Origin of the sequence: Gryllotalpicola koreensis, assembly GCF_039538185.1 — a bacterium.
In the GTDB taxonomy this organism is placed as follows: domain Bacteria; phylum Actinomycetota; class Actinomycetes; order Actinomycetales; family Microbacteriaceae; genus Gryllotalpicola; species Gryllotalpicola koreensis.
Window position 1 is genome coordinate 680,273 of sequence record NZ_BAABBW010000002.1, and the last position, 55,604, is coordinate 735,876.

53 protein-coding genes (2 of these 53 running past the window's edge) are annotated in these 55,604 nt (G+C 71.1%); 26 read left to right on the top strand and 27 right to left on the bottom strand.

Annotated elements, in window-relative coordinates; genetic code table 11:
- The 4 genes in view from ABD708_RS08210 to ABD708_RS08225 are tightly spaced (at most 32 nt apart) and all read left to right on the top strand, a layout consistent with a single transcriptional unit that may run on beyond the window.
- Positions 1–1,653, top strand: the 3' portion of a protein-coding gene (locus tag ABD708_RS08210; protein ID WP_344753178.1) for an alpha/beta fold hydrolase. Its footprint begins 153 nt before the window's first position; 1,653 of the gene's 1,806 nt are visible here — the last part of the coding sequence; the start codon falls outside the window, past its left edge; the stop codon is at positions 1,651–1,653.
- A gap of 32 nt (positions 1,654–1,685) precedes the next feature.
- Positions 1,686–2,249, top strand: coding sequence for a hypothetical protein (locus ABD708_RS08215; protein ID WP_344753180.1), 564 nt, complete (start codon positions 1,686–1,688; stop codon positions 2,247–2,249).
- Positions 2,249–4,198, top strand: a complete 1,950-nt coding sequence (locus ABD708_RS08220; protein ID WP_344753182.1) for an ATP-binding cassette domain-containing protein — start codon at positions 2,249–2,251, stop codon at positions 4,196–4,198. The genes ABD708_RS08215 and ABD708_RS08220 overlap by 1 nt, the downstream gene beginning before the upstream one ends.
- Positions 4,195–4,977 (top strand): ECF transporter S component, encoded by a 783-nt coding sequence (locus tag ABD708_RS08225; protein WP_344753184.1) that lies wholly within the window; start codon positions 4,195–4,197, stop codon positions 4,975–4,977. Before ABD708_RS08220 ends, ABD708_RS08225 begins: the two co-directional genes overlap by 4 nt.
- A gap of 118 nt (positions 4,978–5,095) precedes the next feature.
- Here the strand turns inward: ABD708_RS08225 and ABD708_RS08230 are convergent, their stop codons facing one another.
- The 4 genes from ABD708_RS08230 to ABD708_RS08245 all read right to left on the bottom strand — a co-directional run bounded on the left by ABD708_RS08230 (position 5,096) and on the right by ABD708_RS08245 (position 12,563).
- A complete protein-coding gene (locus tag ABD708_RS08230; RefSeq protein ID WP_344753186.1) occupies positions 5,096–5,791 on the bottom strand; it encodes an HAD family hydrolase in 696 nt (231 codons plus the stop codon).
- A 66-nt stretch (positions 5,792–5,857) separates the two neighbouring features.
- A complete protein-coding gene (gene metH / locus ABD708_RS08235) occupies positions 5,858–9,451 on the bottom strand; it encodes a methionine synthase (protein ID WP_344753188.1) in 3,594 nt (1,197 codons plus the stop codon).
- Between the two features lie 38 nt (positions 9,452–9,489).
- Complete coding sequence (locus ABD708_RS08240) at positions 9,490–10,956, bottom strand: MFS transporter (protein ID WP_344753190.1); 1,467 nt, start codon at positions 10,954–10,956, stop codon at positions 9,490–9,492.
- 155 nt (positions 10,957–11,111) lie between these two features.
- Positions 11,112–12,563 (bottom strand): phytoene desaturase family protein, encoded by a 1,452-nt coding sequence (locus ABD708_RS08245; RefSeq protein WP_344753192.1) that lies wholly within the window; start codon positions 12,561–12,563, stop codon positions 11,112–11,114.
- 148 nt (positions 12,564–12,711) lie between these two features.
- On the opposite strand from ABD708_RS08245, the gene ABD708_RS08250 reads away from it, so the two are divergent.
- A complete protein-coding gene (locus tag ABD708_RS08250) occupies positions 12,712–14,160 on the top strand; it encodes a lipase maturation factor family protein (protein WP_344753193.1) in 1,449 nt (482 codons plus the stop codon).
- Between the two features lie 97 nt (positions 14,161–14,257).
- Here ABD708_RS08250 and ABD708_RS08255 read toward each other — a convergent pair whose 3' ends face one another.
- The 4 genes from ABD708_RS08255 to ABD708_RS08270 all read right to left on the bottom strand — a co-directional run bounded on the left by ABD708_RS08255 (position 14,258) and on the right by ABD708_RS08270 (position 17,684).
- The gene (locus ABD708_RS08255; RefSeq protein WP_344753195.1) at positions 14,258–14,785 is read right to left on the bottom strand and encodes a hypothetical protein; all 528 of its coding nucleotides are present in this window, start codon (positions 14,783–14,785) and stop codon (positions 14,258–14,260) included.
- A 45-nt stretch (positions 14,786–14,830) separates the two neighbouring features.
- On the bottom strand, positions 14,831–16,201 hold the full coding sequence (locus ABD708_RS08260) for a serine/threonine-protein kinase (protein ID WP_344753197.1): 1,371 nt from the start codon (positions 16,199–16,201) through the stop codon (positions 14,831–14,833).
- A gap of 49 nt (positions 16,202–16,250) precedes the next feature.
- Entirely contained in the window at positions 16,251–16,622 is a 372-nt protein-coding gene (locus ABD708_RS08265; RefSeq protein WP_344753199.1) for an iron chaperone, read from the bottom strand.
- A gap of 138 nt (positions 16,623–16,760) precedes the next feature.
- Positions 16,761–17,684, bottom strand: coding sequence for an SDR family NAD(P)-dependent oxidoreductase (locus ABD708_RS08270; protein ID WP_344753202.1), 924 nt, complete (start codon positions 17,682–17,684; stop codon positions 16,761–16,763).
- 57 nt (positions 17,685–17,741) lie between these two features.
- Here ABD708_RS08270 and ABD708_RS08275 point away from each other — a divergent pair, with 57 nt between their 5' ends.
- A complete protein-coding gene (locus ABD708_RS08275; protein ID WP_344753203.1) occupies positions 17,742–18,929 on the top strand; it encodes an NADH:flavin oxidoreductase in 1,188 nt (395 codons plus the stop codon).
- Between the two features lie 14 nt (positions 18,930–18,943).
- Here the strand turns inward: ABD708_RS08275 and ABD708_RS08280 are convergent, their stop codons facing one another.
- Together ABD708_RS08280 and ABD708_RS08285 are read right to left on the bottom strand one after the other, a co-directional pair.
- Complete coding sequence (locus ABD708_RS08280) at positions 18,944–19,111, bottom strand: hypothetical protein (protein ID WP_344753206.1); 168 nt, start codon at positions 19,109–19,111, stop codon at positions 18,944–18,946.
- Positions 19,112–19,121: 10 nt separating this feature from the next.
- On the bottom strand, positions 19,122–19,274 hold the full coding sequence (locus ABD708_RS08285) for a hypothetical protein (RefSeq protein ID WP_344753210.1): 153 nt from the start codon (positions 19,272–19,274) through the stop codon (positions 19,122–19,124).
- Between the two features lie 209 nt (positions 19,275–19,483).
- On the opposite strand from ABD708_RS08285, the gene ABD708_RS08290 reads away from it, so the two are divergent.
- From ABD708_RS08290 to ABD708_RS08310, 5 genes are read left to right on the top strand one after another with little or no spacing between them, the layout of a single operon-like run.
- Entirely contained in the window at positions 19,484–20,218 is a 735-nt protein-coding gene (locus ABD708_RS08290; RefSeq protein ID WP_344753214.1) for a S1C family serine protease, read from the top strand.
- A gap of 17 nt (positions 20,219–20,235) precedes the next feature.
- Positions 20,236–21,207 carry an AAA family ATPase gene (locus ABD708_RS08295; RefSeq protein ID WP_344753217.1) on the top strand — a complete coding sequence of 324 codons (972 nt, stop codon included), beginning with the start codon at positions 20,236–20,238 and terminating at the stop codon, positions 21,205–21,207.
- Between the two features lie 9 nt (positions 21,208–21,216).
- A complete protein-coding gene (locus tag ABD708_RS08300) occupies positions 21,217–22,221 on the top strand; it encodes a DUF58 domain-containing protein (RefSeq protein WP_344753220.1) in 1,005 nt (334 codons plus the stop codon).
- Positions 22,218–23,180, top strand: a complete 963-nt coding sequence (locus ABD708_RS08305) for a VWA domain-containing protein (RefSeq protein WP_344753223.1) — start codon at positions 22,218–22,220, stop codon at positions 23,178–23,180. The genes ABD708_RS08300 and ABD708_RS08305 overlap by 4 nt, the downstream gene beginning before the upstream one ends.
- Positions 23,181–24,269, top strand: a complete 1,089-nt coding sequence (locus ABD708_RS08310; RefSeq protein ID WP_344753225.1) for a VWA domain-containing protein — start codon at positions 23,181–23,183, stop codon at positions 24,267–24,269.
- Here ABD708_RS08310 and ABD708_RS08315 read toward each other — a convergent pair.
- The 3 genes from ABD708_RS08315 to ABD708_RS08325 all read right to left on the bottom strand — a co-directional run bounded on the left by ABD708_RS08315 (position 24,266) and on the right by ABD708_RS08325 (position 27,522).
- Positions 24,266–25,576, bottom strand: a complete 1,311-nt coding sequence (locus ABD708_RS08315) for an anthranilate synthase component I family protein (RefSeq protein ID WP_344753227.1) — start codon at positions 25,574–25,576, stop codon at positions 24,266–24,268. The genes ABD708_RS08310 and ABD708_RS08315 overlap by 4 nt on opposite strands.
- 77 nt (positions 25,577–25,653) lie before the next feature.
- Positions 25,654–26,763, bottom strand: coding sequence for a 5-methyltetrahydropteroyltriglutamate--homocysteine S-methyltransferase (locus ABD708_RS08320; RefSeq protein ID WP_344753229.1), 1,110 nt, complete (start codon positions 26,761–26,763; stop codon positions 25,654–25,656).
- 24 nt (positions 26,764–26,787) lie between these two features.
- Positions 26,788–27,522 carry a potassium channel family protein gene (locus tag ABD708_RS08325; protein ID WP_344753231.1) on the bottom strand — a complete coding sequence of 245 codons (735 nt, stop codon included), beginning with the start codon at positions 27,520–27,522 and terminating at the stop codon, positions 26,788–26,790.
- Positions 27,523–27,567: 45 nt separating this feature from the next.
- On the opposite strand from ABD708_RS08325, the gene ABD708_RS08330 reads away from it, so the two are divergent.
- From ABD708_RS08330 to ABD708_RS08340, 3 genes are read left to right on the top strand one after another with little or no spacing between them, the layout of a single operon-like run.
- A complete protein-coding gene (locus tag ABD708_RS08330) occupies positions 27,568–28,218 on the top strand; it encodes an MSMEG_4193 family putative phosphomutase (protein WP_344753233.1) in 651 nt (216 codons plus the stop codon).
- Complete coding sequence (locus ABD708_RS08335; RefSeq protein WP_344753235.1) at positions 28,215–28,985, top strand: SCO1664 family protein; 771 nt, start codon at positions 28,215–28,217, stop codon at positions 28,983–28,985. The genes ABD708_RS08330 and ABD708_RS08335 overlap by 4 nt, the downstream gene beginning before the upstream one ends.
- A 22-nt stretch (positions 28,986–29,007) precedes the next feature.
- Entirely contained in the window at positions 29,008–30,762 is a 1,755-nt protein-coding gene (locus tag ABD708_RS08340) for a DEAD/DEAH box helicase (RefSeq protein ID WP_344753237.1), read from the top strand.
- A 19-nt stretch (positions 30,763–30,781) separates the two neighbouring features.
- Here the strand turns inward: ABD708_RS08340 and ABD708_RS08345 are convergent, their stop codons facing one another.
- From ABD708_RS08345 to ABD708_RS08360, 4 genes are read right to left on the bottom strand one after another with little or no spacing between them, the layout of a single operon-like run.
- Positions 30,782–31,657: a DUF72 domain-containing protein gene (locus tag ABD708_RS08345; protein ID WP_344753239.1), complete on the bottom strand. Its 876-nt coding sequence runs from the start codon at positions 31,655–31,657 to the stop codon at positions 30,782–30,784.
- A gap of 9 nt (positions 31,658–31,666) precedes the next feature.
- Positions 31,667–32,068 (bottom strand): type II toxin-antitoxin system VapC family toxin, encoded by a 402-nt coding sequence (locus tag ABD708_RS08350; RefSeq protein WP_344753241.1) that lies wholly within the window; start codon positions 32,066–32,068, stop codon positions 31,667–31,669.
- A gap of 3 nt (positions 32,069–32,071) precedes the next feature.
- A complete protein-coding gene (locus tag ABD708_RS08355; protein WP_344753243.1) occupies positions 32,072–32,326 on the bottom strand; it encodes a type II toxin-antitoxin system VapB family antitoxin in 255 nt (84 codons plus the stop codon).
- A 52-nt stretch (positions 32,327–32,378) separates the two neighbouring features.
- On the bottom strand, positions 32,379–33,914 hold the full coding sequence (locus tag ABD708_RS08360; RefSeq protein ID WP_344753245.1) for a PucR family transcriptional regulator: 1,536 nt from the start codon (positions 33,912–33,914) through the stop codon (positions 32,379–32,381).
- Between the two features lie 93 nt (positions 33,915–34,007).
- Here ABD708_RS08360 and gabT point away from each other — a divergent pair, with 93 nt between their 5' ends.
- Together gabT and ABD708_RS08370 are read left to right on the top strand one after the other, a co-directional pair.
- Complete coding sequence (gabT, locus tag ABD708_RS08365) at positions 34,008–35,372, top strand: 4-aminobutyrate--2-oxoglutarate transaminase (RefSeq protein ID WP_344753247.1); 1,365 nt, start codon at positions 34,008–34,010, stop codon at positions 35,370–35,372.
- Complete coding sequence (locus ABD708_RS08370; protein ID WP_344753249.1) at positions 35,369–36,859, top strand: NAD-dependent succinate-semialdehyde dehydrogenase; 1,491 nt, start codon at positions 35,369–35,371, stop codon at positions 36,857–36,859. Before gabT ends, ABD708_RS08370 begins: the two co-directional genes overlap by 4 nt.
- A 59-nt stretch (positions 36,860–36,918) precedes the next feature.
- On the opposite strand, the gene ABD708_RS08375 is transcribed toward ABD708_RS08370, so the two are convergent.
- A complete protein-coding gene (locus ABD708_RS08375; RefSeq protein WP_344753250.1) occupies positions 36,919–38,283 on the bottom strand; it encodes an NAD-dependent succinate-semialdehyde dehydrogenase in 1,365 nt (454 codons plus the stop codon).
- Between the two features lie 81 nt (positions 38,284–38,364).
- Here ABD708_RS08375 and ABD708_RS08380 point away from each other — a divergent pair, with 81 nt between their 5' ends.
- The 3 genes from ABD708_RS08380 to glgX all read left to right on the top strand — a co-directional run bounded on the left by ABD708_RS08380 (position 38,365) and on the right by glgX (position 40,955).
- Positions 38,365–38,589: a hypothetical protein gene (locus ABD708_RS08380; protein WP_344753252.1), complete on the top strand. Its 225-nt coding sequence runs from the start codon at positions 38,365–38,367 to the stop codon at positions 38,587–38,589.
- Between the two features lie 102 nt (positions 38,590–38,691).
- Entirely contained in the window at positions 38,692–38,913 is a 222-nt protein-coding gene (locus ABD708_RS08385) for a hypothetical protein (RefSeq protein ID WP_344753254.1), read from the top strand.
- A 5-nt stretch (positions 38,914–38,918) separates the two neighbouring features.
- Entirely contained in the window at positions 38,919–40,955 is a 2,037-nt protein-coding gene (gene glgX / locus ABD708_RS08390) for a glycogen debranching protein GlgX (RefSeq protein WP_344753256.1), read from the top strand.
- Between the two features lie 25 nt (positions 40,956–40,980).
- On the opposite strand, the gene ABD708_RS08395 is transcribed toward glgX, so the two are convergent.
- Entirely contained in the window at positions 40,981–41,577 is a 597-nt protein-coding gene (locus tag ABD708_RS08395) for a TetR/AcrR family transcriptional regulator (protein WP_344753258.1), read from the bottom strand.
- 114 nt (positions 41,578–41,691) lie between these two features.
- Between ABD708_RS08395 and ABD708_RS08400 the strand changes: the two genes are divergently transcribed.
- From ABD708_RS08400 to ABD708_RS08410, 3 genes are read left to right on the top strand one after another with little or no spacing between them, the layout of a single operon-like run.
- A complete protein-coding gene (locus tag ABD708_RS08400; protein ID WP_344753260.1) occupies positions 41,692–42,255 on the top strand; it encodes a hypothetical protein in 564 nt (187 codons plus the stop codon).
- Complete coding sequence (locus ABD708_RS08405; RefSeq protein ID WP_344753262.1) at positions 42,252–43,670, top strand: dihydrolipoyl dehydrogenase family protein; 1,419 nt, start codon at positions 42,252–42,254, stop codon at positions 43,668–43,670. The genes ABD708_RS08400 and ABD708_RS08405 overlap by 4 nt, the downstream gene beginning before the upstream one ends.
- A gap of 26 nt (positions 43,671–43,696) precedes the next feature.
- Positions 43,697–44,005 (top strand): EthD family reductase, encoded by a 309-nt coding sequence (locus ABD708_RS08410; RefSeq protein WP_344753264.1) that lies wholly within the window; start codon positions 43,697–43,699, stop codon positions 44,003–44,005.
- Between the two features lie 50 nt (positions 44,006–44,055).
- Here the strand turns inward: ABD708_RS08410 and ABD708_RS08415 are convergent, their stop codons facing one another.
- From ABD708_RS08415 to ABD708_RS08425, 3 genes are all read right to left on the bottom strand, one after another.
- Positions 44,056–44,541 (bottom strand): YdeI/OmpD-associated family protein, encoded by a 486-nt coding sequence (locus tag ABD708_RS08415; RefSeq protein ID WP_344753266.1) that lies wholly within the window; start codon positions 44,539–44,541, stop codon positions 44,056–44,058.
- 113 nt (positions 44,542–44,654) lie between these two features.
- Positions 44,655–45,518: a VOC family protein gene (locus ABD708_RS08420; protein ID WP_344753268.1), complete on the bottom strand. Its 864-nt coding sequence runs from the start codon at positions 45,516–45,518 to the stop codon at positions 44,655–44,657.
- Between the two features lie 17 nt (positions 45,519–45,535).
- Positions 45,536–46,111, bottom strand: a complete 576-nt coding sequence (locus tag ABD708_RS08425) for an NADPH-dependent F420 reductase (protein WP_344753270.1) — start codon at positions 46,109–46,111, stop codon at positions 45,536–45,538.
- A 93-nt stretch (positions 46,112–46,204) separates the two neighbouring features.
- Here ABD708_RS08425 and ABD708_RS08430 point away from each other — a divergent pair, with 93 nt between their 5' ends.
- On the top strand, positions 46,205–46,735 hold the full coding sequence (locus ABD708_RS08430; RefSeq protein ID WP_344753272.1) for a MarR family winged helix-turn-helix transcriptional regulator: 531 nt from the start codon (positions 46,205–46,207) through the stop codon (positions 46,733–46,735).
- A 9-nt stretch (positions 46,736–46,744) separates the two neighbouring features.
- Here the strand turns inward: ABD708_RS08430 and ABD708_RS08435 are convergent, their stop codons facing one another.
- From ABD708_RS08435 to ABD708_RS08455, 5 genes are all read right to left on the bottom strand, one after another.
- Positions 46,745–47,887 carry a M20 family metallopeptidase gene (locus ABD708_RS08435; protein WP_344753274.1) on the bottom strand — a complete coding sequence of 381 codons (1,143 nt, stop codon included), beginning with the start codon at positions 47,885–47,887 and terminating at the stop codon, positions 46,745–46,747.
- Entirely contained in the window at positions 47,877–48,545 is a 669-nt protein-coding gene (locus ABD708_RS08440) for a DUF1028 domain-containing protein (protein WP_344753276.1), read from the bottom strand. Before ABD708_RS08440 ends, ABD708_RS08435 begins: the two co-directional genes overlap by 11 nt.
- Positions 48,542–48,979, bottom strand: a complete 438-nt coding sequence (locus ABD708_RS08445; RefSeq protein WP_344753278.1) for a RidA family protein — start codon at positions 48,977–48,979, stop codon at positions 48,542–48,544. Before ABD708_RS08445 ends, ABD708_RS08440 begins: the two co-directional genes overlap by 4 nt.
- Positions 48,976–50,280 carry a flavin-containing monooxygenase gene (locus ABD708_RS08450; protein ID WP_344753280.1) on the bottom strand — a complete coding sequence of 435 codons (1,305 nt, stop codon included), beginning with the start codon at positions 50,278–50,280 and terminating at the stop codon, positions 48,976–48,978. Before ABD708_RS08450 ends, ABD708_RS08445 begins: the two co-directional genes overlap by 4 nt.
- Before the next feature lie 149 nt (positions 50,281–50,429).
- Positions 50,430–51,350, bottom strand: a complete 921-nt coding sequence (locus tag ABD708_RS08455; RefSeq protein WP_344753282.1) for a LysR family transcriptional regulator — start codon at positions 51,348–51,350, stop codon at positions 50,430–50,432.
- Positions 51,351–51,515: 165 nt separating this feature from the next.
- On the opposite strand from ABD708_RS08455, the gene ABD708_RS08460 reads away from it, so the two are divergent.
- The 3 genes in view from ABD708_RS08460 to ABD708_RS08470 are tightly spaced (each overlapping or abutting the next) and all read left to right on the top strand, a layout consistent with a single transcriptional unit that may run on beyond the window.
- Positions 51,516–52,934 (top strand): purine-cytosine permease family protein, encoded by a 1,419-nt coding sequence (locus ABD708_RS08460; protein WP_344753284.1) that lies wholly within the window; start codon positions 51,516–51,518, stop codon positions 52,932–52,934.
- Positions 52,931–54,436, top strand: coding sequence for an aldehyde dehydrogenase family protein (locus ABD708_RS08465; RefSeq protein ID WP_344753286.1), 1,506 nt, complete (start codon positions 52,931–52,933; stop codon positions 54,434–54,436). Before ABD708_RS08460 ends, ABD708_RS08465 begins: the two co-directional genes overlap by 4 nt.
- Positions 54,433–55,604: the 5' portion of a GMC family oxidoreductase gene (locus tag ABD708_RS08470; RefSeq protein WP_344753288.1), read on the top strand. 376 nt of this gene lie beyond the right edge of the window; the window shows 1,172 of its 1,548 coding nt (coding positions 1–1,172); the start codon lies at positions 54,433–54,435; its stop codon lies off the right edge, out of view. Before ABD708_RS08465 ends, ABD708_RS08470 begins: the two co-directional genes overlap by 4 nt.

Genomic DNA, 55,604 nt, shown 5'->3' on the forward strand with positions numbered 1-55,604 from the left:
AGGGAGCGCGGCCTGACCCGGCGCATCACCACGACGATCGTCGACTTCGACGCTCCGGAGATCGTCGCCGCCGGCGCGCCGGCTTTCGCGGACGTGACCGAGATCCACAACTGCGCCGGGGCCTACCGCTTCGGGATGACCGCAGAGGAGGCGCGCAGCGCGAACGTCGGCATCGTCGAGAAGCTGATCGACTTCGCCGCCGGCCTTCCCCAGCTGCGACGCGTCGTCCATGTGTCGGGCTACCGCGTCGGTGGCCAGGACCCCGCCACTGTTCCGTGGTCAGACGGCCATCGCACCGCCGTATACAAGGAGTTGGGCGCCTACGAGGCGTCGAAGGTGGAATCCGACGCCATCTTCCAGGCACGGGCCCTGGAACGCGGCATCCCCTGGACCATCGTCAACCCGTCCAGCGTGATCGGCGACAGCGTGACCGGGGAGTCCGACCAGCACATCGGACTGGCCGCCACCATCGAGCAGATCTGGAACGGCACCGCAGCCGCGCTGCCCGGGAACAGCACGACGTTCCTGCCGGTCGTCACGGTCGACCACCTCGCCGCCTTCATGGCGGCAGCAGCGGGCGACCCGGTTGCGGCGGGCGAGGCCTACTGGGTCCTCGATGACGCCACTCCCCCGCTCGCAGACCTGCTCGCGCACCTCGGCCGACATCTCGGTGCGAAGGTTCCCCGGTTGAGGATCCCGGTCGGCGTCATCACGCGGTTGCCCCAGCGGATCACCGGGGCCGATCCGGAGACGCTCGGCTTCATGTCCACCGACCGCTACCCCACAGCGTCGGCCACCGAGTTCGCTGACCGGCACGGGATCAGGATGCCCGATGTGCTCAGGTCCCTCGAGCGGTGGGCCGACCACCTGGCCGCGCATCGCTTCGGTGCCGCCAGGGCGGATGGCCGTCGGTTCGTCGACGCCGGCGGCCTGAGGACGTTCGAGCTCGGCGTGCCCGGGTCCAGCAGGCTGATCCTTCCCGGTCTGCCCGTCAACGCGGACACGTGGGCCGAGGTCGGCGCGGGGATCGAGGGCCGGGTCGTCGACCTGCCCGGACTCGGCCTCAGCGATGGAACAGGCGTTCAGGACTGGGAGCAATGGCTGCCTGCCGTGTTGGGTGCGGAACCCGCCGACCTCACCGGCCACTCCCTCGGTGCGGCGGCGGCCGTCGTCGCCGCCGACCGATTCCCGGGGCGCGTCGCCTCCCTCACGCTCATCGCACCGTTCTTCCTCCAGACTCCGATGGGAATCTCAGCCAAGCTGCGGCCGCTCGTGCGCACCGCCTTGCGCCGCTCAGACCCGGCACGGCTGTCACGCCGGCTGACCGGAGCAGAAGCGAGCGCTGTCGCTCTCGAGTCCAGCGTCAGCGATCTCCGGCGACGCAGCGCCAAGAACGTGGCCGAGCAGCTCGCTCTGGCGGGATCGCAGCGGTGGCGCGCCGAACTCCGGGAGGCGCTTCGGCGGTTCGACGGCCCGGTCCGCATCATGACGGGAAGCGCCGACCCGCTCGCCCCCGGCGCGGCTGAGTGGCTCGGATCGCTTCCGAACGTGGAGCTGATCTCGGTGCCGGGCGCCGGGCACCACCCGCAGTTGACTCACAGCGGCGCGCTCGTGGATCTGCTCGCCACGCGACTGCGCCAGCCGAGCACCTGAGCGCTCCTCGACCGCCCGGTAGCCTGGGGGTCATGCGCCGCACCGCCACTGCCCTCGTCCTCGCTGCCGCCGTGGCGCTCGCGCTGGCGGGGTGCGCGGGAGGGAGTTCGCCCTCGGCGACGATCGGCGGCTCCCCCGAGGTCATCCCCGCGACACCCTCGCCGACCATCTCGCTGGCGCCCGCCACCGCCGCGTCGTGCGACGGAGTCTTCGTGACCGTGCAGTTCGGCATCCTGCGCGCCGCCGATGTGAACCTCTGCGCGAAGACCACGGAGCCGATCACCGCGGCAGCAGCCCTCGACAAGGTCGGCGTCTCCGTCGCCGGCACCCAGAAGTACGGCGACCAGGTCGTCTGCCGCGTGAACGGCGTCCCCTCGGCGTCGAAGCCGATCGATGTCCCGGGCCATGACCCGTACACCGAGACGTGCGCCAGCATGCCGGCTGCCTACGCCTACTGGGCGGTCTGGGTCCGCGACTCGCCCACCGGCACGTGGGACTACGCCGCGAGCTCGATCACGACCCAGCAGCTGAAGCCGGGGCAGACGCTCGGGCTGAAGTTCACCACCGGCACCGACACCGCTCCCCCGCAGGGCTGATGCGCCTCAGGGCGGCTCCGCTGCGACAGGCCGCGATCTTCGCGGCCGTGTTCACGGCGGCCCGGGTGGTGTACGCCGCCGCGTTCGCGGGGGCGGCCGGCACCGGCATCCGTCTCATCGATCTGCCGCTCGTCAGCCTGCCCGCCCCGTTCACGGGCGTGCAGCTGCTCGGCCCGGTCACGCTCGACGGGCTCGGCCGCGTCGTGCTCTCGGCGGCGCCGTTCGCCGCGGTGATCCTCGGCTTCGGGGTGCTGAACAGCCTGTTCGACGTGCGGCCGTGGTTCGCCGCCGCCGCGCGGCGCGGGCCGCTGCGCTCGTTCGCCCGCGCGCTCGTGATCGCGTGGCAGACGCTCCCGGCGCTCGCGGCGGCGCTGCGGCGTGCGGTGCGAGCCGCCCGGCTGCGCGGCGAGCGCCCGGGCCCGAGCGCCCTCGTGCCCGTGCTCGAGGATTCGATCGAGCGAGCGGTCGCCCTCGCCGCGTCGCTCGAGTTGCGCGGCTTCGCGGCGTCGCATCGGCTCGAGGGTGACTGCGAAGTGCCGGTGCAGGTAACGGATGCCGTGCTCGAGCGCCCCGGCTGGACGCTGTCGATCCCCCGCCTCGAGCTCGCCCCCGGCGCCCTCACGGTGCTGACCGGAGCGACGGGCTCGGGCAAGTCGACGGTGCTCGATGCCCTGTCCGGACTCTTCCAGCATGCCGACGGCGGCGTGCAGCGGGGCCTCGTGGAGATCGGCGGCCTCGACCGCGCCGCGGTGCCGCCGCGCGAGACAGCGGGCTTCGTCGGAATGGTCGCACAGCGCGTACGTGCCGCGTTCGTCGGCGAGACCGTGGCCGAGGAGCTGGGCTACACGCTGGCACTGCGCGGGGTCGCGCCGGTGATCGTCGAGGCGCGGGCTCGCGAGATCGCGGAGCGGCTCGGCATCGCGCAGCTGCTCCCTCGGCCCGTCGCCGAGCTGTCGGCCGGCGAGGCGGAGCTCGTCGCGATCGGCGCCGCTCTCGCCGAGCGCCCGACCCTGCTGCTCGTCGACGAGCCGCTCGCGGAGCTCGACAGGGTCGCGCGCCCGCTGGTCGTCGCAGCGCTGGCTTCGCTCGCGCACGAGGGCGGTGTGTGCGTGGTGGTCGCGGAGCACCGGGTGGCGTGGTTCGAGGGGGTGGCAGACGGCTGGCTGACGATCGCGGACGGCGAGCTGCGCTGCTCTGAACCGCTTTCCGCTGCTCGGAACCCGGCAGCGCAGGGCGGATGCGAGCAGCGCACGCGGCGCGAGCCGATGGCGACACGGATGCCGATCGCCGAGGTGCGCGAACTCAGCGTGCGGCACGGCGCGCGGGTCGCGGTCGACGAGGTCTCGCTCGAACTCCGTGCGGGCGAGGTCGTCGCACTCGTCGGGCCCAACGGCGCCGGGAAGTCGTCACTGCTCGAGGCGCTCGCGCTGCCCGCGCAGAGCGGGAAGGTGTTCGTCGGTGGCGACGACGTCAGTGCGCTGAAAGCCGCCGATCGGCGCATGAGGATTGCGCTCGTGCCCGAGGCGCTCGAGGACCTGTTCGTGACCGACTCCGTCGCCGCAGAGTGCCGACGCGCGGACCGGCACAGCCGCCGCAACCGGCAGGACCGACGCGACGCGGGTGCGACGCTGCGGCGGTTCGGCGAGCTGCTCGGCGGCGCCCCGCGCGAGCTCGCCGACGCCCACCCGCGCGACCTCTCCGGCGGCCAGCGCGTCTGCCTCGCCATCGCCCTGCAGCTCGCCGCGGCACCCGCGGTGCTGCTCGTCGACGAGCCGGTGCGCGGGCTTGATGCCCGGGCACGCGGCGAGGTCGCTGCAGCGCTCGCGCGCGCCGCCGCCGCAGGCGCCGCCGTGCTGTTCGCGACGCACGAGGCGGAGTTCGCGAGTGCCGTCGCCGAGCGCACGATCCGGCTCGAAGGCGGGCGCATCGCCGAGGAGGTGCTCGCATGACGACGCAGCAGCTGCCCGGCATCCGTTCTCGCTCCCGCCTGCGCGTCGACTGGCGCGGCCTCGCCCTCGTCGCCGGCAGCGTCGTGGCGGCAGCCGGGTTCGCGTGGCCGTTCGTGCAGTCCGCCGTGCCGGGCGAGGCGCAGGCGGCGGTGCCGTACCTCGCGATCGCGCTCGTGCCGGCCGCCGTGGCCGCGCTGCTGCTCGCGCTCGACCGGCAGTTCGCGAGCGCGAAGGCGGTCGCCTTGCTCGGGGTGCTCGGAGCGATCGGGGCTGCCACCCGCGTGCTGGGCGACACGGTCGGCGGCGTCGAGCCGGTGTTCGTCGTGCTGATCCTCGCGGGCCGCGCGCTCGGGGCGCGTTTCGGATTCCTGCTCGGGCTCGTCGTGATGACGGTGTCGGCGATCATCACGGGCGGCATCGGGCCGTGGCTGCCGTTCCAGCTGTTCGCGTGCGCGTGGGTGGCGGCGGGAGCGGGGCTGCTGCCGGGCATCCGTTCTCGCATCGGCGAACTCGCGATGCTCGCGGCGTACGGAGCGGTCGCCTCGTGGCTCGTCGGCGCGCTGCTCAACCTGTCGTTCTGGCCCTTCGCGCTCGCCTCGGGCTCGAGCATCTCGTACACGGCGGATGCCGGAGCGCTGCACAACCTCACGGCGTTCGCGCTCTACTCGCTGGCGACCTCGACGCTCACCTGGGACACGGTGCGGGCGATCACGACGGTCGTCGGCATCGCGCTGGTCGGCCGCCCGGTGCTCGCAGCGCTCCGCCGCGCGAAGCTGTGAGGCGGCCTCCTGCCTGCCCACCGCTGCGGGTGGAAGACGGACGTGGGTGGCAAGTCGTCGCCACGTTTTGCGGTGTCAATTCGAAGGAAACCGCGTGAAGTGGCGACGACTTCAGGAATCAGCCCAGTAGCGGCACCAGCTCGGTCAAAGCTGAGATCTCGAGGTCGGCGTGGGGCGCGTCGGCAGGCAAGACGTGCGCGTCGCGGTTGATCCACACGGCCTGAATGCCTGCGTTGAGCGCGCCCGCAATGTCCGTCGACGGATTGTCACCGATGAACCAGGCCTCGACTGGCTCGACACCGAGCTCGCCGATGGCGAGAGCGAAGATCGCCGGGGCAGGCTTCGCGATCCCGTGCTCCGACGAGATGATGACGGCGTCGAACCGGCCGTCAAGGCCGATGGCGGTCAGACTCGCGCGTTGGACCTGGGCGGCGCCGTTGGTCACGATCGCGGTGGGAAGTCGTCGCTCTGCGAGAGCCGCGAGCATCGGCGCAACATCGGGATAGGCGCGCTGACCAGCGAAGCCGGCCGCTGCCTGAGCGCGCACCAGCTCAGGAAGATGCACATGATCACCCCCGACCTTGTCCAGCGTGCGAGCGTAGATCTCGCGGGAAATGGCCGCGGCATCCACCGCGCCCGTGACCCAGTCGTCGAGATGGGCAGCGACGACCTCGGCGGCCACGGCAGTGCTGACCTCCAGCCAGCGGTTGGTTGCAACGCCGATCAGCCGGTGGGCAGCCTCCGCCGCGCCAAGGGTTCCGGCCCGCAGCGCAGCATCCGAGTCCGCGAGGGTGCCGTCGAGGTCGAAGAGCACGGCGCGAGGTGGGGTCAGCACCGTCTCAGCCTGCCACGCCGCACTCGAGACCAGCGATCGGGGCGCCTACACGCTGAAGTACTTCGCCTCGGGGTGGTGGAAGACGAAGGCGTCGGTCGACTGCTCGGGGTGCAGCTGCAGCTCCTCGGAGAGTTCGACGCCGATGCGCTCGGGGCGCAGCAGCTCGACGACCTTGCGGCGGTCCTCCATGTCGGGGCAGGCGGGGTAGCCGAGCGAGAAGCGGGCGCCGCGGTACTCGAGTTTGAACAGGCCCTCGACGGAGGCCGGCTCCTCGTCGGCGAAGCCGAGCTCCGCACGGATGCGCGCGTGCCAGAACTCGGCCAGCGCCTCGGTGAGCTGCATCGCGAGCCCGTTCAGCTCGAGGTAGTCGCGGTAGTGATTCCCGTCGAACAGCTGCGCCGTCGCCCGGCTCACCGACTGCCCGGCGGTGACGAGCTGCACCGGCATCACGTCGACCTGACCGGAGCCCGCGGCTCGCACGAAGTCGGCGAGGCACAGGTGCCGATCGCGGCGCTGGCGCGGGAAGTGGAAGCGCAGCCGCTCGGTGCCGAGCTTCCCGCCCGAACCCCCGTCGGGCGCGAGCACGCCGGCCGCGCCCAGCAGACCCGACGCGTCGTCGCCGTGGTGCAGCACGACGACGTCGTCGCCGTCCGAGACGACGGGGAAGTAGCCGTAGGCGACGGATGCCTCGAGCAGGCCCTCCGCGAGGATCCGGTCGAGCCAGTACCGGAGCCGAGGGCGCCCCTCGGTCTCGACGAGCTGCTCATAAGATGCGGCATCCGACCCTCGTCCCGGCTTCAGCCCCCACTGCCCCATGAAGGTCGCGCGCTCGTCGAGGAACGCGGCGAAGTCGGCGAGCGGAATGCCGCGCACGATGCGCGTGCCCCAGAACGGCGGTGCGGGCACGGGGTTGTCGGCGGCGACGTCGGAGCGCGCGGGCATCGCCTCGGGCTCGGTCAGCGTGAGCTGCGAGCCCTCGCGGTGGATGCGCTTCTTGAGCGGGGGCAGCCCCACGGAATCCGGCGCGGCGCCACGGGCGATCTTGACGAGCGGTTCCATCAGAGCGAGCCCCTCGAAGGCATCCCGCGCGTACCGCACGGTGCCGTCGAACAGCGAGGCGAGGTCGTCCTCGACATAGGCGCGCGTGAGCGCTGCGCCGCCGAGCAGCACCGGCCACCGCCCGGCGAAGCCGCGCTGGTTCAGCTCGAGCAGGTTCTCCTTCATGACGACGGTCGACTTGACCAGCAGCCCGCTCATGCCGATCACGTCGGCGTTGTGCCGCTCGGCGGCGGCGATGATGTCGGTGATCGGCTGCTTGATGCCGAGGTTCACCACCTCGTAGCCGTTGTTGGTCAAGATGATGTCGACGAGGTTCTTGCCGATGTCGTGCACGTCGCCTCGCACGGTGGCGAGCACGATGCGGCCCTTCCCGGCCGAGGCATCCGTCTTGTCCATATGCGGCTCGAGGTAGGCGACGGCCGTCTTCATCACCTCGGCGGACTGCAGCACGAAGGGCAGCTGCATCTCGCCCGCTCCGAAGCGCTCGCCGACGATCTTCATGCCCTCGAGCAGGTGCACATTGATGATGTCGAGCGCGCTGGTGCCGTCGGCCATCGCCTGGTCGAGGTCGGCCTCGAGGCCCTTCGCCTCGCCATCGATGATGCGGCGCTCCAGCCGCTCGCCGACGGGCAGTGCCGCAAGCTCGGCAGCGCGCTGGTCGCGCAGCGCCTTGGTGTCGACGCCCGCGAAGATCTCGAGCATGCGGGCGAGCGGGTCGTATTCGAGGGTGCCGTCGGCGCTGTAGCGACGGCGGTCCCAGACGAGGTCGAGCGCCACTTGGCGCTGCTCGTCGGGCAGCGAGGCGAGCGGCACGATCTTGGCGGCGTCGATGATCGCCGAGTCGAGCCCGGCCTGCACGGCCTCGTGCAGGAACACCGAGTTGAGCACCTGGCGTGCGGCCGGGTTGAGACCGAAGGAGACGTTCGAGACGCCGAGGGTCGTGTGGATTCCCGGGTACTTCGCCGTGATCTGCTCGATCGCCGAGATCGTCTCGATCGCGTCACGCCGGGTCTCCTCCTGCCCGGTGGCGATCGGGAAGGTGAGGCAGTCGACGATGATGTCGCTGACCTCGAGCCCCCACTCCCCCACGAGCGAATCGACGAGGCGCGTCGCGATGGCGACCTTGCCCTCGGCGGTGCGCGCCTGGCCCTGCTCGTCGATCGTGAGCGCGACGACGGCAGCGCCGTGCTCCGTGACGAGCGGCATGATGCGGCCGAAGCGCGACTCGGGTCCGTCGCCGTCCTCGAAGTTGACCGAGTTGATCACAGGACGGCCGCCGATCAGCTCGAGACCGGCCTGCAGCACGGCGGGCTCGGTCGAGTCCACGACGAGCGGCAGGGTCGAGGCGGATGCCAGGCGGGAGACCACCTCGCGGGCATCCGCCACGCCGTCTCGCCCGACATAGTCGACGCACACGTCGAGCAGGTGCGCGCCCGCACGGATCTGGTTGCGCGCGATCTCGACGCAGTCGTCCCAGCGCTCGTCGAGCATCGCCTCGCGGAAGGCCTTCGAGCCGTTCGCGTTGGTGCGCTCGCCGATCGCGAGATACGACGCGTCCTGCTCGAACGGCACGTGCTGGTACAGGCTCGCGACACCGGGGTCGAGCTCGACGGGGCGCACGGCGGCCGGGGCGCGGCCGACGCGCTCGACGACGGCCTTCAGATGCGCGGGCGTCGTGCCGCAGCAGCCGCCGACGAGCCCGAGCCCGAACTCGTGCACGAACTGCTCGTGCGCGGTCGCGAGCTCGGCGGGCTGCAGCGGGTACTCGGCGCCGTTCGTGCCGAGCACGGGCAGCCCGGCGTTCGGCATGCACATGACGGGCACGCGGGAGTGCTTCGACAGGTAGCGCAGGTGCTCGCTCATCAGGTCGGGCCCGGTGGCGCAGTTGAGGCCGATCGCGTCGACGCCGAGCGGCTCGATCGCGGTCAGCGCGGCGCCCACCTCGGAGCCCATCAGCATGGTGCCGGTCGTCTCGATCGTGATCTCGACGAAGATCGGCAGACGGATGCCGCGGGCGGCGCTCGCCTGCTTGCAGCCGTTGATCGCGGCCTTCGTCTGCAGGAGGTCCTGCGAGGTCTCGATGAGGAACGCGTCGGCGCCGCCGGCGATGAGCCCGGCGGCCTGCAGCGCGAAGGTGTCGCGCAGGTGCGCGTACGTCGTGTGGCCGAGGCTCGGCAGCTTCGTCCCGGGCCCGATGGAGCCGAGCACCCAGCGGGGCCGCCCGTCGCGAGCTTCCCAGGCGTCGGCGCGCTCGCGGGCGATACGGGCGCCGGCGGCGGCGAGCTCCTCGATGCGGTCGTCGATGCCGTAGTCGGAGAGGTTCGACCAGTTCGCGCCGAAAGTGTTCGTCTCGACCGCATCGCTGCCGACCTCGAAATACGCGTCGTGGATGCCCGCGATGATGTCTGGCCGCGTGACGTTGAGGATCTCGTTGCAGCCCTCGAGCTGCTGGTAGTCGTCGAGGCTCGGCTCCTGTGCCTGGATCATGGTGCCCATCGCTCCGTCGGCGACGACGACGCGCGCCGCGATCTCGTCGAGCAGCGCTTGCGAGCGGGCGGGCACAGGGGCAGACGGGCGCACCTCTTCAGGGTATCGGTGCGCCCGTCACCCGCTGCGGGCTACGCCGCCGCGATCGGCTCGAGCGGCAGCTCCTCGAGGTCGAGCAGCTCGTTCTCGTCTTGCGTCTCGACCAGCTCGATCGCCTCGGCCGGGGTCTCCACCGCCGGCATCGAGCCGGGCAGCGGGCGACGGGCGGACTCGCGCAGGCCGAAGGCCGCGGCGGCGCCCACGACGGCGAATCCGATCAGGTAGTACGCCGGGGTCATGGGGTCGCCGGTGCCCTGCATGATCGCCTCGATGAAGACGGGCGCGGTGCCGCCGAACACGGCGACGGCGATGTTGTACGAGATGCCCATCGAGCCGTAGCGCATCGACGTCGGGTACAGCGCGGGCAGCGCCGAGGCGAGCGGCCCCACGAGCAGCGCGGTCGGGATCGCCATCAGGAAGAGTCCGGCGAAGGTCGACCACACGGCGCCCACGGCGAGCAGCAGGAACGCGGGGATCGCGAAGACGCCCATGGTCGCCGCACCGATCCAGATGGTCGGGCGGCGGCCGATGCGGTCGGAGAGCAGGCCGGCGACGGGAATCCCCGCAGCCATCACGACGAGCACCGGGATCGTCAGCAGCGTGCCGTGGATCGGGTCGTAGCCGAGCGTGTCGGTGAGATAGGTCGGCATGTAGCTCGTGAGCGCATAGCCCACCGTGTTGGCCATGGCGACCAGCACGATGGCGATCAGCAGCGGCTTCCACTGCGTCCGCAGGATCGAGAGGATGCCGGTCTGCGGCGCCGGACCCTCGACGGCCTCGACGCTGTCCATCATCGCCTGGAACGCGGGCGACTCCTCGATCTTGAGGCGGAAGTACACGGCGATCGCCCCGATCGGGCCGGCGAGCAGGAACGGGATGCGCCAGCCGTAGTCGAGCATCGCCTGGTTGCCCAGCGTGAGCTGCATGATCGAGACGATCAGGGCGCCGAAGGCGAAGCCGAGGTACGAGCCCAGGTCGAGGAATCCGCCGAAGAAGCCGCGGCGGCGGTCGGGCGCGTACTCGCTGACGAAGGTCGTGACGCCGGCGTACTCGCCGCCGGTCGAGAAGCCCTGCAGCAGCTTCATGACGACGAGGATCACGGGCGCGACCGGCCCGATCGCGGCATACGACGGGATGAGGCCGACGACGAAGGTCGCGCTCGCCATCATGATGAGCGTCGTGGCGAGCACCTTCTGGCGGCCGATGCGGTCGCCGAGGCGCCCGAACACGATGCCGCCGAGCGGGCGGGCGATGTAGGTCGCGGCGAAGACGCCGAGGGAGAACAGCACCTGCACGCTCGCGGCGGCGGTCGGCAGGAAGACGGCCCCCATCGTGACCGCGAGGTAGCCGTAGACGCCGACGTCGTACCACTCCATGGTGTTGCCGACCACGGTGCCGCGCAGGGCGCGCTTCAGCATCGACGTGTCGACGATCTGGATGTCGTCCAGGCGCAGCTTCCGGCGCGGACGAACGGGGGTGGAATGTGCGTGAGAACTCATGGTTCCTTCCTGATTGAGCGACTGACACGACGGCTCGGAATGCCGTCGTCGTCCGCCACCCAGGGGCTTAGCGCGACCCCCATGAGGGGGTCATGATGCGCGCATGAGACAACAAGTTTACAGGAGTAAAAGAATCGCCGCGAATCCTCGGCGTGTTATCGATGCTGATCGGGCGCTAAATCCTGAATTGCCATATGCAACTCACGCAGGGCGAGACGCGCCGCCTGCCACCCCGACTGGCCGTGCACGCCGGGCCCCGGAGCGGTCGACCCGCCGCACAGATAGACACCGGGAAGCGGCGTGCGCCACGGTGCCGCCCGCGGCAGAGGCCTCGCCACGAGCTGCCACGCCGAGGTCGCCCCGGCGGCGATGTCGCCGCCGATGAAATTGGGGTCCAGCTGCTCGAGCTCGCGCGCCGAGGTGCCGGCGCTCGCGAGCACGGTGTCTCGGAAGCCGGGAGCGAACCGCTCGATCTCCGCCGTGATCGCCTCGGTGCGGTCATCGGCCGTTCCCGCCGGGACGTGCGTGTAAGCCCACAGCACGTGCTTGCCCTCGGGCGCGCGCGTCGCGTCGATCGCGCTCGGCTGGCTGATGAGCAGATACGGATGCCGAGGCAGGCGCCCGCTCGCGACCTCGCCCTCCGCGTGCGCGATCTCGGCCCGCGTGCCGCCGATGTGGACCGTCACCGCGTCGCGCAGCTCCGGCGCAGCCCAGGGCACCGGATCGCTGAGCGCGAAGTCGACCTTCGCGATGCCGTCGCCGTAACGGAAGCGGCGCAGCGCGGCGAGATACGGCGACGGCAGGCGCTCCCCCGCCAACCGCGCGAGGGCGCGCGGTGTGACGTCGAGCAGCACGGCGTCGGCATCCGCCAGCTCGGCGATGTCGTCGACCTCGACCCCGGTCTCGATGCGCCCGCCGTGCGCGAGCAGGTCGTCGGCCAGCGCCTGGGTGATCGCCCCGCTGCCGCCGCGCGGTACGGGCCAGCCGCGCGCGTGCGCGAACGCGGCGAGCACGAGGCCGGGGGCGGCCGCGCCGATGGCAGGCAGCCGCTTGTTGGTGTGGGCGATCACGCCGGTGAGCAGCGCCGGGGCGGCATCCGTCAGGAAATCGGTGCTCCACAGCGCGCTGCCCTGCTCGAGCGCGCGCAGGCCGAGCCGCAGCGCGACGATAGGGTGCGCGGGTGGCAGGAAGGAACCCCCGATGACGTCGGCCACGCGGTCGGCGTCGGCGGCAAGCGGCCAGAGCAGGCGACGCCAGGTCGAGGCATCCGCCCCCAGTCCCTGCGCCGTGCGCTCGAGGTCGCGCCAGGCGAGCGCCGCGTGCGTCTCATCGAGAGCGTGCCCGTAAGACAGCTCGGGGGTGAGCAGCTCGATGCGCCGGTCGAGCCCGAACGCCCGGAAGAACGGGGAATGCGCCGCCATGGGATGCACGGCGGAGCCCACATCGTGATGGAAGCCGGGCAGGGTGAGCTCGCGCGTCGCCGCGCCGCCGCCGATGTGGTCGGCGCGCTCGATCACCGTTACCGCGAGCCCCGCGCGGGCGAGCGTCACGGCACCCGCGAGCCCGTTCGGCCCCGAGCCGACGACGATCGCGCGCCCGCTGGACATCCCGCCAGGCTAGCCCTAATGGCCGCGCCGGTCCTTGCCCGGCGCGGGTCGTTGCGCGACGCGCCGTACACGCCGCCGCGCCGCTATGGCTGGGAACGCAGGCAGGGGGTGTCGCAACGCCGGTGCGCGCGCTACGGTCGCCGGTGTCATGGACTGGCAGGGCATGAGCTGGCTCGGAACCGGCGATTACGACGTCGCACGCGAGGTGCTGCAGCGTGGCGTGGCTGCCGTCTTCCTGATCGCCTTCCTGTCGGCCGCCGATCAGTTCCCGGCACTGCTCGGCGAGCACGGGCTGCTGCCAGTGCCGCGGTTCCTCGGCTCTGCGTACGCGCGCCGACAGCCGACCGTGTTCCGCTGGCATTACAGCGATCGGATGCTGCGCCTGATCGCCTGGGGCGGCGCGGTCGTCGCGGCGAGCCTCGTCGCGGGGCTTCCCCAGCACGTGCAGCCGTGGCTCACGACGGTGCTCTTCCTGCTGCTCTGGGGCGCATATCTCTCGATCGTCAACGTCGGCCAGACGTTCTACGGTTTCGGGTGGGAGTCGCTGCTCTGCGAGGCCGGTTTCACCGTCGCGTGGCTGGGGTCCTCTACGACCGCGACTCCGGTGACAACGCTGTTCCTGATCCGCTGGCTCGTGTTCCGCCTCGAGTTCGGGGCGGGCATGATCAAGCTGCGCGGCGGGCAGGAGTGGCGCGATCTCACTGCGCTCTACTACCACCACGAGACCCAGCCGATGCCGGGCCCGCTGAGCCGGCAGGCGCACCTGCTGCCGAAGTGGTTGCACCGCGGCGAGGTGCTCGGCAATCACTTCGCGCAGCTGGTGTGCCCGTTCTTCCTGTTCGCACCGCAGCCGATCGCCTCGATCGCGGCGGCCGTCATGATCGTGACGCAGCTCTGGCTGATCGTGACGGGCAACTTCGCCTGGCTCAACTGGATCACGGTCGTGCTGCTGTTCTCGGGCATCAGCGACGAGGTCGTGCACGCGGTCATCCCGGGCTGGGCGTGGCCGGTCTCCGCGAGCGCCGGGGGCGGGATGCCGCTCTGGTACGCGGTGCCGGTGCTCGCGGCATCCGTGCTGCTCGTGTATCTGTCGTGGTGGCCGGCACGCAATCTGGTGGCGAAGCGACAGCTGATGAACGCGAGCTTCAACCGCTGGCACCTGGTCAATGCGTACGGCGCGTTCGGCACGGTGACGAAGCGGCGGGACGAGATCGTGATCGAGGGCACGGATGCCGCGGACGGGGCGTCCGGCTGGCGGGAGTACGAGTTCCACGGCAAGCCGGGCGACCCGTCGCGCGTGCCGCGGTGGTTCGCCCCGTACCACCTGCGGCTCGACTGGCTGATGTGGTTCCTGGCGCTGGGCGCCGAGGGCGGCGGCTGGTTCGACATGCTGCTCGTGCGACTGCTGCAGGCGGACCGTCCGACGCTGCGGCTGCTGCGCGTCGACCCGTTCGACGGGTTGCCGCCGCGCTTGGTGCGGGCACGGGTGTTCCGCTACCGCTTCGCGACGCGGGCGGAGCACCGGCAGACCGGGCTCGTATGGATTCGCGAGGAGCGCGGGCTGCTGGTTCCGCCTGTCGGCGGGCGCGATCGCTGACGAGCGGGCACGGGGGAAGGGCACCGGCGACGCCGAGTCCGGAGCAAACGTCGCCAACAGCGCTGTATGGCCGCGACGACTCCGTATTCGGTGCGACTCAGCCGACGAGCCGGTCGGGCACCTCGAACTGCAGCCGCCCGAGCCACTCGGCGTACTCCCCCGGCCATGGCCGACCCGTGGGCAGCCGCCGCAGCTGGCGCCGCACCTCCCACGACGACGACGCGACCGGCAGCACCCGCGTCGGAGCCTTCCGCGACAGCGCGCCGAACCACCAGTGCCGCCACGTGCCCTCCACCGACTCGGGGTCGAGCACCAGGTAGTAGTCGGGCAGCTGGGCGCGACCGGCGCGCAGGGCATCCACCGCCGCCTGTGCCTCGAACTCGAGCGTCTCGAGCGTGACGCGATCGTCGAAGAACTCGACCCACGCCGCCGCGACGTGCGCGAGCGGATCGGCGTCGCTGACGATGTACGACGCCTGCGAATGGTTGATACGGAGCGATGCGGCATCCTCATCGCCGTCGGCGACGGTGAAGGCATCCACATTGCGCAGGGCTCCGAGCTCGGCGATCAGCTCGGGCGACTCGCCGCCGACGAGGGCGACCACGGTTCCGGAAGATACGGCCATGCTCCAGCGTATGCGCTGGACGGATGCCGCAGACGGATGCCGCGCCTAATCACCGCCGCCCTTCTTGCCCTTGTCCTTGCCGTTCCCGTGACCGGGGCCGCCGCCGGGACCGTTGCCCGGCCCGTTCCCACCGGCGGGCTCCTTGCCAGGGCCGCCGCCGGGCGGCGCGGGAACGGCCGTCACCGTCACGACCGGCTGCGGCACCGCGGTCGTTGTCGTCACGGCCGGCGACGTCGCGGTCGGCGATGGGTGCGCGGCCGCATGGTGGTTCGAGGCGAGCGCGATCGCGATGGCTCCGCCCGCGACGAGCGCCGCCGCCACGCCGGCGGCGATCAGTCCCGCCCGGCGTCGGCGGCGCGCCGGCTCGCGCCCGAGCACGGGCTCGGGCACGCCCGAGCCGTCGACAGGCGCCAGTCGCCGCGTGGGCGCCGTGCGCTCCGCCGGAGCTCCCGAGAATCCCGAAGGCCCCAGAACACCCGGATAGCGCAGAGTCCGCCCGGTCTCCGATGCCGTCTGCATCGGCACGGTCGCGCCGCCTTCCGCCGGCGCCGCCTGCCGCGCAGCCTCCACCGGCGCCGCCGGCTGCGCACCCTCCACCGAAAGCGCCGGCAGCCCCGCAGCCGTCGCCGCGACGTCAGCCGCCGCCGGCCGCGCCTCGGGCTCGCGCGCGGTCATCGCGGCGAGCAGCGCGGCCCACTCGGCGGGCAGCCCGGCCGGAATCGCCGGGTCCCGTGTCAGCCGCGCAACGGCCGACTCGACCGAGGTCCCCGGGAAAGCGCGCTGACCTGTGACGGTCTCCAGCGCGACGAGGCCGAGGGCGTAGACATCCGTCGCTGCACCGGCTGCCTGCCCGGCGACCTGCTCCGGGCTCAGGTACGCCGCCGTGCCGAGCACGGTTCCCGCGGTGGTGAGCCGCTCGGCTCCCACGAGTTGGGCGATTCCGAAGTCGACGAGCTTGAGGCGGCCGGCATCCCGCTCGATCAGGACGTTCTCCGGCTTGAGGTCGCGGTGAACGATGCCGCGCTCATGCAGATAGGCGAGCGCGCCGGAGAGCTCCACCACGACACGGCGGGCGAGCTCAGCGTCGGCGCCGAAGCGGGCGAGGCGCTGCCGCAGCGACTCGCCCTCCACGAGCTCCATCACCAGGAATCCGTCGTGGTCCGCCGCGTCGAGCTCTGCGTCGAACAGCGTGACGAGATGCGGATGATTCGCCCCGGCGAGCAGCCGCACCTCGCGCAGTCGCCGCTCGGCGTCATCGCCCGGCGCGCCGGTGTCGAACACCTTCACCGCGACGTCGCGCCCGAGCTTCTCGTCCCGCGCGCGGAAAACCGTCGCCATTCCGCCGCGCCCCAGCGCCTCGCCCAGCAGATATCGCTCGGCGAGGACGGTGCGCGGCGCCCCATCGCTTTCGGACACGCGCCTCCTCCTCGTCAGCAACCCACCCTATGAGCGGGTCACTGAGCAATCAGGGGGTGGCGATATTCGCGTCGATCTGATCGCGGCGCGCACGCACGAGCTCGTCGAACACGTCGAGGGGCAAGGGATGCCTGCTCGTGAAGTGCACGGACCCCGTCGTCGTCTCGAGCTCGGGGTGGGCGGCTGCAACGATCGAGACGGCGACGCCGCTGAACGGGTACGCCGAATAACCCGCCTTCGTGGCCTGCAGCGAGATGAGCGCCTTGCCGCGGTAGATCAGCGCCGGCATCCCGTAGCTGCGCCCCTCGGCCGCCCCGTCGACGATCTCCCGCGCACGCTCGAAGTACGGGCGCAGCACCTTCGCGCGCCCCTCGTCGATCGACCCGAGGTACCCCTCGACCTCGGAGACCGTGTCGGACATGCGAACAGTGTGCACCCCGCCGGGCAGCCCCGGCTAGCGCCACCTGGCGACACGGTTGCGCTATTGCGATCCGCTATGCGCTACTCGGATCCGAGCAGCGCAATGCGGAAGCCGGTAGCGCAGCCGGCGGGCCGAGACTCACGGGCGGAACTCGGTGGCCGCCCACCGCTCCGAGAGGCGCCAGAGCTCGCGGCCGAACTCCGGTCGCGCGCTCGCGGCGCGCGGGGTCAGCGGCACGGGCGGGCCCTTCACCCACCACGCCGGAGCATAGAGCTCGCCGCCGCGGGCGCCCGGGTCGGTGAGCGCTCGCACGAGCGGCGTCGCGCCGTGGTTCTTGCCCTGCGCGCCGAACGCGAGCCAGCGCTCGAAGGCCGGAGGGCGCGGGGTGACGCCCGCGCGCGCCGCGGTGAGCCCGTCGGCCGAGTAGCCGGGGTGCGCGGCCAGCGCGATCGAGGACGAGCCGGATTCCCGCAGCCTGCGGTTCAGCTCCCACGCGAAGCCCTGCACCGCGTGCTTGGAGAGCGCGTAGGCACGGCCGCCCGAGTAGTCGTGGTCGCTGTTCAGCGCGGACGCGTCGGCCGGGGCGAACATCGTCGCCATGCTGGTCATGCCCACCCAGCGGCTGCCGGCGGTGCGCGCCAGCGCGGGCCAGGCGGTCGCCGCCAGCAGGAAGTGGCCGACGTGATTCGTCGCGAGGGTCAGCTCGAGGCCTTCGGGCGTGAGCTGCCGCCGTCGCGGGCCCCACGTGATGGCGCCGTTGGCCGCGACGCCGTCGAGGCGCTCCCACTCGGCGACGGATTCACCTGCGGCGCGAACGGATGCCGGCGAGGCGAGGTCCAGCGGCAGGAATCCGATCTCGGCGCCGTCGATGCGGCGCTCGATCGCTGAGATCGCCCGCCGGGCCCTGGCCTCGTCGCGTGCCGCGATCACCACGCGGGCGCCGGCGCCGGCGAGCTGCTCGGCGGCGAAGTAGCCGATGCCGCGGCTGCCGCCCGTGACGAGGAACACCTTCCCGCTCTGGTTCGGCAGGCGCCTCGGGTCCCACTCGTCTCGTGCCGGCATCCGTCACCCTCCTCGGTCGTCGCTTAAGCACACTCTGACGCGTCGTAAGGTGCAAACGTGACGACCGACACACCCCCGGATCCGCTGGCCCCCGCCCGGCTGGGGCCGGTCACGCTGCGCAATCGCGTGATCAAGTCGGCGACCTTCGAGGGGCGCACCCCCGAGGCGCTCGTCACGCAGGATCTCGTCGACTTCCACGTCGAGCTCGGCCGCGGCGGCGTGGGCATGACGACCGTCGCGTATCTCGCGGTCGCCCCAGAGGGCCGCACCGAGCGGCGGCAGCTGTGGTGGCGCCCCGAGGCGCTGCCGGGGCTGCGCGAACTGACCGATGCGGTGCACGCGACCGGCGCGAAGGTGAGCGCCCAGATCGGGCACGCGGGCCCGGTCTCCGACAGCCGGTCGACGGGGCTGCAGTCGATCGCGCCCTCGCGGCGCTTCGACCAGATGGCGCTCGGCACCGGCCTCGACCGCGCGGCGACCCGTGACGACATCGACCGCATCGTGCGCGCCCACGCGCAGGCGGCGAGCTGGGCGGTCGAGGTCGGATTCGACGCCGTCGAGGTGCACCTCGGCCACAACTACCTCGCGAGCTCGTTCCTGAGCCCGCGGCTCAATCGGCGCCGCGACGAGTTCGGCGGCTCGCTCGAGCACCGCGCCGAGCTCCCGCGCCGCATCGTGACGGCCGTGCGCGAGGCGGTGGCCCGGGCGGGCGACGACGTCGCCGTGCTCGCGAAGCTCAACATGGACGACGGCGCCCGCGGCGGCCTCGCCCCCGCAGAGTCACTCGCTTTCGCAAAGCTGCTCGAGGCCGATGGGAACCTCGACGCGCTCGAGCTGACCGGCGGATCCTCGCTGCTGAACCCCATGTACCTCTTCCGCGGCGACGTGCCGCTCACCGAGTTCGCCCGCACGCAGCATCCGCTCATCGGCCTCGGCCTGCGCTGGTTCGGCGGAGTGCTCTTCAAGCGCTACCCGTACCACCCGCTCTACTTCCTCGAGCTCGCGCGCGCGTTCCGCGCCGAGCTCGCGCTGCCGCTCGTGCTGCTCGGCGGCGTGACCGATCTCGGCGGCATGAACACGGCGATGGCCGAGGGCTTCGAGTTCGTGGGCATGGCGCGGGCCCTGCTGCGCGAGCCTGACCTGATCACGAAGCTGAGGGCGGATGCCGGCACCGAATCGGCCTGCATCCACTGCAACCTCTGCGTGCCGACGATCTACGAGCGCACGGTGTGCCCGCTGACGTGACGCCGCCGCCCGGTTCAGGCCGCGTCGAGCTTCTTGACCTTCGGCAGGCCGGCGGCGTGCTTACAGGCGAGGTACGGCAACAGCGGCGATGCCGAGAAGTGCCGGGATGTCGCCTCAATCGAGGTGAGGGGACATCCCGGCACTTCTCGGCACGCGAGCGGCGCGGCGAGGATGATCAACACGGCCGCACGATCAGTGCACCTCGCGCAGACGCCGCTCGAGGAAGGCCGCCTCGACCTCGTTCGCAGTGAGGAGCAGGGCCTCGCGGTGGGCGTCGGCCGCGGCATCCGTCTCTCCCAGCCGGCGCAGCAGCTCAGCGCGCGTCGCCCAGCCGGTCAGCCGCACACGCGACGACAATAGATGGCCCATCACAGCGGGAATAAGGGCATCGTTTGTCGTCGCGCGACGGACTCACGGAACGTCGTCGCAGATCAGCGAAAACGGATTTCCCCAGATTTAACCGATTCCTAGGCGGGCGTGCTTAGCGTGAGCACATGGCGGGCCCGCGCGCTCGGGGACTCTCAGCTCTGAGCCGATTTCCCAGCCCCCGCGCGATGCTGATCGTCGCCGGGGCGCTCGTCGCCGTGCTCGTGCTGGTCGTCGGGGTGCTCGCGTTCCGGCTGGGCGGTGCGACCACCGCCGCCGACGCGGCGAAGCACACCCCGACGCCGACCCCCACCGCGACGGCCCCGACCGTCTCGCAGCTCTACCGCCTCGTCGGCCCCTCGGTCGTCGTCATCGAGACCACCACGGGCGAGCTCGGCACGGGAGTCGTCGCCACGAGCGACGGCACGATCCTCACCGCGAACCACGTGATCTCGGGCGGCGGGGCGATCGACGTCACCTTCTCCGACAGGACCACGGCTCTGGCATCCGTCGTCTCCTCAGACCCCAAGACGGACATCGCCGCCCTGATGCCGAACAAGCTGCCCGAGCCGCTCGTGCCCGCCACGCTCGGCGGCGGCGCGAGCGTCGGCGCGCCGGTCGTCGCGATCGGCAACCCGCTCGGGCTGGCCTACAGCGTCTCCTCCGGCGTCGTCTCGGGCACCGATCGCGAGGCGGACACCGACCAGGGCAAATTCGACGGCCTGATCCAGTTCGACGCGAGCGTGAACCCCGGCAGCTCGGGCGGCCCGCTGCTCGACGGGAGCGGCGACGTCATCGGCATCGTCGTCTCGATCGCCGACCCCGGGCACGACGGCGCGTGGGCCGGCGTCGGCTTCGCCGTGCCGATCGGCGCGGCGCTCGGCGGCGGCGGGTCGGGCACCTTGCAGGGACCGCAGATCTAGAGATCAGGGAGAGACGGATGCCGGAACCACACCCCCTCGAGCACGTGCTGTTCGAGGTCAAGCGCACGATCGTCGGGCAGGACGTGCTGCTCGAGCGCATGGCCGTCGCCCTGCTCTCGGGCGGCCATCTGCTCGTGGAGGGCGTCCCGGGGCTCGCCAAGACCCTCGCCGTGAAGTCGCTGGCGGCGGCGATCGGCGGGCAGTTCCAGCGCATCCAGTTCACGCCGGATCTCGTGCCGGCCGACCTCGTCGGCACCCGTGTGTACCACCAGCACACGGGCGAGTTCGAGACCGTGCTCGGGCCCGTGTTCGCGAACCTGCTGCTCGCCGACGAGATCAACCGCGCGCCCGCGAAGGTGCAGTCGGCGCTGCTCGAGGTGATGCAGGAGCACCAGGTGACGATCGGGCGCGAGACGTTCCGGGTGCCCGAGCCTTTCCTCGTGATGGCGACCGAGAACCCCATCGAGTCCGAGGGCACCTACCCGCTGCCCGAGGCGCAGGTCGACCGCTTCATGATGAAGGTCGTCGTCGACTACCCGACGCCGCCCGAGGAGCACGCGATCGTCGAGCGCTCGCTGCGGCCGACTCCGCTGATCCAGGCGATGCTCTCGCCCGAGCGGCTGATCGCGATGCGCGGGCAGGTCGACGGGGTCTACGTCGACCCGGCGATCACCGACTACGCCGTGCGGCTCGTCGCGGCGACCCGGGCGCCCGGCGTCGTGGGCCTCGGCGAGCTGGAGCGCTACATCTCCTACGGCGCCTCCCCCCGGGCATCCATCGCCCTCGTGCTCGCGGGCCGTGCGCTCGCCTTCCTGCGCGGCCGCGCCTATGTGCTGCCGCAGGATCTCGCCGAGCTCGCCCTCGACGTGCTGCGCCACCGCATCGTGCTCAGCTACGAGGCGCTCGCCGACGAGCTCGACGCCGACGCCATCGTGACGCGCGTGCTCGGCGTCGTGCCGGCGCCCGAGGTGGTGCTGCAGAGCAGATGAGGGGCACGGATGCCTGAGCGCGCAGCGCGTCGTCAGCCGGCCGGAGCGGCCGGCTTCGAAGAGCGCAGCATGCCTGAGCGCGGAACGCGCACCACCGAGAAACTGCTGCTGCGGCTCGAGTGGCGTGTGCTGCGCCGCCTCGAGGGCCGCGTGCAGGGCGGCTACCGCACGGCGCACCGCGGCCAGGGCTTCGACTTCGCGAGCCTGCGCGAGTACGTCGCCGGCGACGACGCCCGGCGCATGGACTGGAACGTCACTGCCCGCCTCGGCGCGCCCCACGTGCGCGTCTTCACCGAGGACCGCGAGCTCACGGCCTGGCTCGTGCTCGACCGCTCGGCGTCTCTGGGCGCGGGGCGGCGCGACGCAGCGGGCCGCGGCAAGGACGACGTGCTCGCCGAGCTCGCGCTCGCCCTCGCGCGGCTGTTCGGCCGCGGCGGCAACCGGGTGGGGGCGCTGCTCTACGACGAGGGCGCGACCCGCGTCGTGCCCCCGGGCACCGGGCGCCGGCACGCGCTGCGCATCGGGCACGAACTGTGGCGGCGGGCATCCGCCGTTCCCCCGCGCGCCGGAACGACGACCGACCTCGCCGCCATGCTCGATCGCGTCGCCGGGCTCGCGCGCCGCCGCAGCCTCATCGTCGTCGTCTCGGACTTCATCGGCACGGGCGACTGGCCCGCCGCCCTGCTGCGGCTCACCCAGCGGCACGAGGTGGTGGCGCTGCGCGTGACCGACGCCGCCGACGGCGAGCTGCCCGAGGCCGGCCTGATCCTCGTCGAGGACGCCGAGACGGGCGAGCAGCTCATCGTCGACACGTCAGACCCCGTGTTCCGCGCGGGATTCCGAGCGGGCGCCGAGCGGCACGACGCCGAGCTCACGGCGGGCATGCGCCGCGCCGGCGTGCCGATGCACCGCGTCGACACCGAGCGCGAGCTCGACCGCGCGCTCGTCGAGATCATCGCGGCGACCGGCCGGCCCGGCGCGAGCGCAGGCGCACACACGGCGAGCCGACCATGACCCTCGCCGCCGCTCCCCTGCTCGTGCTCGGCGTGGTCGTCGTCGCGGCGCTGATCGTCGTCGCCGTCGTCTTCGAGCGGCGGCGCGCGACCGCCCTCGCCCGGCTGGGCGCGACCCGCGCGGGCGCGGGAGCCGCCCGCCGCACCGGCGTGGCCCTGACGATCGCGGGGGTGGCGGTGCTCGCCTTCGGGGCGGCCGGGCCTGCGGCATCCGTGCCCACTCCGCGTGCCTCCGGCACCGTGATCCTCGCGATGGACGTCTCCCAGTCGATGAGCGCGACCGACGTGAAGCCGAGCCGCATCGTCGCGGCCGAGAAGGCGGCGAGGCAGTTCATCGAGGCCCAGCCGTCGAGCGTCGACATCGGCGTGGTTGCCTTCGAAGAGGGCGCGCTCGTGACCACGCGGCCGAACGCCGACCACACGCAGGCGCTGAACGCGATCTCGCGGCTCAACATCTCGGGCGGCACCTCCCTCGGCGCGGCGATCACGAGCTCGCTTTCGACCATCACGGGCAAGACGGTGTCGATCGGGCCGGACGGCCGACTGCCCGACCTCGGCTACTGGGGCTCGGCGACCATCGTCATCTTCAGCGACGGGCAGGACATGAGCCAGGGCGGCACGGATGCCGACACGGCGGCGCAGCTCGCCGAGCAGTCCGGCGTGCACATCGACACGGTCGGCGTCGGCACGACGGCGGGCACGACCGTCGAGGCGGACGGATTCCGCCTGCACACGGCCCTCGATGAGGACGCGCTGAAGGCGATCTCGCAGACCACGGGCGGCACGTACCACCCGGCATCGGATGCCGCGCAGCTCGGCAGCGTCGCGAAGTCGATCGACCTGCGGCTCACGATCCAGAACAAGGCCTACCCGCTCGCGGGCGCGCTCATCGGGCTCGCCCTCGCGCTGCTGCTCGGCGGCGCCGTGCTCACCGTGGCCGGCACGGGGCGGGTGGTCTGAATGTCGTTCAGCTGGCCGTGGCTGCTGCTCGCGCTGGTCGCGATCCCGGCGCTGCTGGGCGTCGCCTGGTGGCTCAGGCGCCGCCGGCGGCGCGCAGCCGTGCGCGTCGCGTCGATCGCGCTCGTCAGGCAGGCGCTGCCGCAGCGCAGCAGCTGGGTCAGACGGATTCCGGTGGCACTCATGCTGCTGGGGATCGGGGTGCTCGCCGTCGGGGCGGCGCGGCCGCAGGCATCCGTCACGGTCCCGTCGAAATCGTCGACGATCATGCTCGCGCTCGACGTCTCCGGCTCGATGTGCTCGACCGACGTCGACCCGAACCGCATCACGGCGGCCGAGCAGCAGGCGAGCTCGTTCATCTCGTCGCTGGCCGGCGGCCCCAAGGTGGGCCTGGTCGCGTTCGCGGGCACGGCCGGGGTGCTCGTGCCGCCGACGACGGACACGACGACGCTGCAGGACGCGCTGAAGGGCCTCACGACCTCGCGCGGCACCGCGATCGGGCAGGCGATCGTCACCTCGCTCGACGAGATCTCGAAGGTGGACCCCTCCGTGCCGCCGACGGGCGCCGACTTCGCACCGCCGACCGCCGCGCCGGCGCCCGACTCGGCGGATTTCGCGCCCGACGCGATCGTGCTGCTCACCGACGGCGCCAACACGCAGGGCACCGACCCGCAGCTCGCCGCCCGGCTCGCCGCGGCGCGGCACGTGCGGGTGTTCACGATCGGTTTCGGCACGACGACCCCCTCGGCGATGGTGTGCCCTGGGCAGCAGCTGAACGACGGCTTCGGGGGCTTCGGCGGCGGCGGTTTCGGGCCCGGAGCCGGCGGCGGATTCGACGGCGGCCGCGGCGGCAACTCGGTGCTGCAGATCGACGAGCGCGCGCTCAAGCAGATCGCGAAGACGACGGGCGGCACCTACCACCGGGCGCAGAGCGCCGACCAGCTGAAGAGCGCGCTCGACAGCCTGCCCAGCAAGTTCAGCCTCGTGAAGCAGAACGTCGACCTCGCCGCGTGGTTCGCCGGCATCGGCGGTCTGTTGATCGCGGTCGCGGTCGGGCTGTCGCTGTGGCTCTCGCGAGTGCGCACGGGCTAAGGCTGCGCGCCGAGCGCCGCGAGCAGCGCGGCCGCCTTGAGCTTCATCTCGGCGAGCTCCGCCTCCGGGTCGGAGGACGCGGTGATGCCGCCGCCCGTGCCGAAAGACGCACGGTCGCCGGCGACCACGATCGTGCGGATCGTCGTCGCGAAATCGGCCGATCCGTCCGCCGCGAGGTAGCCGAACGCGCCGGCATATGCCCCGCGCGGCATGCCTTCCAGCCCGCGCAGCAGCTCGACCGCCCGGCGCTTCGGCGCGCCCGTCATCGACCCGGCGGGGAACAGCGCAGCGACGGCATCCACCGCTGTCCTGCCCGGTGCGAGCCGCCCCGTCACCGTGCTCACCAGCTGGTGCACCGTGCGATAGCTCTCGATCGCGAACAGGCTCTCGACCGTCACGGAGCCGAGCTCGCTCACCTGCGACAGGTCGTTGCGCACGAGATCCACGATCATGAGGTTCTCGGCCTGCTCCTTGTCGCTCGCGCGCAGCTCCGCCGCGAGCGCGGCGTCGGCGGCGGGCTCAGCCGCCCGAGGCCGCGTGCCCTTCATCGGACGCGTCGAGGCCACCCCGTCGCGCACCTCGACGAACCGCTCCGGCGAGGCGCTCAGCAGCTCGAGGCCGCCGAGCCGCAGCAGGCCGCCGTGATGGCTCGGGGCGAGCCGCCGCAGCCGGCGGTAGACCTCGGTCGGCGCGGCCGGCCGGGGTGCCGACCACTGCTCGGTGAGGCAGAGCTGATAGGCATCCCCGGCGGCGATCCGCGCCTGACACGCACGGATCAGCTCGAGATAGCGCGCGTCGTCGTGCGCGCGCGTGACCGGCGTGTGGCCGGAGGCGGCGGGCGGGGCGGATGCCTCGGCTGGCGCCGCCGCCAGCCGGCGCAGCGTCGCCTCGGCCCAGCCCCGGTCCGACTCCTCCGCGACGATGCGCACCGCGCGCCGCGCGTGGTCGAACACGACCGCGCGCTCCAGCAGCACGGCCGTGGCGAGCGGCCCGTCACCGGCCGGCGCCTCCGCTCCGAGCAGCGCCGAGCCGAACTCGTGCGAGAGCCACGCCGCCCACGCGGGCAGCAGCCCGGCTCCCGACGAGCCGGGAACGCTGCGCAGCGCGGCGAGCATCGGCTCGGCATCCGCCGCGGCCGTCGCGCTCAGCCGCTGCGGCTCCGCACCCGGCCAGCCGATCAGGCTCATCCCCTCGGCGGCGTCAGGCCCTGAGTCGAGCCACACCACCTCGCCGCTGCCGCCGTCGAGCGCGAGGAATGCCGCCTCGGGGTCGACCCAGCGCCCGGCATCCGTCTCGATCAAGCGCACCTCTCATCGCACCGGTCGAGCACAGCTCGATCGGGAGCCGACCGCGTGACAGCCCACCGGGCTGTCACCTCACGCGGTCAGCTCCACACGTCAGCCGCGATGGCGACGACTTCGCGCACCTTCGCCCACTGCTGCTCCTCGGTGAGCACATTGCCCTCCTCGGTGGAGGCGAAGCCGCACTGCGGGCTGAGCGCCAGCTGCTCGAGCGGAGCGAACGCGGTCGCCTCGTCGATGCGCTTCTTGACCGCGTCGACATCCTCGAGCTCGCCGCTCTTCGAGGTGATGAGGCCGAGCACCACCGTCTTGTCCCCGCGCGGCAGGAAGCGCAGCGGCTCGAAGCCGCCGGCGCGCTCGCTGTCGTACTCGAGGAAGTAGCCGTCGTAGGCCGTGTTCCCGAGCAGTTGCTCGGCCACGGGCTCGTAGCCGCCCGAGGCGATCCAGGTGGAGCGGAAGTTGCCGCGGCACACGTGCGTCGTGATCGTCATGTCGTCGGGCTTGCCCTCGAGCGACGCGTTGATCAGCTCGGCATAGCGCTCGGCGAGGCCGTCGATACGGATGCCGCGGGCGGCGGCCTTCTCGAGCTCGGTGTCCGAGCAGAGATACGCCCAGGCCGTGTCGTCGAACTGCAGGTAGCGGCACCCGGCGTCGTAGAACGCCCTGACGGCGGTGCGGTATGCCGCGGCGAGGTCGTCGAACGCATCCTCGTGATCGGCGTAGGCGCCGGTCGTCACCGCGTCAGAGTCAAGCCGGAAGTGCAGCACCGTCGGCGACGGGATCGTCATCTTGGGCAGCGCCCCAGCCGGAGCGTTCTCCCTCAGGTACTGGAAGTGCGCGAGGAACGGATGCGTCGCCGAGAAGCCGATGCGGTCGGTGACGCGCAGCACCTGGCTCTTGGTCGCGACGCCCGCGAACTGGATGCCGTGGTCGGAGTCGACCACCGACACCCCGTCGAGCCCATCATAGAAGTCGTAGTGCCACCACGCTCGGCGGAACTCCCCGTCGGTGACGGCGCGCAACCCGGCATCCTGCTGCCGCCGGGTGACGTCGGTGATCGCCGCGTCCTCGATCTCCCTCAGCCCCGCGGCGTCGAGCCGCCCTTCTTCGACGTCGGCGCGCGCCCGCTTCACGCTCTCGGGGCGAAGGAAGCTGCCGACGATGTCACTGCGGAACGGAGGATCGATGCTCACGGTTTCACGGTAGTCGCTCGCCGCTCATTCCTCCGGCGTCTCGGCCGCCTTCTCGAGCTGGTGCCGCAGCGCGCGGATCTCCTCGCGCAGCTCCTCGAACTGCAGCGCCGTGATCACCTGCTCCTCTGCCTGCTCCTCTTCCGAGACGCGCTCGACGATCCACGAGGCGAGCGTCGCCGTCACGACGCCGATGAGCGCGACGCCGCCGAACATCAGGCAGACGGCGACGAGCTTCCCGATGACGGTCACCGGCGTGACGTCGCCGTAGCCGACCGTGGTGATCGTCACGATCGCCCACCACAGCGCGTCGCCGATCGTCTGAATGCGGCCGCCGTGCCCGTACTCCGCCTCCAGTTCGGCGAGCGAGGCGACGTAGACGAGCAGCGCCGCGCCGCCGACGGCGAACACGACGATGCGGCCGCGGAACTGCGTGCCCGCGTGGCGCTGCAGCAGGATGAACGCCGAGGCCACGCGCAGCAGGCGCAGCGGCCGGAGGATCGGCAAGGCGACGATCGCGAGATCGATCAGGTGGGTGTAGAACCAGCGCCAGCGCGGCCTCGCGAGAGCGAGGCTCACGACGTAGTCGATGGCGAACGCCGTCCACCCGATCCACTCGAACACCTCGGAGACGTCGCGCGCCGTGCCGCGCAGCTCCCCGATGACCTCCCACGAGTACGCGATGAGAAACACCACCGCGAGCCCGGCGAGCGGCCAGTCGGTCCAGCGCCGCCACTGCTGCTGGGTGATGCGCTGCGCCATGCGCCGACTCTAGTGAGGAACGCCCTCAGGAGACAGGATGGAGCGATGGCCACCGTCGTCTTCGTCCGGCACGGGCGCACCGCCGCGAACGCGCGCGGCGTGCTCGCGGGGCGCAGCGCCGGCGTAGGGCTCGACGAGGTCGGCCGAGAGCAGGCGACGCGCACGGCCGAGCGCCTCGCCGCCGTGCCTCTCGCGGCGGTCGTCTCGAGCCCGCTGATGCGCTGCCGCCAGACGGCCCGCGCGATCCTCGACCGGCAGGCGGGCGCCCCAGCCGCCCCCGTCGACCGCGGCTTCATCGAGGCCGACTACGGCAGCTGGCAGGGCCGCGCCCTCAGCGAGCTCGCCCGCGAGCCGCTGTGGTCGGTGGTGCAGTCGCGGCCCTCTGCCGCGGAGTTCCCCGGCGGCGAGTCGCTGACCGCGATGCAGGCGCGGGCGCTTGCGGCGCTGCGGCGGCACGACGAGGCCGTCGAGGCGGCGTCGGGTGCGGCATCCGTCTTCGCCGTCGTCACGCACGCCGACATCATCAAGTCGCTCATTGTGGCTGCGCAGGGGCGCCCGCTCGACGAGTTCCAGCGGGTGCAGGTCGCCCCGGCATCCGTCTCGATCGTCCGCTACCGGGGCGAAGAGGCGGAGGTGCTCGGCGTCAACACCCACGACGGCGATCTCGCCGAGTTTCTCGACGGAGTGCGGAGATGACGGATGCCGCGGCCGAGCCGCCCGCCGGCGATCTGCGCCTCCTCGGGCGCATCTCATCGGCGTCCAACGCGGCGTTCCTCGCGGCGATCGGCGAGACCCCCGTCATCTACAAGCCGACCGCGGGCGAGAAGCCGCTGTGGGACTTCCCCGACGGCGATCTCGCGCGGCGCGAGGTGGCGGCCTATCTCGTCTCAGAGGCGCTCGGCTGGGGCATCGTGCCGCCCACCTGGCTGCGCGATGGACCGTTCGGCGAGGGCATGGTGCAGCTGTGGCGTGAGCCGAGCGGCCGGCACGCGGTCGAGCTGTCGGCGCCCGACGCCGCGGCAGAGTCGGGCCGCCGTCGCGTCTTCGACATCATCGGCGAGCCCGACTTCCCCGTCGCGATCGTGCACGAGGACTCCGCGCCGCTGCGCCGCATCGCCGTCTTCGACGTCATCGTGAACAACGCCGACCGCAAGGGCGGCCACATCCTCGAGATGCCCGACGGCCACCGCCACGGCGTGGATCACGGCCTCACCTTCCACGTCGACGACAAGCTGCGCACGGTGCTCTGGGGCTGGGTCGGCGACGAGTTGACGGATGCCGAGCTGGCCGGCGTCGCGCAGGTGCGGGCCCGGCTCGGCGATGCTCTGGGCACCGCGCTCGCCGAGCTGCTCAGCCCCTACGAGCTCGAGATGCTCGACTTCCGCAGCGAGCTGCTGCTCACCGAGCAGCGCTTCCCCGCGCCGCAGGGCTCATGGCACACCGTGCCGTGGCCTCTTCTCTAGCCGGTACGGCTACCGTTGAGCGATGACCGACACGGAAACCGCACAGCCCGACACCGACGATGCCGGCGCCGTGCCGAGCTTCTCCGAGCTCGGCCTCAGCGATCAGGTGCTCAAAGCACTGAAGGACGTCGGCTACGAGACCCCGTCCGCCATTCAGGCGGCGACGATCCCCCTGCTGCTCGAGGGGCGCGACGTCGTCGGCCTCGCCCAGACGGGCACGGGCAAGACGGCCGCGTTCGCGCTGCCGATCGTCTCCCGCCTCGACGTCTCGCAGAAGAATCCGCAGGCCCTCGTGCTCTCGCCCACCCGCGAGCTCGCCCTGCAGGTCTCCGAGGCGTTCGAGAGCTACATGGCGCACGTGCGCGGCGCCCATGTGCTGCCGATCTACGGCGGCCAGGGCTACGGCACGCAGCTGTCGGCGCTGCGCCGCGGGGTGCACGTCGTCGTCGGCACGCCCGGCCGCATCATGGACCACCTCGAGAAGGGCACCCTCGACCTCTCCGAGCTCAAATACCTCGTGCTCGACGAGGCCGACGAGATGCTCAAGATGGGTTTCGCCGAGGACGTCGAGACGATCCTCGCCGAGACGCCCGACGAGAAGCAGGTCGCGCTGTTCTCCGCGACGATGCCCGCGCAGATCCGGCGCATCTCGAAGACCTACCTGCACGACCCGCAGGAGGTCACGGTCAAGGCGAAGACCACCACGAGCAAGAACACGACGCAGCGCTACCTCGTGGTGTCGTACCCGCAGAAGGTCGACGCCCTCACCCGCATCCTCGAGGTCGAGAACTTCGACGGCATGATCGTGTTCGTCCGCACCAAGAACGAGACCGAGACGCTCGCCGAGAAGCTGCGCGCCCGCGGCTACACGGCCGCCGCGATCAACGGCGACGTGCCGCAGGCGCAGCGCGAGCGCACGGTCGAGCAGCTCAAGTCCGCCAAATTGGACATTTTGGTCGCGACGGATGTCGCGGCCCGCGGCCTCGACGTCGAGCGCATCAGCCACGTGGTGAACTATGACCTGCCGATCGACACCGAGTCGTATGTGCACCGCATCGGCCGCACCGGCCGGGCCGGGCGCAGCGGCGCCGCGATCAGCTTCGTGACGCCGCGCGAGCGCCGCATGCTCTCGACCATCGAGAAGGCGACCAGGCAGCCGATCACGCAGATGCAGCTGCCGACCGTCGAGGACATCAACTCGACCCGCCTCACCCGCTTCGACGACGCGATCACGACGGCGCTCGAGCAGGAGGGCCGCATCTCGGCGTTCCGCGACATCATCGCCCACTACGTGGAGCACCACGATGTGCCAGAGGCCGACGTCGCCGCCGCGCTCGCGGTGGTCGCGCAGGGCGACGAGCCCCTGCTGCTCTCGCCCGAGGACGTGCTGCGGCCGCCGGCCGAGCGCGAGGACCGGCGCGGGCGCGATCGTGACGCAGGCCGCGGCGACCGATTCGAACGATCGGATGCCTCGGGCAGGCGTGGCCGCGACCGGGGTGCGCGCTCCGGCGGTCCTCTCGCGCCCTATCGCATCGAGGTCGGCAAGCGCCAGCACGTGGAACCGCGTCAGATCGTGGGCGCTCTCGCGAACGAGGGCGGCCTCAGCCGCGACGACTTCGGGGCGATCAAGATCTTTCCGGACTTCTCGATCGTCGAGCTGCCGGCCGAGCTCGGCGCCGACACGCTGCGCCGCCTCGAGAGCACCCGCATCAGCGGCCGCCTGATCGAGCTCGCCCCCGACCAGGGCCGCAGGCCGCGCAGGCCGCGCCGCGACTGAGTCCTCACCGCCGCGAGCGTCACCACAGGGTCGTCTGCAGCGTGGTGCCTGGTGCCGGCGGCTCTCCCCCGACGAGTCGCTGGAGTTCGATGGCGTCCAACGGAGGGTGACTCGAGCCCTTGAGGCCCTTGGTGGAATCCGGGTCGTCGAAGTAGAAGAACACGTCCAGACCTTCGGCCAGCCGGTCGTGGATACGCGCGGCATGCTGCGCGAGCTGTTCCTCGCTCTGCCCATGGGGAAATCGGGCGAGCCCGTCATCGAACCGCACATAGACGAAATCGGCGGTGACGGCGTCGATCACGGGCCGACTCGTCGAGTTGGTCGCGACAGCCGCGACGCGATGGTGGCGAAGCAGTTCGAGGTAGCCCGGCTGGAGGAAGCCAGCGTTGCGCACCTCGATGCTGTGCCGCAACGGCCGATCGGGGATCGCCGCAAGCTCGCTGTCGACACTGCCGCCGTGCCGATCGATGAACTGGCGCGCCTCACCGACCGAACGTGGCAGTGAGCCGAGGAAGCCGTCGAGCACGTCGACGTCGAAGCCGAAACTCTCCGGGAACTGCCAGAGCAGTGGGCCGAGCTTCTCACCCAGCAGCAGCGGCCCAGAGGCGAGGAAGACGGCGGTCTCCTGCTCGGCGCCGCGCAGTGGGCGATCGTGAGTGATGCCCCTCCACGCCTTGACTGCGAACACGAAGTGCTCGGGTACCTGGTCGTGCCAGGCGCGGAAGTTGGACGGGGTTTTCAGGCCGCGCCACGTCGAGTTGACCTCGACGGTCGAGATCCGCGCCGCGAAGTACGCGAGCTTCTTCGTCTTCGCGAGATCGCTCGGATAGAACGGCCCGTCCCAGGCGTCCTTCTGCCACGCCGAGGTGCCGATGAGCGCCCGCGCCTCCGGCATGTTCTCACGCTAACCGCCGATGCGCGGAATGTCGGTCTGTGTGAAGTCATCTCCCTTGTAGAGCAGCGGCGCCCCGAAGGCTGACGCGAGCGCATAGGAGAAGCAGTCGCCGTAGTTCAGCCCTGCTGCGTGGCGCCCCTTGCCGAATCGCCGCCAGGCGGCGACGGCGACCGCGGCGGTCTCGCCGGTCACCGGCACGATCTCGGCACCGATCTGCTCGATCAGCAATCGCAGATCTTGGCCTGCCCCCGGGCCCTGTCGTGCTTCGACGACGACATTCGCCTCGACCAGCGTGGCCGCACTGATCACGCAGTCACCCGCGTTCGCCAGCATCACGGCCGCGAAGTGCGCGGCATCCGATTCGCCGAAGATGACGGCCGCGAGAGCCGAGGTGTCGATGGTGATCGTCATGACTCAGCTCGGCAGCCCGTGCTCGTCATACCCGATGATCTCCTCAGCAGTGCGCTCGTCAAGGATCCTCCGCTTTCTCCCCCGCTCGATGATCGCGTCGAGTTCTGCCGCCTGGGCTGCAGACCCTGCTCGGGATCTCACTCGCGCGAGCCGCTCTTCAAGCGCGATACGCGCGGCGACGGTGATCGACTCGCCTGTCGCGTCGGCGAGTTCGCGAGCCAGTCGATCGGTTTCAGGATCTTTGATGTTGAGCGCCATAGTTCAACCGTATCAGGAAGAAAGGAAGCCCAATAGGAAGAATTACTATGCCTCAGACCACCTCGAGGCTCACGAACACGGCCCACAGCTCGGCTCGATTCGGCAGCGCCGACAGCTCGCGTCCGAGTAGCCGACCGCTCTGCTCGAGGCGGGCGCGCAGGGTATGCCGGTGGATGCCGAGGGCGCGCGCCGCCCGGTCGTTCTCGCAGTCGTTCTCGAGCCACGTGCGCAGCGTGCGCACCAGTTCGGTGCCCCTCGCCCGGTCATGCTCCGTGAGCGGAGCGAGCGCCGCGCGCGCGATCTCCTGAGTGCCCCCGTGAGCAAGGCTCGCGAGCACGCCGCTGCGCGCGAGCTCGGCGAACGCCAGCACCCGGGCATCCGACTCCCCCGCGCGAGCGAGCGCCTGCCTGGCCTGCGCGAGCGCCCGCGCGAAGCCCGCGTAGGCGGTCGGCTCCGACAGTCCGGCGTGCAGCTCGTAGGCCCCCACCAGCTCGGCGACGACGTCGCCGTCGTCGGCCGGCGTGCACACCACCAGCTCGCCGTCCCATGCGAAGAACAGCGTTCCTGGGTTCTCCTTCACCTGCAGCTCGAGCGCCTCGGCGACCGCCTCGAGCCCCTCCGCCCCGACGTCGAGCACGGCGACACGCACAGGCTCGTCCGGCAGCGGTCCCCACAGCTGACGAGCGGTGTCGTCGACGAGAGCCGACTCGCCGAGACCCAGCACCTTGAGCAGCCCGGTGCGCAGCAGGCCGCGCGCCTGCGCGAGCTCGCGGTTCTGCTGCAGGGCGAGATCCGCGAGGGCGATGACGGATGCCACGACATCGCGCCCCGCCCGGTCGAGCCCTCCGTCCGCGGCGAGCGCGAGCACGCCCCGCAGGCCGCCGGTGCCCCCGACCGTCTGCAGGGTGAACCTCTGACCGGCAGCATCCACAGTGAGGCTCGCCCGCTGCCGGCGACGCAGCAGCGCGGCGGCCTCCCGCTGCAGCTCGATCCGCCCGGCATCCGTCAGCTCATCGACCGGGAAGCTGCGATCGAGCCTGCCCGCGGCGTCGAACAGACCGACCCAGCAATCGAGCTGTCGCGAGAGCTCGGCGAGGGTGGCGGAGAGGCCGTCCGGGCGCATGGCGGCCAGCGAGATCGCGCGCTGCGCGGCAGAGGCCCAATCGCTGCGGGCGTGCGCCTCCGTCGCAAGTGCGTCGGCGTTCGCCTTGATCACCGCGATGAATGGCGTACGGTAGGGCACCTCGAAGAGCGGCAGCCGCGCGGCGCGGCATGCGGTGATCAGGGAGGCCGGCGTGCCGTCGAGGTAGACCTCGGTGCCGAAGCCGATGCCGCCGACGCCATGCGCGACGAGCCGATCGACATAGGCGGCGACCTGGTCGGCATCCACCTGTCCGCCGCCGAATTGCGTGCCGGTCGTCAGCACGATCTGGCCGTCGGTCACGAAGGGCGTCGGGTCGGCGAGGTCCGAGCTGTGCAGCCACGGGATCGGCCGCTCCAGCGCGCCGCCCGGCAGCTCCGCCTCATCGCTCAGCAGGCGCAGCCCGAGGTCACGCCGGCGAAGCAGGGTGCGCAGATCGGCAGGCATCCGTCTCTCCTGTACATGCTGGCGGCAAGCGGTGGCATCACTATACGCAATGGCGAACTGCGCCCGGCGATGCGCCTGACTACCGTTGCTGTCATGACTGATCTCGCGCAGGCTGACACGGCCTCCCCTGCCACCGGCGGCCCGGACCTTCCCCAGGTCCGCAAGCTGGTCACCTCGATCCCCGGCCCGCGCTCGACCGAGCTGCTGGCGCGCAAGCAGGCCGCAGTCTCGGCGGCGGTCGGTGTGTCCGTGCCGGTCGCCGTCGTCGCGGCAGGCGGCGGCGTGGTCGTCGACGCCGACGGGAATTCGCTCATCGACCTCGGCTCGGGCATCGCCGTGACGAGCGTCGGCAACGCCAACCCGCGCGTGGCCGCTGCGGTCAGCGCGCAGGTCGCGGCGTTCACCCACACCTGCTTCATGATCGCGCCGTACGAGCCGTACGTCGAGGTCGCCGAGGCGCTCAACCGGCTGACCCCCGGCGATCACGAGAAGCGCACGGCCCTGTTCAACTCGGGCGCCGAGGCGGTCGAGAACGCGGTGAAGATCGCCCGCAGCTACACCGGCCGGCAGGCCGTCGTCGCCTTCGACCACGCGTACCACGGCCGCACCAATCTGACGATGGCGCTGACGGCGAAGAGCATGCCTTACAAGTCGGGCTTCGGCCCCTTCGCGCCCGAGGTCTACCGCGCCCCCATGTCCTACCCCTACCGCGATGGACTCAGCGGCCCGGAAGCCGCCAAGAACGCCATCTCGCTGATCGAGAAGCAGGTGGGCGCTGCGAACCTCGCCGCGATCCTGATCGAGCCGATCCAGGGCGAGGGCGGCTTTATCGTGCCCGCTCCCGGATTCCTGCCCGCGCTCGCCGAGTGGGCGGCGGCGAACGGCGTCGTCTTCATCGCCGACGAGGTGCAGACCGGATTCGCCCGCACGGGCCGGCTGTTCGCGAGCGAGCACGAGGGCATCGTGCCCGATCTCATCACGACCGCGAAGGGCATCGCGGGCGGCCTGCCGCTCTCGGCCGTCACGGGGCGCGCCGAGATCATGGACTCCCCGCAGGTAGGCGGACTCGGCGGCACCTACGGCGGCAACCCGCTCGCGTGCGCCGCGGCGCTCGCGGCGATCGACGCCTATGAGCAGGACGGGCTGGTCGAGCGCGCCGGCAGGATCGGCGAGATCATCGCGGAGTGGGCGGATGCCGCACGTGCCGCCGACCCGCGCATCGGCGACGTCCGCGGCCGGGGCGCGATGATGGCGATCGAGCTCGTCGACCCCGCGACCGGAGAGCCGGATGCCGCACTCCCCAGCCGCATCGTGAAGTACGCCTACGAGCACGGGGTGATCGTGCTCACGGCCGGCACTTACGGCAACATCATCCGTTTCCTGCCGCCCCTGTCGATCGGCGACGAGCTGCTCGCCGAAGGTCTCCAGGTCGTGCGCGACGCGCTGGCCGCATCGTGACCGTCGTCGACGCGCGGCCGGAGTCGCTGGCCGCGGCGGCGCTCACGGCGGTGCCGCGCGATCTTTTCATCGGCGGGCGCTGGGTCGCGGCCGAGGGCGGCCGCACCTTCCCCGTGCTCGATCCCGCCACGGGCGAGGTTCTCGCCGAGGTCGCCGACGCCTCCCCCGCCGACGGCCTGGCGGCGCTCACCGCGGCCGCCGCCGCGCAGGAGGCTTGGGCGCAGACCCCGGCGCGCGTGCGCTCGACCCTGCTGCGCGACGCCTTCGACCTCGTGCAGCAGCGCCGCCACGAGCTGGCGGCGATCATGACCGCCGAGATGGGCAAGCCGCTCGCCGAGGCGCGCGGCGAGGTCGCCTATGGCGGCGAGTTCCTGCGGTGGTTCGCCGACGAGGCGGTGCGCATCAGCGGCCGCTATGGGGCGAACCCCGAGGGCACGGGCCGCATGATCGTGACGCACCGCCCGGTGGGGCCGGCCCTGCTCATCACACCGTGGAACTTCCCCCTCGCGATGGCGACGCGCAAGATCGCGCCCGCTCTCGCGGCCGGCTGCACCGTGGTGCTGAAGCCCGCGGAGGCGACCCCGCTCACCGCGCTGTACTTCGCGCGCCTGCTCGAGGAGATCGGGCTGCCGGCCGGCGTCGTCAACGTCGTGCCCACCCTGAGCGCGGGCGCCGTGTGCGCGCCGCTCATCGCCGACCGCCGGCTGCGGAAGCTGTCGTTCACCGGATCGACCGGCGTCGGCCGCACCCTGCTGCGGCAGGCGGCCGACAATGTGCTGCGCACGTCGATGGAGCTCGGCGGCAACGCGCCGTTCCTCGTCTTCGAGGACGCCGACCTCGACGCCGCCGTCGACGGCGCGATGCTCGCCAAGTTCCGCAACGGCGGGCAGGCGTGCACGGCGGCCAACCGCTTCCTCGTGCACGAGGCTGTCGCCGCCGAGTTCACCGCGCGGCTCACCGACAGGGTGCGCGCGCTGCGCGTGGGCCCTGGCGACGCCGACGGCACCGACGTCGGCCCGCTCATCGACGACCGCGCGGTCGCGAAGGTCGAGGCACTCGTCGCCGACGCCGTCGCGCACGGCGCCGAGGTCGCGGTCGGCGGCGCCCGCGGCGACGGCCCGGGCACGTTCTGGCAGCCGACCGTGCTGACGAACGTCGCCCCCGGCAGCCGCATCCTGAGCGAGGAGGTGTTCGGGCCCGTGGCCGCGATCACGACTTTCGCGAGCGAGGACGAGGCGGTGAGCCGGGCGAACGACACTGAGTTCGGGCTGGCGGCCTACGCCTACACCCGCGACCTCGCGCGGGCCCAGCGCCTGCTCGAGCGGCTGGAGACCGGGATGCTCGGGGTGAATGCCGGCATCGTCTCGAACGCCGCCGCGCCGTTCGGCGGCATCAAGCAGTCCGGGCTCGGCCGCGAGGGCGGCGTCGAGGGCATCGCCGAGTACCTCGACACGAGCTACGCCCTCACCGCGGACCCCGCGGCCTGAACCACGAACCGCCGACCCCGCGACCTCTGCCAGGCGGGGCCGGCGGCGACCATGGGGCGTCAGCCGACGCGGATGAGCTTCTTGTTGACGAACTCGTCCGCGCCGAAGCGCCCGAGCTCGCGGCCGAAGCCGGAGCGCTTCACCCCGCCGAAGGGCAGCTCGGGGCTGTCCGCGCCGACGAGGTTCACGTAGACCATGCCGACGTCGAGGCGGTCGGCGACGCGGTTGGCCTGCTCGGCATCCGTCGTGAAGACGTACGAGCCGAGGCCGAACGGGGTGTCGTTGGCGATCCGCACCGCGTCGTCCTCGTCCGCAGCGCGGTAGACGACGGCGACAGGGCCGAAGAACTCCTCGCGGTACGCGTCGTTGTCGGGCGTGACACCCGTGAGCACCGTCGGCGTGAAGAATCGGCCGTCGCGACTGCCGGCGAGGGCGACGGTCGCGCCCTGCGCCACGGCCCGCTGCACCTGGTCGTCGAGCCGGTCGGCCGCCGCCTCCGACGAGAGCGGGCCGATGACCGTGCCCTCCGCGGTCGGATCGGCGGGCTGCACCGCGGCGAGCGCCGTCGTGAATTTGTCGAGGAACGCGTCGTAGAGCCCGTCGGCGACGACGAACCGCTTCGCCGCGTTGCAGGACTGCCCCGTGTTGTCGAGGCGCCCGGCGACCGCCGCCTCGACGGCGCCGTCGAGGTCGTCGGTCGAGAGCAGGATGAACGGGTCCGAACCGCCGAGCTCGAGCACGACCTTCTTGAGGTGCTTCCCCGCGAGCGCCGCGACCGCCGAGCCGGCGCGCTCGGAGCCGGTGAGCGAGACGCCGCGCACACGCGGATCGGCGATCACGGTCTCGATCTGCTCATTGGTGGCGTAGATGTTCGTGTAGGCGCCGTCCACGACGCCGGCGTCCACGAAGATCTGCTCGATGATCGCGGCGGATTCCGGGCACTGCGGCGCGTGCTTGAGCAGGATCGTGTTGCCGATCACCAGGTTCGGCCCGGCGAAGCGGGCGACCTGATACGCCGGGAAGTTCCACGGCATGATGCCGAGCAGCGGCCCGAACGACGCCTTGCGCACGAGCGCCGTGCCTTCCCCGCCGAGCAGCTCGATGGGCTCGTCGGCGAGCAGCGCCTCCGCGCGCTCCGCATAGAAGTCGTAGATATCGGCAGAGAACTCGACCTCGGCGACGGCCTGGTCGAGTGGCTTGCCCATCTCGCGCGTGATGGCCGCGGCGAGCTCCTGCGCGCGCTCGCGGTGCAACTCGGCGACGCGGTGGATGACGGCCCCGCGCTCGGCGACCGGCACGAGCGACCAGTGCGCATGCGCGGCGGTGACGCGCGCGAGCGCACCCTCGAGCCCCTCCTGCGTGATCTCGGAGTAGGACTCCACAAGAGTCCCGGTGACCGGATCGGTGACGGCATACATGCTCACTGCGCTGACCTTCCCACGTTCTGAAGCGATGGCTTCCCCCAAGTCTGGCCCTCAGGCAGGCAAGCCGCGAGCGGGCATCCGATGTCCGCAGGTGAACGGATGCCGCACCCCGGGTACCTCGTCGACATGAGCGACGAGCTGAACGACGACAAGCACAACACGCAGGGCGTGCCGAGCGAGGACGGCTCGAGCGACGCCGACACCGCGAGCGGCGGCGCGCCCGACGAGAACCGCCACAAGGACGTCGACCCCGACACGGGCACCGACGAGAACGACGCCCCGGTCGAGAACCCTTCGGGCGGCTAGCTGACATCCGCTCGGATTGTCAACGGCTGGCCGATCACAGGCGTCTCGACGTATCTTCAGGATCGGCACGGGGGCGTGTCTGAGATGAGAAGGGGCAGGCTCATGGGCACTCAGGCGGTGTACCGCACAGATGCGGGAACATGGCAGGTCGAGAAGCAGAGCGATGCGGTCTACCGCGTGAGCGGCGCAGGGGGAAGCACAGGCTTCGTCGAGCGCGTCGGCGGCGTCTGGGTCGCGCTCGAGGGCGCCCGACTCGACCGCTGCGTCGAGGTGGGGCAGTCGGTGACCTTCGACCGGGCGGCAGCCCTGCTCATGCACGGCTGACCGGCGTGGGCGCCACTCGACGCACGGCACCGTACCCGCTCGGCGTCCGGCTCATCGCCGACGGCGCGGAGGTCGCCGTCTACAGCGAGACGGCCGAGCGGGTGTTCGTCTGCGTCTTCGACGACGGGAAGGAGACGCGCACGGAGCTCGATGACCGCACAGGGCACGTCTTCCACGGCTTCGTCCCCGGCATGCGGCCGGGCACGCGCTACGGCCTGCGGGTCGCGGGCCCGTGGGATCCCGCCGCCGGCCTGCGCTTCAACGAGGCGAAGGTGCTGCTCGACCCCTACGCGACCGCGACCACCGGGTCATACGAGTGGGGCCAGGCGCTGTTCTCCCACGATCTCTCCGACGTGTTCCAGCGCGACGACACCGACGGCGCGGGCAGCGCCGTGCTCGGCGTCGTGACCGATCCGCGCTCGTTCGACTGGGGCGACGACCGGCCGCCTCGCACCCCGCTCGCCGAGACCGTCGTGTACGAGATGCACGTGAAGGGCTTCACGAAGACGATGCCCGGCGTGCCGGATGAGCTGCGCGGCACGTATGCCGGCCTCGCCCACCCCGCGGCGATCGACTACCTGCGCGAGCTGGGCGTCACGGCGGTCGAGCTGCTGCCGGTGCACCGCTTCGTGCACGACTCCCATCTGCTCGACAAGGGACTCACCAACTACTGGGGCTACAACACGCTCGCGTTCCTCGCGCCGCACCCCGACTATGCGGCCGCCGCCGACCCGCTCGAGCAGGTGGACGAGTTCCGCGCCATGGTCGCCGCACTGCACCGCGCCGGCATCGAGGTGATCCTCGACGTCGTCTACAACCACACGGCCGAAGGCAATGAGCGCGGCCCGACGCTCAGCCTCAAGGGCATCGACAACCCCTCGTACTACCGCCTCGTCGACGACGACGCGGCGCACTACTACGACACGACCGGCACGGGCAACAGTCTCAATGTGGGGCATCCGGCCGCCCTCGCCCTCATCATGGACTCGCTGCGCTACTGGGTGACCGAGATGCACGTCGACGGCTTCCGCTTCGACCTCGCGACCACGCTCACCCGGCAGGCGGGCGACGCGGACGTGCATAGCGCGTTCCTGACGCTGATCCATCAGGACCCGACGCTCGCACCGGTCAAGATGATCGCGGAGCCGTGGGATCTCGCGGGCTATCAGGTGGGCGGATTCCCCGCAGACTGGTCCGAGTGGAACGGGCGGTTCCGTGACGACGTGCGCGATTTCTGGCGCGGCGAGGCGGGCATGCTCGGCACCTTCGCGCAGCGGGTGCTCGGCAGCCCCGACGTCTACGAGGCATCCCGGCGCTCCCCGCTCTCGAGCGTCAATTTCGTGACCGCCCATGACGGCTTCACCCTGGCCGATCTGACCAGCTACGAGCACAAGCACAACGAGGCGAACGGTGAAGGCGGTGCGGACGGGGAATCCGATAACCGCTCCGCCAACTACGGCGTCGAGGGTCCGAGCGACGACCCCGCGGTCGTGGAGGTGCGGACGCGGCAGCGGAAGAACTTCCTCGCGACCGTGCTGCTGTCGGCCGGGGTGCCGATGGTGCTCGGCGGCGACGAGCGCGGCCGGACGCAGCGCGGCAACAACAACGCGTACTGCCAGGACAACGAGATCTCCTGGTTCGACTGGGAGCACGGCGATGGCGAGCTGCAGGCGTTCACGCGGCAGCTGATCGCGCTGCGTCTGGCAGAGCCTGCGCTGCGACCCGACTGGTACCGGTATGCGACGGATTCCGGCAGCCCGCGCACCGTGGACATCCGGCGCGCCGACGCCCGGCGGTTCACCGAGCACGACTGGCACGAGCCGGCTCATCGGGCGGCGGTCTTCGTGCTCGGGCACACCGGCTTCGACACCTTCGCGTTCCTCGTCAACGCGGCCGAGAACGGCGTCGAGTTCGCGCTGCCGCGTCCGCGGCGGAAGGCGTGGCAGCTCGAGCTGAGCAGCGACGCGGGGCTCACCGGCGGCATCGGCCGGCGCCTCACGCTCGCGCCGCGGTCGATGGCGCTGCTGCGCTCGCCGCGGTGACCTCTGGCCGCGGCCCGCTCCGCGATCAGGCGCGCGCGCTGCTGACAACCGAGGTGAAGACCGCGTCCAGCACCTCAGCGACCTTCTCCGGCACGCCCAGGTAGCCGTTCACCATCGCGCCGTCGCGCAGCAGCATGAGCTGACTCGCCACGGTGTCGACGTCGCCGACCCCGGCGTCCGCCGCGATGGCGGCGAACTCCCCCAGCATCCAGCTGCGGTGGGCGTCGACGGCCGACCGCACCGGGTCCTGCGGATCGGCGTACTCGGCGGCCGCGTTGATGAAGGGGCAGCCGCGGAAGCCCGGGCTGCAGCTCGCCGCGCCGATGTCCGTGGCGAGGGCGTGCAGGGCTGCGAGGGGGTCGCGCTCGGCGCGCGCACCGGTCATCCACGCGCGCTCGGCCGCCGCCTGGCGCTCGAGGTACGCGATGACGAGATCGCTCTTCGCCCGGAAGTGCCGGTAGAAGGTGACCTTCGTGATGCCGACGTCCTCGATGATGCGGTCGGCGCTCGTCGCACGGATGCCCTGGGCGTAGAAGCGCTCGGTGGCCGCATCGAGAATGCGCTCGCGGGTGGACGAGCCGGCGCGCGTCGATGGCGCTGTCGCGGTCGTGTCGTCGTTCATCTTCTGCCTTCGGTTCTCGGCGGCGGCTTGCGTTCTCCGCATCGATCAGCTTATGGTGCTCGATGTAGACGTACTAGTAACTCTACATCGATTCTCACGGACAAGGGACTCTTCATGACCGACACCGCCGCACCCTCGACGCCCACCCTGGGCACCGCGCTCCGGCGCCTCTACTTCACCCGCTTCGCCTTCGCGATCGTCTGGGCTCTCGTGCTGTTCGCGACCTCCTCGCTGACCGGCCCGGTGCTCACCGTGCTGCTCGTGCTCTACCCGCTCGTCGACGCCGCCGCGGTCGCCTGGCAGTTGCGCGCAGAGGGCAGCAGCGCCTCCCCCCGCATCGCCGAGTGGATCAACGTCGTCACGAGCGTCGCGGCGGCGATCGCGCTCGGAATCGCCTCGGCCTCTTCCATCGGCGCCGTGCTCGCCGTCTGGGGCATCTGGGCCGTCGTCTCCGGTGCGATGCAGCTCGTCACGGCCCTGCTGCGCCGCCGCGCGGGCGGCCAGGTCCCCCTCGTCATCAGCGGTGCCATCTCCGTGCTCGCCGGTTTCTCGTTCGCCCTGCAGGGACTGCGCGGGGCGACCAGCGCCACGAGCGTCGGCGGCTATGCCATCCTCGGCGGCATCTTCTTCCTGATCTCCGCGATCCGCCTCAGCATCCTGCTGCGGAGGAAGGCGTGAACGCCGAAGCGGTCGACTACGACCTCATCGTCATCGGCGCAGGGCCCGTCGGCGAGAATGTCGCGGACTACGCGGCCCGCCGCGGCATCCGTGTCGCCGTCGTGGAATCCGAGCTGGTCGGCGGCGAGTGCTCCTACTGGGCGTGCATGCCGTCGAAGGCGTTGCTGCGCAGCGGCCACGCGCTGCGCGCGGCCCAGCGCGTCGCGGGCGCCGACGCCGCGGTCACGGGGTCGCTCGACGCCGCCGCGGTCCTCACCCGGCGCACGGCGTTCACGAGCGACTGGACGGACGCGGATCAGGTCGCATGGCTCGACTCCGCCGGCATCGATCTCATCCGCGGCCGCGGCAGGCTCGCCGGGCCGCGGCGCATCGCCGTCGACGACCGCGTCTACGCCGCGCGCGCCGTGGCGATCGCGACCGGCTCCGTGCCCGTGCTGCCGCCGATCCCGGGTCTCGCCGAGGCGGCACCCTGGGGCACGCGAGAGGCGACCTCAGCCGATCACGTGCCCGCACGGCTCGCGGTCATCGGCGGCGGTGTGGCCGGCACCGAGCTCGCCTTCGCGTTCGCCTCTCTCGGCTCCCGTGTCACGCTCCTGTCACGCGGCGCGCTGCTCGACCGCGAGGAGCCCTTCGTCGGCGAGCATGTCGCAACGGCCGCCGCCGCACAAGGGATCGACGTGCGCACAGGGGCCGTCGTCGCGCGGGCCGACCGCGCGGGCGATGGCGCGGTGCGCATCACTCTCGCCGATGGCGGCGAGGTCGTGACCGACGAGGTGCTCGTCGCAACCGGCCGCCGCCCCAACATCGGCGACCTCGGTCTCGAGACCGTCGGGCTGGCCGCAACGAATGCGATCGACGTCGACGAGACGATGCTCGTGCCCGGCACCGACTGGCTCTATGCCGTCGGCGACGCCAACGGCCGCGCCCTGTTCACCCACCAGGGCAAGTACCAGGCCCGCGCGGCGGGCGAGGCGATCGCCGCGCGATTGTCGGGCACACCCGTCGAGGCCGGACGCTGGGGCGCCCACGCTGCGACGGCGGACCACGTCGCGGTGCCGCACGTCGTCTTCACCGACCCCGAGGTCGCGAGCGTCGGGCTGACGGAGGCGCAGGCTCGCGAGCGCGGCGTCGACGTCCGCGCCGTCGAGTACGACCTCGGCTGGGTCGCCGGCGCGAAGCTGCACGCCGACGGCTACGCCGGCAGAGCGAAGCTCGTCGTCGACGAGACCCGCAGGGTCGTTGTGTGCGCCACCTTCGTCGGTCAGGATGTGGCCGAGCTCCTCCATTCGGCGACGATCGCGATCGTCGGCGAAGTCCCCGTCGAACGGCTCTGGCACGCCGTTCCCGCCTACCCGACCATCAGCGAGATCTGGCTGCGACTGCTCGAGAGCTACGGGCGGCCGGAGCCCAAGTAACACCACGAACGAGAGGAATCACCACCATGCCCACCAAGATCGAGATCATCATCGACAACCTCGAGAGCCCCGCCGATTTCGAGGCGGCCCTGCCCGGCATCCTCGAAAAGGCTCGCGCGCTGCCCGGGCTGCGCAGCCTCGAGTCGAGCCGCGTCTGGCCGAAGGAGGACGGCACCCCGACGCCGGCCTTCCGCACGCTGTCACTGCTGTTCGACGGCTACGACGAGGCCTCGGCGGCGACGGCCGGCGCCGAGGGCGGTGCGTTCTTCGGCGCCGTCATCGCCGCCACCGGCGGCAAGATCACGGGTCTCTTCCTCGACGTCGAGACCGCGTAGCCCACCGCACGACGGAGGGGCCGGATTCCTCAGGAATCCGCCCCTCCGTCTCAGCGTTTCTTGCCCGCGCGGAAGAGCGCGACCGTCTTCTCGATGCGCCGCCGCCTGGTCTCCGCCGTCTTCGCCTCGTTGATGCTGTCAACGTGGTAGCGCTGCAGGCTGTTCGCCAGCGCGGCGAAGAACTCCGCCGTCGCGGGCTCCGCACCGAGCGCCGCGGCGAAGTCATCGGGCACGGCAACCTCGCGCGGGGCATCCGCCACCGTCACCCGGACGTGCACGTCGTCGCCGCCTGCGATGCCGGTCTCCTTCCGGATCGCGGCGCTGATGCCGATCATCGCCCGGCCGCCCATCACGCCCACCGTGCTGCGATACTCATAGCCGTTCAGGTCGATGATCACAGCGGGGCGCCTGCCCGCGCCGAGTCGCTCGATCACGTCGTCGGGCACCACGATGCCCGTGTTGTTGCCTGTGAGAACGACGGTCGTGTCGAACTCCGCCGTCGCGGACTGTGAGCTGGATCCGTCATCATGGGGCACCAGCCAAGTGGACACCGAGCCGTCGGCGAGCGCAAGAGAGCGGCAGGACACGTCGTTCGTCGCCCGGCCACTTCGCGGGCGAGCCCTCGCGCTGGACGCGGTCGGGCGCCGACTCACTCGGTCGGCGCCGCCTGCACCCGCAGCACGTTCGCCCAGGGGTCCTCGAACGCGATCGTCCGCCCGTCGTCGGCGAGCGGGGTTCCGTAGTGCCGCATCCGCTCGGCGAGCGCGCCGAGGTCGTCGGCGGCCGGCACGAGGATGTCGATCTGGCCGAGCCCGAGCGTGCGGGCGCGACGGCCGGCGCCGGCGCTGTTCCACACGTTCATCGCCATGTGGTGGTGGTAGCCGCCTGCGGAGACGAACAGGGCGCCGCGCAGATCCAGCGTCGCGTCGAATCCGAGGCGATCGACATAGAAGGCGCGCGCGGTCTGCACGTCGCCGACACTGAGGTGCACGTGGCCGACGTGCGCGTCGCCGATGACGGGCTCGGCGACGGCGGCTTCGCTGAGGTGCTCCTGAAGGAAGCGGTTCGGGTCGAGGTGAAGCGTGTCCATCTCGACCTGTCCGTGGGTCCAGGACCACGCGGTGCGGTCGCGGTCCCAGTACAGCTCGACGCCGTTGCCCTCAGGGTCGGTGAAGTAGAACGCCTTGCTCACGAGGTGGTCGGCACTGCCGGTGAATGTTCCCGGCGCGTAGCGGGCGACCGAGTAGACGGCCGCCGCGAGGGATGCCTCCGACTCGAAGACGATCGCGGTGTGGAATAGGCCGGCCTCGTGCGGGGCCGCATGCCTGAGCTCCGGCGCGTGCTCGAGGACGACGACCGATGTCTCGCCGCGGCCGAGCACGGCGGTCGCGCCGTCATGCGCGAGCAGGCGCAGCGGAACGGCCTGGGTGTAGTAGCGGATCATGCCGTCGAGGTCGGCCACCCGCAGGGTGACAGTGCCCATCGCGGTGTCCGCGGCGAGACGATCGGTCATCGTGTGCACCCGTCCGCTCAGCGCACGACGGCGAAGCCGGCGTTCCAGCCGAGCTGTTCCCCGACGGCGAGCGTCAGCTGCAGGAATCCGATCGCCTCGAGCTCGTGGGCGCGAGCGAGGGAACCGGCGTCGACGGCAGCCAGACCGCCTGCGGTGACGGCGGCGATGACGGATGCCTTGGCTTCTGCATCATCGCCCGCGACGAGGACGGTGGTGGTCTCGGCCCCGACCGTGCCCGAGGCGAGCGTCGCCGCGAAGTTGGTGTTGAACGCCTTCAGCACCTTCGCGTCAGGGAGCGCCTTCTGCAACTCGGCGGCGGCCGACGAGCCCTCGGGCACCACAAGAGAGTCGAAGGTCTCGAAGTTCAGCGGGTTGGTGATGTCGACGACGGTCTTGCCCGCAAGCTGCGCGCCGTAGTTCGCGGCGATCGTGCCGAGCGCCGCGTAGGGCACGGCGAGGATCACGAGGTCGCCCTCGATCTGCGCCTCGGTCTCAGCGCTGCGGATGTGCTGGATCGAGGCGCCGCCGCGCGCGAGCACGCCCGCGATCGCCTGCCCCATGTTGCCGCTGCCGAAGATGGTGATGGTGCTCATGTCCTGCTCCTTCGAGGTTCTGGAATTGCTTGTAGATGCAACCAAATATCGGAAACAAGGTTGAAGCAACAACTATTCCGTAGGATTCTGGGTATGCCGAGATCGAGGTCGTTCACCCCCGAGGAGCGCAGCACCTGGGTGCCGCTCGTGGCCGTGCTCGAGCTGCTGCCCAAGCAACTCGACGCCCAGCTGCAGGCCGACGAGGCGCTCACCCACTTCGACTACTTCGTCCTCACGATGCTCACTCTCACCGAGGGCCACACGCGGCGCATGAGCGCGCTCGCCTCAGCCTCGAACTCGACGCTGCCGCGCCTGTCCCACGTCGTCGCCCGCCTCGAGCAGCGCGGCTATGTTCAGCGGCAGACCGCGCCCGACGACGCCCGCGCGACCGATGTCGTGCTGACCAACGACGGCCACCGCAAAGTCCTGTACGCGACGCCGGGGCACGTCGAGAACGTGCGCCGCTACGTGCTGGACGCGCTCACCCCCGAGCAGTCCGCCCAGCTGCGCGAGATCGCGCAGGCGATCCTGCGGCGCCTCGACCCCGAGGCGAAGATGCTGGCCACCGCGGCGGGCGACGCGGTGCCCGGCCTGCGCGACGCGAGCCGGAATCACCGGCCATAGCCGCAGCGCCTATGTGCGGAACACGTCGACGGCGGTCCAGGCAAGAGCTGTGGCGGCGTCGATGACCATCGCCTCGGCCCCGGGCCCGATGCACGCGGCCGCGAACTCCGGCTGATGGTTGGAGGCGGTCGTCGGGCCGACGCCGACGTAGGGATGGATGGCCGGGACGAGCTGCGAGACATTGCCCATGTCGGTGGATGCCCGCCGCATCGGCATGTCCTCGCCGTCCGGTACAAAGACGCGCCCCAGAGCGGTCGCGTTCGCGACGTAGGCAGCGAGCGCCGCGCCGTCCGTGCGGAACTCGGAATACGGTTTGCTCTCCGGCGTGATCGTGAGCCTCGTACCGCTCGCGATGGCGCCCGCTTCGAAGCAGCGCCGCACCCGTTCCTCAAGCGCGGCAAGCTCGGCGAGATTCTCTGCTCGCACGTACCAGCGCCCCTCCGTGCGAGCGGGAATCGCATTCGGGGCCTCCCCGCCGACCGTCTGGATGCCGTGCACGCGCGTGCCGGCGGGAAGCTGCTGGCGCAGCAGTCCGATGGCGACCTGCGCGATGACGAAGGCGTCGTTCGCGTTGACTCCGCGATCGGGGTAGGTCCCGGCATGCGCGCTCACCCCGTCGTAAGCGATGTGCGAGTGCGCGACGGCGAATGGCTGCGCCTCGGCGACGTCGCGCGGGGCCGGGTGGGCCATCATCGCGAGGTCGAGCCCGGCGAAGGCGCCCCGCTCGAGCATCTCGATCTTCCCGCCGCCGCCTTCCTCTGCGGGCGTGCCGTAGAGCTCGACGGTGAGATCGAGCTCGTCCGCGACAGCGCCGAGAGCGCGCGCCGCGCCGACCGAGGACGCCGCGATGAGGTTGTGCCCGCACGCGTGGCCGAGGCCGGGCAGCGCGTCGTATTCGGCGACCAGCCCGACCCGGCGTGCTCCGCGTCCGCTCGTCGCGTGCACCGCAGTGGGGAGCCCGAAAGCGCCGACCGTGACGTCGAAGCCCGCTGCCGTGAGCTCCTCCCCCAACCATGCGGCGGCCCGGTGCTCCTGCCAACCGGTCTCGGGGTGCGCGTGGATGCGCTCCGAGAGCGCGATCAAGCGTGCGCGATCGCGGGCGATCCGCTCCTGGACGGCTGCCTTCAGAGCCGGGACGGCGTCAACGGTCATCGCCCGGGACCCCGTAGCCCGGGGAGCGCGCAGGGTCCTCGCCGCGCAGGATGTAGTCGTCGCGTTGCGGCAGCCACACCGCGAGCAGTTCCTCCAGCTCGGCGAGGGGGTCGTCACTCCAGTCGACCCGCAGGTCGGTGGTGCGCCAGCGATGGCCGCTGACCACGGTGAGCGCGGCGCTGTGCACGGGGCCCGCCTCGCCGCCCTCCGCGATCGCGGCGCGCAAGGCCGCCAGAAGCCGCGTCTCAGGCTCGCCTGAGGCATGCTGCCACGCCTCCACCAGCCGACGCGGCACGTCGGGGGTCGCCAGCATGTTGCCGGCGGCCGCGGCGCCCGGCGCCCGATGCTCACCCACGATGCCGAGCGCATGGGGGCCGGAGTGTATCGCGGTGCGGCCTTCGGCGTCGACCGCGATCAGCTGCCGGTACGGCGCGGTGGCATCGGTGCCGACGACGCGGTCGATCGCCTCCGCCGCGGAGGCGCCGCCTTCCAGCAGGTCGAGCAGCCGGACGCCCAGCCGCGGATCCGTGATGTTCTGGGAGTGGACGGCTCCGACTCCGTCGCGCAAGTGGACGCAGCGCGCGCCCACAGCCGGCGAGGAGGAGCAGATGACCGAGCCGAAGACGTCCCCGTCGCGGACGGCGAGAGAGAAGGTCATACGGATGCCTCGGCCGGGGAGCCCTGCGGAAGCACGGCGGTTGCATCGATCTCGACCAGCCACTCCGGCCGGGCGAGAGCGGAGACCACGAGGCCCGTGGAGACCGGGAAGACGCCCTTCAGCCACTTCCCCATGGTGCGGTAGACGGTCTCGCGGTAGCGGATGTCGACCAGGTAGACGACGACCTTGACGATGTCCTCGAGGCTGCCGCCGGCCTCCTCGACGAGCATCTTGATGTTGGCCATCGCCTTCTCGGTCTGCGCCTCGATGTCGCCGATGCCGACGCTCTCTCGGGTTTCGAGGTCCTGCCCGATCTGCCCGCGGATGTAGACCACGCCGTTCGCGACGACGGCCTGGCACAGGTCGTTGTCGAGATTCTGCTCGGGGTAGGTGTCCCTGGTATTGAAGGGGCGGATGCGCGTGTGGTGGGTCATGACTCGACGGCTCCTACGGAAAGGGTCTGAGGGGTGGAAGAGACGACAGGGGATGCATCGCCGTCGTAGGCGAAGTAGCCGCGCTGGATGGCGATCTGATCGGCGACATAGCGGGCGTCGTGCCAGACGCCCCAGATGAAGCTCGAGCCTCGCCGGGACAGCCACGGCAGACCCAGGAAGTACACGCCGGGCTCCGCCGCGACACCGCGCTGGTGCCGCGGGCGCCCGAGCTCGTCGAAAGTGTCGACCTTGAGCCAGGAGAAGTCCGTCGCGAAGCCCGTCGCCCACACGATCGAGGTGACTCCGGCTGCAGCGAGATCCAACTCGAGGATCGGGTTCGTCACGGATTCCGGGGCGGGGCCGAAGACCCGGGCCTCGGGCTCTTCGGGGAGATCGAGTCCGTTCCGGGCGATGTAGGCGTCGGCCTCGTCGAGCACCGACAGATAGTTGGCGTCACCCGCGGCGATGTTCGCAGCGAGGTCCGGGTTGAAGCGCACGACACCGTCGGCGAAGCCGGCAGTGCGGCCGACGAGCGTGATGCCCTCCTCAGCCAGCTCCCGGAAGTCGATCGTGCGGCCGCCGTCGGCCCCGCTGACGGCGATGGTCACATGCTCGGCGCCCGCTCCGGGCGTTGCGAGGTCCCATTTGCCGAGGACGCCGAGCCACCACACATTGTCCCGGCCGCGATAGCGACGCGGGGGCCGGTCGTGGGGGCCGACGGAGAGGTAGACCTGCCGACCGGATCGCTGCAACTCGGCGGCGATCTGCACGCCGGAGGAGCCCGCACCGACGACGAGCACGGCGCCGGCCGGCAGTTGCTCCGGATTGCGGTAGCCCGAGGAGTGCAGCTGGGTGAGCACGGGATTCGCGGGGATGATCGGCGGGATGACGGGCTTCTGGAAGGCACCGGTCGCCGCGACCACGTAGCGGGCGTCGAAGGCGCCCTCGCTCGTCACGACGCGAAAGCCGGGCTTGCCCTCGTTCTTGGTCACCGAGGTCACCTCGACGCCGCAGCGAATCGGCGCCGCGATCTTCTCCGCATAGGCGGCGAAGTAGTCCGCGACCTGGTCTTTCGGCACGAAAGCGTCTGGATCGGCATCGAACTCGAGGCCCGGGAAGCGGTCGTGCCATGCCGGCCCGTTGGCGACCAGGGAGTCCCAGCGCTCCGAGCGCCAGCGTTCGGCGATGCGCCCCCGCTCCAGCACCAGGTGAGGAATACCGCGAGCACTCAGGTGCTCGCTCGCCGCCACCCCGGCCTGACCCGCACCGACGACGAGCACCTCGATCTCCTGATCAGGCATCCCCAACCTCCACTGAACTGAACATAGGACTCGGCACATCCAGGCCCATGGCCCGGCTGCGTCCCCTCAGTGTGGAGGGCCGAAGGAAAATCAGGCAAATAGGCTCAGCAGAGGATCTAGATCAGATTTATCGATCCAAGGCCTGCGATTCATGCCGAGAGGAACTCGCGGACGACCTGACCGGCGATCTCGCCGACCGCGCGGCCGCGCGCCGTCGTGCGCACCGACCTCATGGAGGCGAGGACGACGGGGAGCGCGGGAACGTCGTCGCCGATCGGCAGGGCCGCCACCCGCTCGGTGTCGTAGGCGAGGTCATGCCGCGGGCGCTGGTTCAGGATGGAGAATCCGTGACCATGCGCGACGAAGGCACGGACGGTCTCGTAGTTCATCGTGCGGTAGCGGATCTCGGGTTTGAGCCCGACGGAGGCGAGGATGCCGAGGAAATAGTCCCTGCTGTACGGCAGGTCCAAGAGCACCATCGGCTCGCGGGAGAGCTCCCGCAGAAAGACCTGCGAGCGTCCGCTCAGCGGATGGGAGGCCGCGAGCAGCACATGCGGCGGGACGTCGGCGAGCACCGTCTTGCGGATGTCGCTGCCGAGCCCGAAGTCATACCCCACGAGCAGTTCGACCCGCCCGGCGCGCAGAGCCTCGCGCGCTCCGTCGGCATCCACCTCGTCGACCTCGATCTCGATGTAGGGGTAGGCGGTTCGCGCCCTGCTGACGATCGCCGGCAGCACGAACGGCGCGAGCGTGACGAAGCATCCGATGCGGATCGTGCCGCGCACCTGGTTGTCGATGCCCCGCACCGTGTCCACCGCCTCCTCCAGGTTCAGCAGCACCGAGCGCGCGTCGCCGAGGAACTGCTGCCCCGCCGCAGTCAGCGTGAGACCGCGGGAGCGCTGCCGGATGAACAGCTGCACCCCCAGCTGCTTCTCCAGTTGTGCGATCGCCGAAGACACCGCCGACTGCGCCACGAACAGCTGCTCGGCCGCCTCCGTCATGGACAGGGCGTTCGCCGCCTCCATGAAGTAACGCAGCTGGGTCAGAGTGACCTCGCTTTTCCGTGCCATATGACGGTTCCATTTCGCGATTGTTTCGGGCCGTGTTCCACTGTTTCTACATCAGTCCGATAGATGCAGCAGTTCTAGCAACATTATTTGTCAGATACTCACGGTTGGACAATGCTCAAGGAAATCGCGACGACAACGGCGCCGTCCCCACCCGAGGAGCATCACATGACCACCGAGATCCGTCAGGACACCCTGGGGGCTGAGACCCGCACGATCGATCACATCCCCGAGACGGAGCGTCACGGCAAAGCGCGCAACCTCTTCACCATCTGGTTCGGCAGCAACATCATGATGCTGACCATCACGACGGGCGTCCTCGCGACCGCCGTATATGGTCTTCCCGTCTGGGCCGCGATCTTGGCTCTCGCGATCGGCAATGTCCTCGGCGGCATCGTCATGGCGCTCCACGCCGCACAGGGACCCCAGATGGGCATCCCGCAGATGCTGCAGACCCGTGCCCAGTTCGGAAGCTACGGCAGCCTGCTCGTCGTCGTCATCGTGGTCGGCATGTACGTGGCGTTCTTCGCCTCCAACGCGGTGCTCGGCGGCCAGGCTCTGAACGATCTGCTCCATCTCGGGAACTTCTGGTCGACGGCGATCGTCGGAGCGATCAGTGTCGTCGGCGTCGTCTTCGGCTACCGGCTCCTGCATGCCCTCGGCACGTGGATGAGCGTCCTCGGCGGCTTGGCGCTCATTGCGGTCTTCGTGTACATCCTCGCCGGACATACGCTTCCCGCGGGAACCTCTGGGCACGGCGCCGTCACCGTCGCCGGATTCATGAGCGCCGTCTCCGTCGCGGCGCTCTGGCAGATCGCCTACGCGCCCTACGTGTCGGATTACACCCGATACATGCCGAAGCACACCGGCGTCCGGCCGGCATTCTGGGCGACCTTTGCCGGGTGTGTGCTGGGATCCCTCATCACAATGGCTCTCGGAACCCTGCTCGGCGCCGCTTTCCCGAAGGACGACGTCGCTACGAGTCTGATCCATGCCGCTCCGAACATCACGTGGATCACCCTCTTGTTCTTCGGTGTGGGCATCAGCGTCACGAACGCCATGAACCTCTACTGCGGCAGCCTCGCCGTGATCACCATCGGGCAGACTCTCTTCGCCAAGTGGATCCCTCGCGCATGGACCCGCGGCGTCATCGCAGTCATCCTCTTCCTGATCGCTCTTGTGATCGGATTCCTCGGCTCCAGCAACTTCCTGGTCAACCTCTCCAACTTCATGACCCTGTTGCTGTGCGTCCTCATTCCCTGGACGGCCGTCAACTTGGTGGACTACTACGCGATCCGACATGGAAGCTACGACATCGCCTCCCTGTTCCGACGCGACGGCGGAATCTACGGTCGCGTCAACCGCAACGCGGTGCTGTGCTATGTGATCGGCATCCTGGTGCAGCTGCCCTTCATCAACACCGTCTTCTTCGAGGGCCCGGTCGCCAAGGCGCTGAACGGCGTGGACATCTCCTGGATCGTCGGCCTTGCCGTCATCTGCCCGCTCTACTACGGGCTGATGCGCCTCTCGCGTCGGAGCGCCTTCATCCCCGCCGACGCGGCTCTCTCGACCACCGGCGCCGAATGAGCGCACTCGCGACGCAGACCGATCGCAGCTACTGGGCGGCCATCGCCGAACGACTCGTTCCGCACGCCGACGCGTTCATCGACGGCAGCTTCGTCGCCGCGCGCAGCGGCGAGCGGCGAGCGAGCATCAACCCGGCGACGGGCGCGGTGGTCGCCGAGGTCGCCGAGTGCGGCCCGGAGGACGTCGACCTCGCGGTCGCCGCCGCGCGCCGCGCCTTCCAGGACGGGCGGTGGTCGCGCCGGCCCCCGCGCGAGAGGCAGGAGGTGCTGCTGTGCCTCGCGCGGCTCATCGCCCGCGAGTCCGACGAGCTCGCCGTGCTGGAGACCGTGGATGCCGGGAAGCTGATCGCCGACACCTCCACCGCGGACGTTCCCGGCACCGCGGCGATCCTCACCTGGTACGCCGAGCTCGCCGACAAGATCCCCGGCGAGATCCAGCCGACCGGTGAGGGAGATCTGGCTCTCGTCACCCGGGAGCCCCTCGGCGTCGTCGGCGCCGTGGTGCCGTGGAACTATCCGCTTGAGACCGCGATGTGGAAGGTGGCTCCGGCACTCGTCACCGGCAACTCCGTCGTGCTGAAACCCGCCGAGGACTCCCCGCTGACGGCGCTGCGACTGGCCGCTCTGGCCCGGGAGGCCGGCCTGCCCGACGGCGTGCTGAACGTCGTCACGGGCGCCGGCCCCGTCGTCGGGCAGGCCCTCGGCCGGCATCCGGACGTCGATGTCATCACCTTCACCGGCTCCACCGCGGTCGGAAAGCTGTTCCTGCGCTACGCCGGCGAGTCCTCGCTGAAACAGGTGTGGCTGGAGTGCGGCGGCAAGAGCGCCAACGTCGTCTTCGGCGACGTCGCGGACCTGGATCGGGTCGCCGACGGAGTCATCGACGGCATCTTCTCCAACCAGGGCCAGGTCTGCTCGGCGAATTCGCGCCTGCTGGTGGAGCGCTCGATCGAGGACGAACTGATCCAGCGCGTCCTTGAGAGGACCGCGCGGATCCGCCCCGGCGATCCGCTCGACCCGGCGGTCAACATGGGACCGCTGGTGAGCGTCAGGCAGGCGGCGACCGTGCGCCAGTACATCGAGACCGGCAAGACCGAGGCGGAGTTGCTGACGGGCGGCACGGAAGTGCCGGGCGCAGCGACCTACGCCTTCGTCCCGCCGACGATCTTCGGCGGCGTCACCCCGGACGCCGTCATCGCGCAGGAGGAGATCTTCGGCCCGGTCCTCGCGATCACGAGCTTCGACAGCGAAGAGGAGGCGATCCGCCTGGCCAACGGCTCGGTCTACGGTCTCGCCGCCTCGCTCTGGTCGGATAGCCTTGCCCGGGTCCACCGGGTCGCGCCCCGTCTGCGCGCCGGCACGGTCTCCGTCAACCGTGTCGACGCGATCGACGTCGCGGTCCCCTTCGGGGGCTTCGGGCAGTCCGGCTTCGGCCGCGACCTCTCCCGTCATGCCCTCGACCAGTACACGGGCCTCAAGACCACCTGGATCAACTACCGATGAGCTCTCCCGAAGCCGAAGAATTCGACTACCTCGTCATCGGCGGCGGCACCGCGGGCGGAGTCGTCGCCGCCCGCCTGTCCGAAGACCCCGAGGTCACCGTCGGCATCCTGGAATGGGGCCCGGACGATCGTGGCGAGGACCGCGCCCGCTACCTGCGCCGCTGGGCGGAGATGGTCGAGAGCGAGTACGACCTCGACTACCGCAGTGTCCCCCAGGAGCGCGGCAACTCCCGCATCCGCCAGACCCGCACCCGCCTGCTCGGCGGCTGCTCCACCACCAACACCATGATCTCGTGGCGTCCGCTGCGCGCCGATCTGGACGAATGGGTCGCCGCCGGCGCCACGGGGTGGGACGCCGACGGCTTCCAGCCGTACTTCGGCCGGCTCCAGGTTCCAATCCACCCGGTCGCCGTCGCCGACCGGAATCCGCTGCTCTCCGACATGGTGGCCGCGGCGGCCGCGGCACTCGAGCTGCCCGTCCAGGAGCGCTGGAACGACGGACGTACGGATGCCGATGCCCGAGGCTCCGGCTTCTTCGAGCTCGGCTACGAGCCTGAGACCAACGTGCGCGGCTCCACCTCGATCGCCTACCTTCACCCGATCCTCAACACCCGGGCGAATCTGCATCTCATCACCGATGCCCGCGTCACCCGGGTCGTCCTCGACGGATCCCGTGCCGTCGGAGTCGAGTATCGCGACGCGAACGGGGTGACGCGCGTCGCCCGCGCCACCCGCGAGATCGTGTTGTCGGCCGGAGCGATCGACACCCCGCGCCTGCTCCTGCTCTCCGGCATCGGGCCGCGCGCAGTGCTGGAGGCGGCGGACGTCGCCGTCGTGCACGAGCTGCCGGGGGTCGGCGAGAATCTCCAGGACCACGCAGAAGGGCTCGTCGTCTGGGAGTCCGTCAGGCGGCCGGCCGCGACGAGCGCGAGCGGGTGGGATGCCGGCGCCATGCTCCGCATCGACGACGACGGACCCGAGCGACCGGATGTCATGATGCACTTCCCCGTGGAGCCGGTGGTCGACCACCCTCGGGCGCTCGGCGTCGCGTTCCCCGAGAACATCGTCTCCATCGCACCCAACGTCGCGAAACCCCACAGCCGCGGCACCGTTCGCATCGCCTCGGCCGACCCTGATGATCCCCCCGTGATCGACTACCGGTACTTCAC

What these genes read in the sequence shown, in the direction of transcription:
- ABD708_RS08255 (WP_344753195.1), bottom strand. Translation starts at nt 14,785, where the DNA reads ATGGCCGTATCTTCCGGAACCGTGGTCGCCCTCGTCGGCGGCGAGTCG.
- ABD708_RS08420 (WP_344753268.1), bottom strand. Translation starts at nt 45,518, where the DNA reads ATGACCGATCGTCTCGCCGCGGACACCGCGATGGGCACTGTCACCCTG.
- ABD708_RS08335 (WP_344753235.1), top strand. Translation starts at nt 28,215, where the DNA reads ATGACGGATGCCGCGGCCGAGCCGCCCGCCGGCGATCTGCGCCTCCTC.
- ABD708_RS08290 (WP_344753214.1), top strand. Translation starts at nt 19,484, where the DNA reads ATGCTGATCGTCGCCGGGGCGCTCGTCGCCGTGCTCGTGCTGGTCGTC.
- ABD708_RS08340 (WP_344753237.1), top strand. Translation starts at nt 29,008, where the DNA reads ATGACCGACACGGAAACCGCACAGCCCGACACCGACGATGCCGGCGCC.
- ABD708_RS08460 (WP_344753284.1), top strand. Translation starts at nt 51,516, where the DNA reads ATGACCACCGAGATCCGTCAGGACACCCTGGGGGCTGAGACCCGCACG.
- ABD708_RS08270 (WP_344753202.1), bottom strand. Translation starts at nt 17,684, where the DNA reads ATGCCGGCACGAGACGAGTGGGACCCGAGGCGCCTGCCGAACCAGAGC.
- ABD708_RS08345 (WP_344753239.1), bottom strand. Translation starts at nt 31,657, where the DNA reads ATGCCGGAGGCGCGGGCGCTCATCGGCACCTCGGCGTGGCAGAAGGAC.
- ABD708_RS08360 (WP_344753245.1), bottom strand. Translation starts at nt 33,914, where the DNA reads ATGCCTGCCGATCTGCGCACCCTGCTTCGCCGGCGTGACCTCGGGCTG.
- ABD708_RS08220 (WP_344753182.1), top strand. Translation starts at nt 2,249, where the DNA reads ATGCGCCTCAGGGCGGCTCCGCTGCGACAGGCCGCGATCTTCGCGGCC.
- ABD708_RS08395 (WP_344753258.1), bottom strand. Translation starts at nt 41,577, where the DNA reads ATGAACGACGACACGACCGCGACAGCGCCATCGACGCGCGCCGGCTCG.
- ABD708_RS08225 (WP_344753184.1), top strand. Translation starts at nt 4,195, where the DNA reads ATGACGACGCAGCAGCTGCCCGGCATCCGTTCTCGCTCCCGCCTGCGC.
- ABD708_RS08425 (WP_344753270.1), bottom strand. Translation starts at nt 46,111, where the DNA reads ATGAGCACCATCACCATCTTCGGCAGCGGCAACATGGGGCAGGCGATC.
- ABD708_RS08445 (WP_344753278.1), bottom strand. Translation starts at nt 48,979, where the DNA reads ATGACCCACCACACGCGCATCCGCCCCTTCAATACCAGGGACACCTAC.
- ABD708_RS08240 (WP_344753190.1), bottom strand. Translation starts at nt 10,956, where the DNA reads ATGAGTTCTCACGCACATTCCACCCCCGTTCGTCCGCGCCGGAAGCTG.
- ABD708_RS08380 (WP_344753252.1), top strand. Translation starts at nt 38,365, where the DNA reads ATGTCCGCAGGTGAACGGATGCCGCACCCCGGGTACCTCGTCGACATG.
- ABD708_RS08435 (WP_344753274.1), bottom strand. Translation starts at nt 47,887, where the DNA reads ATGACCGTTGACGCCGTCCCGGCTCTGAAGGCAGCCGTCCAGGAGCGG.
- ABD708_RS08245 (WP_344753192.1), bottom strand. Translation starts at nt 12,563, where the DNA reads ATGTCCAGCGGGCGCGCGATCGTCGTCGGCTCGGGGCCGAACGGGCTC.
- ABD708_RS08465 (WP_344753286.1), top strand. Translation starts at nt 52,931, where the DNA reads ATGAGCGCACTCGCGACGCAGACCGATCGCAGCTACTGGGCGGCCATC.
- ABD708_RS08410 (WP_344753264.1), top strand. Translation starts at nt 43,697, where the DNA reads ATGCCCACCAAGATCGAGATCATCATCGACAACCTCGAGAGCCCCGCC.
- ABD708_RS08400 (WP_344753260.1), top strand. Translation starts at nt 41,692, where the DNA reads ATGACCGACACCGCCGCACCCTCGACGCCCACCCTGGGCACCGCGCTC.
- ABD708_RS08455 (WP_344753282.1), bottom strand. Translation starts at nt 51,350, where the DNA reads ATGGCACGGAAAAGCGAGGTCACTCTGACCCAGCTGCGTTACTTCATG.
- ABD708_RS08440 (WP_344753276.1), bottom strand. Translation starts at nt 48,545, where the DNA reads ATGACCTTCTCTCTCGCCGTCCGCGACGGGGACGTCTTCGGCTCGGTC.
- ABD708_RS08355 (WP_344753243.1), bottom strand. Translation starts at nt 32,326, where the DNA reads ATGGCGCTCAACATCAAAGATCCTGAAACCGATCGACTGGCTCGCGAA.
- ABD708_RS08350 (WP_344753241.1), bottom strand. Translation starts at nt 32,068, where the DNA reads ATGACGATCACCATCGACACCTCGGCTCTCGCGGCCGTCATCTTCGGC.
- ABD708_RS08430 (WP_344753272.1), top strand. Translation starts at nt 46,205, where the DNA reads ATGCCGAGATCGAGGTCGTTCACCCCCGAGGAGCGCAGCACCTGGGTG.
- ABD708_RS08385 (WP_344753254.1), top strand. Translation starts at nt 38,692, where the DNA reads ATGGGCACTCAGGCGGTGTACCGCACAGATGCGGGAACATGGCAGGTC.
- ABD708_RS08330 (WP_344753233.1), top strand. Translation starts at nt 27,568, where the DNA reads ATGGCCACCGTCGTCTTCGTCCGGCACGGGCGCACCGCCGCGAACGCG.
- ABD708_RS08310 (WP_344753225.1), top strand. Translation starts at nt 23,181, where the DNA reads ATGTCGTTCAGCTGGCCGTGGCTGCTGCTCGCGCTGGTCGCGATCCCG.
- ABD708_RS08305 (WP_344753223.1), top strand. Translation starts at nt 22,218, where the DNA reads ATGACCCTCGCCGCCGCTCCCCTGCTCGTGCTCGGCGTGGTCGTCGTC.
- ABD708_RS08295 (WP_344753217.1), top strand. Translation starts at nt 20,236, where the DNA reads ATGCCGGAACCACACCCCCTCGAGCACGTGCTGTTCGAGGTCAAGCGC.
- ABD708_RS08300 (WP_344753220.1), top strand. Translation starts at nt 21,217, where the DNA reads ATGCCTGAGCGCGCAGCGCGTCGTCAGCCGGCCGGAGCGGCCGGCTTC.
- gabT (WP_344753247.1), top strand. Translation starts at nt 34,008, where the DNA reads ATGACTGATCTCGCGCAGGCTGACACGGCCTCCCCTGCCACCGGCGGC.
- ABD708_RS08265 (WP_344753199.1), bottom strand. Translation starts at nt 16,622, where the DNA reads ATGTCCGACACGGTCTCCGAGGTCGAGGGGTACCTCGGGTCGATCGAC.
- ABD708_RS08250 (WP_344753193.1), top strand. Translation starts at nt 12,712, where the DNA reads ATGGACTGGCAGGGCATGAGCTGGCTCGGAACCGGCGATTACGACGTC.
- ABD708_RS08450 (WP_344753280.1), bottom strand. Translation starts at nt 50,280, where the DNA reads ATGCCTGATCAGGAGATCGAGGTGCTCGTCGTCGGTGCGGGTCAGGCC.
- ABD708_RS08215 (WP_344753180.1), top strand. Translation starts at nt 1,686, where the DNA reads ATGCGCCGCACCGCCACTGCCCTCGTCCTCGCTGCCGCCGTGGCGCTC.
- ABD708_RS08325 (WP_344753231.1), bottom strand. Translation starts at nt 27,522, where the DNA reads ATGGCGCAGCGCATCACCCAGCAGCAGTGGCGGCGCTGGACCGACTGG.